The 56,653-nt window shown below is 44.2% G+C and carries 64 protein-coding genes and 1 riboswitch (2 of these 65 cut by a window edge); of the genes, 40 read left to right on the top strand and 24 right to left on the bottom strand.

Annotated elements, in window-relative coordinates:
* The 3 genes in view from AR335_RS18655 to AR335_RS18645 are tightly spaced (at most 52 nt apart) and all read left to right on the top strand, a layout consistent with a single transcriptional unit that may run on beyond the window.
* A protein-coding gene (locus AR335_RS18655) for a sensor histidine kinase (protein ID WP_062238693.1) crosses the window boundary here: on the top strand, positions 1-354 show its 3' portion. 915 nt of this gene lie to the left of the window's left edge; 354 of the gene's 1,269 nt are visible here — the last part of the coding sequence; its start codon lies off the left edge, out of view; the stop codon is at positions 352-354.
* Positions 355-406: 52 nt separating this feature from the next.
* Positions 407-2,713 (top strand): ATP-dependent DNA helicase, encoded by a 2,307-nt coding sequence (locus AR335_RS18650; RefSeq protein WP_062238691.1) that lies wholly within the window; start codon positions 407-409, stop codon positions 2,711-2,713.
* 2 nt (positions 2,714-2,715) lie between these two features.
* Positions 2,716-3,114: a DUF3052 family protein gene (locus tag AR335_RS18645; protein ID WP_062238689.1), complete on the top strand. Its 399-nt coding sequence runs from the start codon at positions 2,716-2,718 to the stop codon at positions 3,112-3,114.
* Between the two features lie 44 nt (positions 3,115-3,158).
* On the opposite strand, the gene AR335_RS18640 is transcribed toward AR335_RS18645, so the two are convergent.
* Together AR335_RS18640 and AR335_RS18635 are read right to left on the bottom strand one after the other, a co-directional pair.
* The gene (locus tag AR335_RS18640) at positions 3,159-4,838 is read right to left on the bottom strand and encodes a M14 family metallopeptidase (protein ID WP_062238687.1); all 1,680 of its coding nucleotides are present in this window, start codon (positions 4,836-4,838) and stop codon (positions 3,159-3,161) included.
* Positions 4,839-5,066: 228 nt separating this feature from the next.
* Positions 5,067-6,494 carry a 4-hydroxyphenylacetate 3-hydroxylase family protein gene (locus tag AR335_RS18635; RefSeq protein ID WP_062238684.1) on the bottom strand — a complete coding sequence of 476 codons (1,428 nt, stop codon included), beginning with the start codon at positions 6,492-6,494 and terminating at the stop codon, positions 5,067-5,069.
* 376 nt (positions 6,495-6,870) lie between these two features.
* On the opposite strand from AR335_RS18635, the gene pheA reads away from it, so the two are divergent.
* From pheA to AR335_RS24415, 4 genes are all read left to right on the top strand, one after another.
* Entirely contained in the window at positions 6,871-7,695 is an 825-nt protein-coding gene (gene pheA / locus AR335_RS18630; protein ID WP_062238682.1) for a prephenate dehydratase, read from the top strand.
* Positions 7,696-7,728: 33 nt separating this feature from the next.
* Positions 7,729-8,703, top strand: coding sequence for a DUF1835 domain-containing protein (locus AR335_RS18625; protein ID WP_062238680.1), 975 nt, complete (start codon positions 7,729-7,731; stop codon positions 8,701-8,703).
* 196 nt (positions 8,704-8,899) lie between these two features.
* Positions 8,900-10,072 carry an endonuclease gene (locus tag AR335_RS18620; protein WP_062238678.1) on the top strand — a complete coding sequence of 391 codons (1,173 nt, stop codon included), beginning with the start codon at positions 8,900-8,902 and terminating at the stop codon, positions 10,070-10,072.
* 61 nt (positions 10,073-10,133) lie between these two features.
* Positions 10,134-10,286, top strand: coding sequence for a hypothetical protein (locus AR335_RS24415; protein WP_156419089.1), 153 nt, complete (start codon positions 10,134-10,136; stop codon positions 10,284-10,286).
* 125 nt (positions 10,287-10,411) lie between these two features.
* On the opposite strand, the gene AR335_RS18615 is transcribed toward AR335_RS24415, so the two are convergent.
* Complete coding sequence (locus tag AR335_RS18615; RefSeq protein WP_062238677.1) at positions 10,412-11,968, bottom strand: ABC-F family ATP-binding cassette domain-containing protein; 1,557 nt, start codon at positions 11,966-11,968, stop codon at positions 10,412-10,414.
* Between the two features lie 158 nt (positions 11,969-12,126).
* On the opposite strand from AR335_RS18615, the gene AR335_RS18610 reads away from it, so the two are divergent.
* Positions 12,127-12,324 carry a DUF2188 domain-containing protein gene (locus AR335_RS18610; protein WP_062238674.1) on the top strand — a complete coding sequence of 66 codons (198 nt, stop codon included), beginning with the start codon at positions 12,127-12,129 and terminating at the stop codon, positions 12,322-12,324.
* A 754-nt stretch (positions 12,325-13,078) separates the two neighbouring features.
* Here the strand turns inward: AR335_RS18610 and AR335_RS18605 are convergent.
* The 4 genes from AR335_RS18605 to AR335_RS18590 form a co-directional block, all read right to left on the bottom strand.
* Positions 13,079-13,690, bottom strand: a complete 612-nt coding sequence (locus AR335_RS18605; protein ID WP_062238672.1) for a class I SAM-dependent methyltransferase — start codon at positions 13,688-13,690, stop codon at positions 13,079-13,081.
* A gap of 129 nt (positions 13,691-13,819) precedes the next feature.
* Entirely contained in the window at positions 13,820-14,470 is a 651-nt protein-coding gene (locus tag AR335_RS18600) for an SdpI family protein (RefSeq protein WP_053355741.1), read from the bottom strand.
* Positions 14,467-14,754, bottom strand: coding sequence for an autorepressor SdpR family transcription factor (locus AR335_RS18595; RefSeq protein WP_053355740.1), 288 nt, complete (start codon positions 14,752-14,754; stop codon positions 14,467-14,469). Before AR335_RS18595 ends, AR335_RS18600 begins: the two co-directional genes overlap by 4 nt.
* Before the next feature lie 141 nt (positions 14,755-14,895).
* A complete protein-coding gene (locus AR335_RS18590) occupies positions 14,896-16,497 on the bottom strand; it encodes an FMN-binding glutamate synthase family protein (RefSeq protein WP_062238671.1) in 1,602 nt (533 codons plus the stop codon).
* Between the two features lie 298 nt (positions 16,498-16,795).
* Here AR335_RS18590 and AR335_RS18585 point away from each other — a divergent pair, with 298 nt between their 5' ends.
* Positions 16,796-17,020 (top strand): hypothetical protein, encoded by a 225-nt coding sequence (locus AR335_RS18585; protein WP_156419088.1) that lies wholly within the window; start codon positions 16,796-16,798, stop codon positions 17,018-17,020.
* 517 nt (positions 17,021-17,537) lie between these two features.
* On the opposite strand, the gene AR335_RS24735 is transcribed toward AR335_RS18585, so the two are convergent.
* Both AR335_RS24735 and AR335_RS18580 read right to left on the bottom strand, forming a co-directional pair.
* Positions 17,538-17,693 (bottom strand): hypothetical protein, encoded by a 156-nt coding sequence (locus AR335_RS24735; RefSeq protein WP_175501932.1) that lies wholly within the window; start codon positions 17,691-17,693, stop codon positions 17,538-17,540.
* Positions 17,694-17,760: 67 nt separating this feature from the next.
* Positions 17,761-18,045, bottom strand: a complete 285-nt coding sequence (locus tag AR335_RS18580) for a hypothetical protein (RefSeq protein ID WP_053355737.1) — start codon at positions 18,043-18,045, stop codon at positions 17,761-17,763.
* A 151-nt stretch (positions 18,046-18,196) separates the two neighbouring features.
* Between AR335_RS18580 and AR335_RS18575 the strand changes: the two genes are divergently transcribed.
* Positions 18,197-18,553 (top strand): hypothetical protein, encoded by a 357-nt coding sequence (locus AR335_RS18575; RefSeq protein ID WP_062238667.1) that lies wholly within the window; start codon positions 18,197-18,199, stop codon positions 18,551-18,553.
* Positions 18,554-18,574: 21 nt separating this feature from the next.
* Here the strand turns inward: AR335_RS18575 and AR335_RS18570 are convergent, their stop codons facing one another.
* Entirely contained in the window at positions 18,575-18,979 is a 405-nt protein-coding gene (locus AR335_RS18570) for a hypothetical protein (RefSeq protein ID WP_234293351.1), read from the bottom strand.
* A 114-nt stretch (positions 18,980-19,093) separates the two neighbouring features.
* Here AR335_RS18570 and AR335_RS25260 point away from each other — a divergent pair, with 114 nt between their 5' ends.
* Positions 19,094-19,216, top strand: coding sequence for a hypothetical protein (locus tag AR335_RS25260; protein WP_255357603.1), 123 nt, complete (start codon positions 19,094-19,096; stop codon positions 19,214-19,216).
* 94 nt (positions 19,217-19,310) lie between these two features.
* Here AR335_RS25260 and AR335_RS18560 read toward each other — a convergent pair whose 3' ends face one another.
* The 5 genes from AR335_RS18560 to pdxK all read right to left on the bottom strand — a co-directional run bounded on the left by AR335_RS18560 (position 19,311) and on the right by pdxK (position 22,432).
* Positions 19,311-19,682 carry an iron chaperone gene (locus tag AR335_RS18560; protein WP_062238662.1) on the bottom strand — a complete coding sequence of 124 codons (372 nt, stop codon included), beginning with the start codon at positions 19,680-19,682 and terminating at the stop codon, positions 19,311-19,313.
* 450 nt (positions 19,683-20,132) lie between these two features.
* Positions 20,133-20,795 carry a bacillithiol biosynthesis deacetylase BshB2 gene (gene bshB2, locus AR335_RS18555; protein ID WP_062238660.1) on the bottom strand — a complete coding sequence of 221 codons (663 nt, stop codon included), beginning with the start codon at positions 20,793-20,795 and terminating at the stop codon, positions 20,133-20,135.
* 11 nt (positions 20,796-20,806) lie between these two features.
* Complete coding sequence (locus AR335_RS18550; protein WP_062238658.1) at positions 20,807-21,157, bottom strand: YojF family protein; 351 nt, start codon at positions 21,155-21,157, stop codon at positions 20,807-20,809.
* Between the two features lie 140 nt (positions 21,158-21,297).
* Positions 21,298-21,495 carry a YfhD family protein gene (locus tag AR335_RS18545; protein ID WP_053355731.1) on the bottom strand — a complete coding sequence of 66 codons (198 nt, stop codon included), beginning with the start codon at positions 21,493-21,495 and terminating at the stop codon, positions 21,298-21,300.
* Positions 21,496-21,619: 124 nt separating this feature from the next.
* Positions 21,620-22,432 (bottom strand): pyridoxine/pyridoxal/pyridoxamine kinase, encoded by an 813-nt coding sequence (pdxK, locus tag AR335_RS18540; RefSeq protein ID WP_062238656.1) that lies wholly within the window; start codon positions 22,430-22,432, stop codon positions 21,620-21,622.
* 214 nt (positions 22,433-22,646) lie between these two features.
* On the opposite strand from pdxK, the gene AR335_RS18535 reads away from it, so the two are divergent.
* Positions 22,647-23,153, top strand: coding sequence for a PTS sugar transporter subunit IIA (locus tag AR335_RS18535; protein WP_062238653.1), 507 nt, complete (start codon positions 22,647-22,649; stop codon positions 23,151-23,153).
* 181 nt (positions 23,154-23,334) lie between these two features.
* Here AR335_RS18535 and metH read toward each other — a convergent pair whose 3' ends face one another.
* Positions 23,335-26,784, bottom strand: coding sequence for a methionine synthase (gene metH, locus AR335_RS18530; RefSeq protein ID WP_062238651.1), 3,450 nt, complete (start codon positions 26,782-26,784; stop codon positions 23,335-23,337).
* Entirely contained in the window at positions 26,777-28,624 is a 1,848-nt protein-coding gene (locus AR335_RS18525; protein ID WP_062238649.1) for a bifunctional homocysteine S-methyltransferase/methylenetetrahydrofolate reductase, read from the bottom strand. The genes metH and AR335_RS18525 overlap by 8 nt, the downstream gene beginning before the upstream one ends.
* Positions 28,625-28,720: 96 nt before the next feature.
* A riboswitch (SAM riboswitch) is annotated at positions 28,721-28,833 on the bottom strand.
* A 113-nt stretch (positions 28,834-28,946) separates the two neighbouring features.
* On the opposite strand from AR335_RS18525, the gene AR335_RS18520 reads away from it, so the two are divergent.
* From AR335_RS18520 to AR335_RS18460, 13 genes are all read left to right on the top strand, one after another.
* On the top strand, positions 28,947-29,888 hold the full coding sequence (locus tag AR335_RS18520; RefSeq protein WP_062238648.1) for an MBL fold metallo-hydrolase: 942 nt from the start codon (positions 28,947-28,949) through the stop codon (positions 29,886-29,888).
* 74 nt (positions 29,889-29,962) lie between these two features.
* Positions 29,963-30,205: a spore germination protein gene (locus tag AR335_RS18515; RefSeq protein WP_053355725.1), complete on the top strand. Its 243-nt coding sequence runs from the start codon at positions 29,963-29,965 to the stop codon at positions 30,203-30,205.
* Positions 30,206-30,242: 37 nt separating this feature from the next.
* Positions 30,243-30,485, top strand: coding sequence for a spore germination protein (locus AR335_RS18510; protein ID WP_062238646.1), 243 nt, complete (start codon positions 30,243-30,245; stop codon positions 30,483-30,485).
* 99 nt (positions 30,486-30,584) lie between these two features.
* Positions 30,585-30,818 (top strand): spore germination protein, encoded by a 234-nt coding sequence (locus tag AR335_RS18505; protein WP_053355723.1) that lies wholly within the window; start codon positions 30,585-30,587, stop codon positions 30,816-30,818.
* A gap of 229 nt (positions 30,819-31,047) precedes the next feature.
* Positions 31,048-31,842, top strand: a complete 795-nt coding sequence (locus AR335_RS18500; RefSeq protein ID WP_062238644.1) for a serine hydrolase — start codon at positions 31,048-31,050, stop codon at positions 31,840-31,842.
* Between the two features lie 90 nt (positions 31,843-31,932).
* On the top strand, positions 31,933-33,339 hold the full coding sequence (locus AR335_RS18495; protein ID WP_062238642.1) for an amino acid permease: 1,407 nt from the start codon (positions 31,933-31,935) through the stop codon (positions 33,337-33,339).
* 337 nt (positions 33,340-33,676) lie between these two features.
* A complete protein-coding gene (nhaC, locus tag AR335_RS18490; RefSeq protein ID WP_062238639.1) occupies positions 33,677-35,074 on the top strand; it encodes a Na+/H+ antiporter NhaC in 1,398 nt (465 codons plus the stop codon).
* A gap of 127 nt (positions 35,075-35,201) precedes the next feature.
* Positions 35,202-36,254, top strand: a complete 1,053-nt coding sequence (locus AR335_RS18485) for a phosphotransferase (protein WP_062238637.1) — start codon at positions 35,202-35,204, stop codon at positions 36,252-36,254.
* Positions 36,251-36,901, top strand: coding sequence for a phosphatase PAP2 family protein (locus AR335_RS18480; protein WP_062238635.1), 651 nt, complete (start codon positions 36,251-36,253; stop codon positions 36,899-36,901). Before AR335_RS18485 ends, AR335_RS18480 begins: the two co-directional genes overlap by 4 nt.
* Before the next feature lie 120 nt (positions 36,902-37,021).
* Positions 37,022-37,255 (top strand): hypothetical protein, encoded by a 234-nt coding sequence (locus tag AR335_RS18475; protein ID WP_053355717.1) that lies wholly within the window; start codon positions 37,022-37,024, stop codon positions 37,253-37,255.
* Complete coding sequence (locus tag AR335_RS18470) at positions 37,255-37,512, top strand: hypothetical protein (protein WP_062238632.1); 258 nt, start codon at positions 37,255-37,257, stop codon at positions 37,510-37,512. The genes AR335_RS18475 and AR335_RS18470 overlap by 1 nt, the downstream gene beginning before the upstream one ends.
* 140 nt (positions 37,513-37,652) lie before the next feature.
* Positions 37,653-38,669, top strand: a complete 1,017-nt coding sequence (locus tag AR335_RS18465) for a LacI family DNA-binding transcriptional regulator (RefSeq protein ID WP_255357612.1) — start codon at positions 37,653-37,655, stop codon at positions 38,667-38,669.
* Positions 38,670-38,807: 138 nt separating this feature from the next.
* Complete coding sequence (locus tag AR335_RS18460) at positions 38,808-39,059, top strand: alpha-glucosidase C-terminal domain-containing protein (RefSeq protein WP_062238628.1); 252 nt, start codon at positions 38,808-38,810, stop codon at positions 39,057-39,059.
* A gap of 386 nt (positions 39,060-39,445) precedes the next feature.
* On the opposite strand, the gene AR335_RS25030 is transcribed toward AR335_RS18460, so the two are convergent.
* Entirely contained in the window at positions 39,446-40,087 is a 642-nt protein-coding gene (locus AR335_RS25030; protein WP_255357602.1) for a peroxiredoxin, read from the bottom strand.
* Positions 40,088-40,242: 155 nt separating this feature from the next.
* Between AR335_RS25030 and AR335_RS18440 the strand changes: the two genes are divergently transcribed.
* The gene (locus AR335_RS18440; protein WP_062238624.1) at positions 40,243-41,040 is read left to right on the top strand and encodes an aminoglycoside N(3)-acetyltransferase; all 798 of its coding nucleotides are present in this window, start codon (positions 40,243-40,245) and stop codon (positions 41,038-41,040) included.
* A 46-nt stretch (positions 41,041-41,086) separates the two neighbouring features.
* Here the strand turns inward: AR335_RS18440 and AR335_RS18435 are convergent, their stop codons facing one another.
* From AR335_RS18435 to AR335_RS18425, 3 genes are all read right to left on the bottom strand, one after another.
* A complete protein-coding gene (locus AR335_RS18435) occupies positions 41,087-41,350 on the bottom strand; it encodes a hypothetical protein (protein WP_082683607.1) in 264 nt (87 codons plus the stop codon).
* Between the two features lie 387 nt (positions 41,351-41,737).
* Entirely contained in the window at positions 41,738-42,199 is a 462-nt protein-coding gene (locus AR335_RS18430; protein WP_062238621.1) for an Hsp20/alpha crystallin family protein, read from the bottom strand.
* 25 nt (positions 42,200-42,224) lie between these two features.
* Positions 42,225-42,449: a spore germination protein gene (locus tag AR335_RS18425; RefSeq protein WP_053355710.1), complete on the bottom strand. Its 225-nt coding sequence runs from the start codon at positions 42,447-42,449 to the stop codon at positions 42,225-42,227.
* A 156-nt stretch (positions 42,450-42,605) separates the two neighbouring features.
* On the opposite strand from AR335_RS18425, the gene AR335_RS18420 reads away from it, so the two are divergent.
* The 7 genes from AR335_RS18420 to abc-f all read left to right on the top strand — a co-directional run bounded on the left by AR335_RS18420 (position 42,606) and on the right by abc-f (position 46,751).
* Positions 42,606-42,827, top strand: coding sequence for a spore germination protein (locus AR335_RS18420; RefSeq protein WP_053355709.1), 222 nt, complete (start codon positions 42,606-42,608; stop codon positions 42,825-42,827).
* A gap of 65 nt (positions 42,828-42,892) precedes the next feature.
* Entirely contained in the window at positions 42,893-43,531 is a 639-nt protein-coding gene (gerPC, locus tag AR335_RS18415; protein WP_062238619.1) for a spore germination protein GerPC, read from the top strand.
* Positions 43,506-43,682: a hypothetical protein gene (locus tag AR335_RS18410; protein WP_053355707.1), complete on the top strand. Its 177-nt coding sequence runs from the start codon at positions 43,506-43,508 to the stop codon at positions 43,680-43,682. The genes gerPC and AR335_RS18410 overlap by 26 nt, the downstream gene beginning before the upstream one ends.
* Before the next feature lies 1 nt (position 43,683).
* Entirely contained in the window at positions 43,684-44,142 is a 459-nt protein-coding gene (locus AR335_RS18405; RefSeq protein ID WP_091007890.1) for a spore germination protein GerPE, read from the top strand.
* 2 nt (positions 44,143-44,144) lie between these two features.
* Positions 44,145-44,339 (top strand): spore germination protein GerPB, encoded by a 195-nt coding sequence (locus AR335_RS18400; protein WP_062238614.1) that lies wholly within the window; start codon positions 44,145-44,147, stop codon positions 44,337-44,339.
* Positions 44,340-44,377: 38 nt separating this feature from the next.
* Positions 44,378-44,848 (top strand): Hsp20/alpha crystallin family protein, encoded by a 471-nt coding sequence (locus tag AR335_RS18395; protein WP_053355704.1) that lies wholly within the window; start codon positions 44,378-44,380, stop codon positions 44,846-44,848.
* Between the two features lie 253 nt (positions 44,849-45,101).
* Positions 45,102-46,751 carry a ribosomal protection-like ABC-F family protein gene (gene abc-f, locus AR335_RS18390; protein WP_062238612.1) on the top strand — a complete coding sequence of 550 codons (1,650 nt, stop codon included), beginning with the start codon at positions 45,102-45,104 and terminating at the stop codon, positions 46,749-46,751.
* 353 nt (positions 46,752-47,104) lie between these two features.
* On the opposite strand, the gene AR335_RS18385 is transcribed toward abc-f, so the two are convergent.
* Positions 47,105-47,290 (bottom strand): hypothetical protein, encoded by a 186-nt coding sequence (locus tag AR335_RS18385; protein WP_053355702.1) that lies wholly within the window; start codon positions 47,288-47,290, stop codon positions 47,105-47,107.
* Positions 47,291-47,406: 116 nt separating this feature from the next.
* Here AR335_RS18385 and AR335_RS24410 point away from each other — a divergent pair, with 116 nt between their 5' ends.
* Together AR335_RS24410 and AR335_RS18380 are read left to right on the top strand one after the other, a co-directional pair.
* Positions 47,407-47,571, top strand: a complete 165-nt coding sequence (locus AR335_RS24410) for a hypothetical protein (protein WP_156316262.1) — start codon at positions 47,407-47,409, stop codon at positions 47,569-47,571.
* 169 nt (positions 47,572-47,740) lie between these two features.
* Positions 47,741-48,520, top strand: coding sequence for a TIGR00266 family protein (locus AR335_RS18380; protein WP_053355701.1), 780 nt, complete (start codon positions 47,741-47,743; stop codon positions 48,518-48,520).
* Between the two features lie 66 nt (positions 48,521-48,586).
* Here the strand turns inward: AR335_RS18380 and AR335_RS18375 are convergent, their stop codons facing one another.
* Positions 48,587-48,814: a hypothetical protein gene (locus tag AR335_RS18375; protein WP_156419087.1), complete on the bottom strand. Its 228-nt coding sequence runs from the start codon at positions 48,812-48,814 to the stop codon at positions 48,587-48,589.
* 181 nt (positions 48,815-48,995) lie between these two features.
* On the opposite strand from AR335_RS18375, the gene AR335_RS18370 reads away from it, so the two are divergent.
* Positions 48,996-50,894, top strand: coding sequence for an ABC-F family ATP-binding cassette domain-containing protein (locus AR335_RS18370; RefSeq protein WP_062238608.1), 1,899 nt, complete (start codon positions 48,996-48,998; stop codon positions 50,892-50,894).
* A 22-nt stretch (positions 50,895-50,916) separates the two neighbouring features.
* Here AR335_RS18370 and AR335_RS18365 read toward each other — a convergent pair whose 3' ends face one another.
* Positions 50,917-51,225 (bottom strand): Mpo1-like protein, encoded by a 309-nt coding sequence (locus AR335_RS18365; protein WP_062238605.1) that lies wholly within the window; start codon positions 51,223-51,225, stop codon positions 50,917-50,919.
* A 160-nt stretch (positions 51,226-51,385) separates the two neighbouring features.
* Between AR335_RS18365 and AR335_RS18360 the strand changes: the two genes are divergently transcribed.
* The 4 genes from AR335_RS18360 to AR335_RS18345 form a co-directional block, all read left to right on the top strand.
* A complete protein-coding gene (locus AR335_RS18360; RefSeq protein WP_062238602.1) occupies positions 51,386-52,252 on the top strand; it encodes a hypothetical protein in 867 nt (288 codons plus the stop codon).
* A gap of 42 nt (positions 52,253-52,294) precedes the next feature.
* Complete coding sequence (locus AR335_RS18355) at positions 52,295-53,191, top strand: hypothetical protein (protein ID WP_062238600.1); 897 nt, start codon at positions 52,295-52,297, stop codon at positions 53,189-53,191.
* 235 nt (positions 53,192-53,426) lie between these two features.
* Positions 53,427-55,826, top strand: coding sequence for an immune inhibitor A domain-containing protein (locus tag AR335_RS18350; protein ID WP_234293350.1), 2,400 nt, complete (start codon positions 53,427-53,429; stop codon positions 55,824-55,826).
* Between the two features lie 251 nt (positions 55,827-56,077).
* Positions 56,078-56,653: the 5' portion of an immune inhibitor A domain-containing protein gene (locus tag AR335_RS18345; RefSeq protein WP_156419109.1), read on the top strand. 1,782 nt of this gene lie beyond the right edge of the window; only the first 576 of its 2,358 coding nucleotides appear in the window; the start codon lies at positions 56,078-56,080; its stop codon lies off the right edge, out of view.

Raw genomic sequence — 56,653 nt, 5'->3', positions numbered from 1 at the left:
CTTTTTTTGTTCACAGACCGAAATCAGCTGAAGCAGGCGTTCGTTAACATTATTAAAAATGCGATTGAAGCGACACCTTCCGGGGGGACAGTCACTGTCAGTCTTGCACTATCGGGAAATCAGGCATTAATTACCGTAGCGGATACAGGCAAAGGGATGACGGAAGAACAGCTTTCGAGAATCGGTACGCTGTTCTATACGACAAAAGATAAGGGAACAGGGCTGGGAACGACGGTGTCTGTTAGAATCATAGAATCTATGCAAGGCAAAGTTTCTTTCAAAAGCGAAGTCGGAAAGGGCACGGAAGTTACATTGCGGCTGCCGGCTGTGCAAAACGTTCAAATCAGCCTATAGCTCCCTATTTCTGTTACACTTCTCTTAAGAGAACTTATGGAATGGTGATAACATGTTGGACATTGTAAAAGTTTCGGTTCGAGGCCTTGTCGAATACGTATACAGAAGCGGAAGCATCGATTCGCGTTTCCGTACCGCCAGCACACTGGCGGAAGGTACGAGAGCTCATCAAAAAATACAGCAGACATACGCAGAATCTGATCAGAAAGAAGTGTTTGTTCAGATCGAAATGGTCCAGGACAATCTTTCTTTTCTTATTGAAGGAAGATGCGACGGTCTGCTTTTTTCTGATGATGAGGTAACGATTGATGAAATAAAATCAACGTCTCGTGACTTGAATACCATTGAAGAGGATACCTATCCTGTCCATTGGGCACAGGCGAAGGTTTATGCCTGTATATATGCCTCGGACCACGGACTCAATGCCATACATGTCCAGCTGACATACGTGCAGGTGGAAACCCAGGAAAAGAAGCGGTTTAAAAAAGTATTTTTCCTTGATGAGCTCAAACTTTTTCTTGAGGAAACAGTAAAAGTATACGCACCTTATGCCCAGCTGCTGGTAAGCCACCGGAAAGAACGGGATTACAGTATCAAAGAGCTGCCGTTTCCATTTGACCGGTACCGTGAAGGGCAGAGGAAACTGGCAGGGGCGGTCTACACGACAATCGCCGAAGGTAAAAATCTGTTCGCCCAGGCACCGACAGGAATCGGTAAAACGATGTCGACCACATTTCCTGCAGTTAAAGCCATCGGTGAAGGCCTGATGCAGCGCTTCTTTTATTTGACGGCAAAGACGATCACAAGAGAGGCGGCTGAGGAAGCTTTTTTGCTCATGCAGGAAAAAGGCCTTCGCCTGCACACGGTCACCCTGACTGCCAAGGACAAAATGTGCCTGAAGGATAAGGCAGTCTGCCAAAAAGAGTACTGCGAGTTTGCTGATGGATATTATGATCGTGTAAACGGCGCCGTGCTGGACATTTTGGCAAACGAAACGGTCATTCACCGCAGAACGATCCAGGAGTATGCGATCAAACACCGGCTTTGCCCGTTCGAGTTTTCCATTGACTTGGCGTATGGTGCCGATGCGGTCATTTGTGATTACAATTATGTATTTGATCCAAGGGTATCTTTAAAGCGTTTCTTTGAAGAGCAGAAAAAGCAAACCGCCTTACTCGTGGATGAAGCCCACAATCTTGTCGACCGGGGCCGGGAAATGTATTCTGCTGAAATTTACAAGTCGGCTTTTCTGAACGTTTCGCGTGAATATAAAGGCAGCAATGCAGAGCTCCAAAGGGCGGCCAAAACCGTCAATGACTTCGGTCTTTCTATGAAAAAAAGATGCGGTGATGCGAGAAGCCTTGTGATGAACGACAAGCCGGAAGAACTGATAGAGCTTTTGGAAACCTTTATTGTTTCTGCAGAAAAAGAACTGCTGACCCAAAAAGAGGGAGAGGGTCAGCAGCTATTGCTCGATACGTACTTTGCCGCACAAAGCTTTATCCGTATCTCAAAGCTCTATGACCAGCGGTATGTCACATATGCGGAATATGAAAGAAGTGAAGTGAAGATTAAAATGTTTTGCCTCGATCCTTCTGTTCTGCTTCAACAAATGGGCAAAGGTTATCGTTCGAGTATCTTTTTTTCGGCCACCTTTACACCGATCGATTACTACAAGGATATGATCGGATTTCGTGATGAAGATTATGCACTGGCCATTCCATCGCCATTTGAACGGGAACAGCTTCAAATCTATATCCAGCCGTTATCCACAAGATACCGTGACAGAGAAAAAACAAGAGAGCCGATCGCAGACATGATTTATCAGGTTGTGAGAGAAAATAAAGGAAACTTTCTTGTGTTTTTCCCTTCCTATCAATACATGAACGATGTGTACGAGCAGTTTTTGAATGAGGATTTCCCTCTAAAATCAATGGTTCAGTCGACTGGAATGTCAGAAGAGGAGCGGGAACAGTTTTTAAACTCGTTTCAGGCAGATACGCAGGAAACACTGATCGGTTTTGCGGTGATGGGCGGCATTTTTTCAGAAGGTGTGGACCTTGTCGGTGACAGGCTTAACGGTGTGATTGTAGTTGGGGTCGGGCTTCCTCAGCTCGGGCTGGAACGAAATATCATTAAGGATTATTTTTCATCCCGAGGGAAAAATGGCTATAATTACTCGTATGTATATCCTGGCATTAATAAGGTGCTGCAGGCTGGGGGCAGACTGATCCGCTCAGAAACCGACCGTGGGACGATCGTTCTTGTTGATGACCGGTTTTTAACCCAGCAGTATCAGGCGCTTCTTCCGTATGAATGGCAGGACTTTACGATTCTAAAACCAGAGAGGACGAACTGACGATGGGTCTTTTGAAAAAATTACAGATTAAAAAAGGCTATTCGGTGGCTGTACTGAACGCGCCAGAAGGTTTTAGCCTCCCGAAAGAAGAGTTTCCTGAAGGGGCAAGGCTTATTGATCGGCCTGAAGGAGAGCTGGATACGATTTTGCTTTTTGCAAAGGATTCAGGAGACCTTAAGCAATTTGCTGCTGATGTGACAAATTATTTGAAGGATGACGGCTTACTCTGGGTGGCTTACCCGAAGAAAAGTTCCAAAATTAAAAGCGATATCAGCCGTGATCAAGGCTGGGATGTGCTACAGGAAAAAGGTTATGAAGGTGTATCACTTGTCTCTGTTGATGAGAAGTGGTCCGCATTCAGGTTCAGGGAACGAAAATACATTAAGAGCTTAAATAAATAAAAGCTTCAGCATACCGGATATTCCGCCGTGCTGAAGCTTTTTTGTTATTTCGCATTCAGTTTCCTTTCGCTCAGGTAGCGGTAAATCGGCAGCTCGTCGCCAACATCTGTCGGGATGAAGTTAAAGGTGACATAGCTGTCGACGGATTCAGGTTCCAGTGCAAGCGCAATAAAGTTTGCGTTTGGCTGTCCCATGCTGAAGACATAGCTTCCGGCAGGGAAGGAGCGGACGGTTTCCTTCACATCTGTCGTTACTTCATTCGTATAATGCCCGTTTTCTAAAGTGGTGGAGACTTTTTTACCGGTTACTTTGTATCGTTCCACAGATTTGGAGACAGGTCCTTGCAGCTTCTGAACGTTAACTCCGAGTGTTTCCAGCTTGCGTGCAATGCTGTGGTAAGCCGGAGGCATGATGTAGGCCGTCGGCCTTTCTCTTTCAAGTGTAGGATAGGCATCCGTAGAATCTTCCCATACGATCGGAATGTTTGCTTTTTTTGCTTGAGCAAGATCTACCACTTCAAGCTGCTGATCAGGAACCCTTTTGTTCTCACTTTTTATTACGATCGTATCTTTATCATTGGCTTCCTTGCCCTTGTTGATCACATCCTGGCGTGCGTTCTTGACCGCGGTTTTTATTTTATTGGCATCGGCAGCGGTGGTTTTTATAAAGTTCTCCTGTGCGGTTGCCTGTGCATAGACCCGACGGTTAAAATCAGCACGGCCAATATTGATGCCACGGGTCTCAATCAGATAGGTGAGCGTGTTCTTTAAACCAAGAGCGTTTCTGCCGATGCGGGTTTCTGTGCTTCCTTCGGTTGCTACAAGCTGGCCGTCATCATCCGTATCAAGGGTGTAATAGTCATGATGAGACAATTTCCTTTGATCGAGCACCTGTTTGACCTTGTTAAGAACTAAGTTGTCGGATGTTTTTCTCAGCTGCTTCGGTATATTCAAGTTTTTTGCTGAGGAGATCAGCAGGTCATAAGACGAAACAGAGCCCTGCTCTCCAAATTTTTTGAACAGAGGTGAGTTTACTGTATACTCATGGGCATCCAGGACAACATCAGGCTTATATTCGTTGACCGCTTTATGTACCGCTTGTACTTCTGGATATTCTACTTTCATATAATCACGGTTTGCGTCAAGATTAGTGGCAATCTGCCGTTTGAAATAGTAGGAGCCATCCGGGTTAACACGAGGTACGATTGCTACATTTACTTTGTCCAGAACATTCCCCATCTTGCCTTGGGCAAGCTTCTGAGCGGTGACGAGAACTGATTCACCGGCTGCGGGTTCGTTTCCGTGAATTTGTCCTTGAATCCAGATTAGCGGTTTCTTTTTGTTGTTTCTTATTTTGTCAGGATTTTCTTTGCTGAAGAGCAGGATAGGCAGATCACGCCCCTCCAGGGATTTGCCGATGCTTTTTAACGTCACAAGCTTATTTTTGTGGTCGAGCTTCTTAATAAAGGCGAGCATTTCTTCCTGGGAAGTAAAGGGGAGTCGTCCCTTTTCAAAGGCAGGAGTTGAGAAGTGTTCAGCTGGCTTTGGAAAGAGATACGAGATGCTGCTGGGCTGAACATAGCTTGGGCCGTATCCGTAATAAGGCGTGAATTTCTCTGTTTCATCAGCAGCTGCCGCTTTTGGCAGGGCGTCTGAAGAAGAATAGAGCCCAGCTGCAAGTGTCATAGCCAGGAAAAAAGAGGTGGAACGAAGAACATTTTTCATAATAACCTCCTGTAATTAATTATTTGATTATTCAATAAATAACATACATAAAAGCGTGAATGATAATGATTCGTGCTTCTGAAATGGAAAACAGGAGATATCTACCAATTCCGCAGGTGGAAATTAAGGATAGCTGAGTGGTTGGACCTATGACTTGTCACATGCAACGGTGCCAGGCACCGCAATTACACAAGTATGTAACGGCGGTGCCTGGCACCAACAAAAAAACTATTGTAAATATTTTTGAATTCTTTCTTGGAGGCGCTGTTTGTCATATGTGCTGTATTGGACAGCGATGTTGCGGATCGGGTCACCTGCGTAGAAGCGTTCATACAGCTCATGTCTTGAACCGAGCGGGCTTCCAACGAGATCCCATGCCAGCTTGAAGAGTTTCGTTTTCTTCTCAGCATCCACATTGGCTCCGACTAAATATTTTTGCAGCAGGGAAGAGAGGGGTCCCTGAAAATCCTGAACGCTCGAAGGCAACTGGATGAATCCTCCGGCTCCGATGAGCTGCAGAATCTCAAGGGCACGGGGATAGTATTTGGGCCCGAGGTTTCTGGCGGTTTGGATATAGGTGAAGTTAGGGACGAACGTATTGTATGGATTTAAGCTTCCTTCTCTTTCTGAAGCGATAACTAATGCCCGAATGGTTTCTACCTGCATGATGAGCTCTCCGAGTTTCTCTTGGACATGCAGATAGCCGTCCGCTCCGATTGCCTCCGCGATTTCAAAACCTATAGCAGTAACAAACTCCAGCTTGTTTAATAGACGGACGATCGCCTGATGATAGGCCAGGCTGTTTGAAACGGGATCTGTATTAATCTTTGCGATGGCTTCAGGATTATCATAGAGCAGCACGCGCTCCCACGGTACAAACACGTTGTCAAAAAGCAGCAGGGCATCCATTTCGTCGTAACTTGCACTTAGCGGCGCATCTGCCTTGTTGAGCGGAGTAGCCGCATAGGATTCACGGCAGACCAGGTGCAGACCTGGGGAATGGGCGGCTACGATCAGCATATGGGCCAAAGGCTTATGCTCTTCTTTTAGATGTCCGACCGGATAAACAATGATGTCATTGGAATAAGGGGAGGCTGTACCAATCATTTTGGCACCGCTTAAAAAAACACCGTCGCTTGTCTTTTTAGTGATCCGAAGCAAGCCAAGATCTTCTATATTTTTGAGCTGTGAATCCGACCGGTTTATCTGCGGATCCCTCTGTACCAAACTTAAGAAAAGATGGCGGTCTCTTGCTTCTTCATAATAAGAACGGATCTTATCAGGGAAGGCTTTATCAAACGCTCTGTAATCTTCCCTGGAAGCATACCAGCCTGTTAATCTCGATCGTGCATAATCGGACAGCCGGCTCATTACACCATCTGTAGATTGGCTCCATATTTCAAATGCGGTTCTCCGCTTTAGCAGGTCCTCATAGGATTCAGGGACAAAGAAGGCCGAATGAACGTATTCCATTGTTTTAGGGCTTAGATAGCCTACCTTGTCCCTGAGCTTGGGATCATCGAACATGGCAAACAGTTCAGAAATGGCAGCCAGCGTCCCCGTGAAATTTTTGTCCTTTGTGATATCGATCTTTTTGCCGTCCAGCCATACGTTCCGGCCATCCTGCAAACTTTTAATGAACGGGTCTTTTTGCAAAACATGATACTCTCCTTTGTGTTTAATAGGTTCAGATTTTTATAAAGGGGAAACAATTCCTCCTCCTAGAGGCGGGGTATAGACATGGAATGTAATAACGGGAGAAGCGGTAGGGTTGTACATCATATGGAAGGCGTATCCTTCAATGGTATAAAAATCCTCTTTTGTATACGGCTTTATCATTCCTATTAACCTTATGAATATCGTTAACTTTATAAAATATAGTATTAATAAAAGATAGAGATGTTCCGGCTGGAGAGCAAAATGGACAACATTCCTATTCTTTATGCAGCTTCTATGGTTATTCCTTTTATGGCATGGTATAATCCTCAGAAAAGTTTCAATAAGAGAAACGGCAAAAGAGGAGTTTTTTAACATGAAAGTGGCATATTTAGGACCTCATGGCACATTTTCAGAGGAAGCGGCTCACCGGTATTTTAGTGGACAAGAAATCGAATGGCATATGTGCGATTCAGTTCCTGAAGTGCTCGAAGCGGTGGGTGAGGGAATGGCTGATAAGGGGATTGCACCAATTGAAAATGCAATTGAAGGAACCATTACGATGACTGTCGACAGCCTTCTTGTGCATGACCTTTATATCGATGGAGAAGCCATACTGCCAGTATCGCTTCATCTTCTCGCTGCTTCCGAGACACGCCTGGAAGACATTAAAGAGGTATGGTCGATTCCTCCGGCTCTCGCTCAGTGCAGGCAGTATCTCAGGAGCTTAAAAGTAAAGAGCCGCCATTTTGACAGTACGGCTTCTGCTGCCGAGGCTATCAGGAATACGGATCGCCGCGATGTTGCTGCTGTAGCGTCCGAGTATGCGGGTAATCTGTTTGGCTTACAGCCGGTTAAGCGTAATATTGAGGAAAGCTTTGAGAACCAGACCAGGTTCGTTATCGTTTCAAAGGATAAAACACCCTCAGAAAATGCTCAAAAAACGATGCTGCAAGTCATACCGAGCGATGAATATACAGGGGTGCTTTCTGCGATCCTCAATGTTTTTTCGGCTTTGAATATTAACTTGACCTGGATCGAATCACGCCCAACAAAAAAGAAGCTGGGAACCTATCAATTTTTCCTTGAAGCGGGACTGGGTGCTGTCCACCCGTCCATCGAAAAAGCGATTGCCGTCCTGCAGACCTATGGCCACGAAGTGAACGTATTAGGGAGTTTTACCGCAACAAAACTGGACTAAAAACGGAAACCACTTTGAGACAAGGGGGATTTCATGAAGGTTCATATTGTGAATGGAGATATAACTGGAAACAAGCTTCAAGATCTCGATGGAGAAGTGATTGTCTGGCGGGAAATGTATGATTTGGGTCCGGCAGCAGCAGATATGGATAGAAAAAGGATCAAGTCCAGAGCTGAATTCTTTGAGAAAAAGATGGGGATCCCGTCTGAAATCTTTCTTAAGAACTGCACGCTGCAGGAAAACCGGCTCCGTGCTCTGCCTAAGGACGCTGAGATTACACTTTGGTTTGAACATGACCGATACGACCAAACCATGCTTCTGTACTTGCTGAAATCTTTAGGGTCACATGAATTTAACAACCTGAATATGGTGACAGCCGATTCCTATCCGGGAATTGAGCCGTTCTTTGGGCTTGGCCAGCTTTCCGAATTACAGCTTATCGGCCTTTTAGAGCATCGGATTTCTATTAGGCGGGAGCAGGTTATGGAAGGAGCTGCAGGATGGAACGCCTATGCATCACCAAATCCCCGTGATCTTGAAGAGTGGCTCAAATGTGCTGAGTGCAGTCTGCCTTTTGCCAAAAGAGCCTTGTGGCATCATCTTGAATATTATCCTTCCGAAAAAAATGGTTTGAATCAGGTGGAAGAGCTGGCTTTCCATTACCTGTATGACGGCATCACTTCGTTTCATGAACTGTTTCAAAAGGTCAGTGCCAAGCGTACGGATGACGGACTGAGTGACTTTCATTTTTCGGCCTTGCTGGATCAGCTGCAAAAAGGTCCGGTACCGCTTCTTAAAATGACAGAAGGATCATTACCGCACTATAATACCGAACCAGAGGATGCTGCTATCGAGCTAACGTATGAAGGAATTGAGGTCCTCATGGAAAGAGAAGACCGTTTTGATTACACTTCGGCTGATTGGTGGCTTGGCGGTGTTTACAACCATCGAGGAAAATGGCGCTGGAACGGAGAAAAATTAATAAATACGGAAGAGAGGCAGGGGTAATCCTGTCTTTTTTGCGGACATTGGAACAGCTGTACACCCTCTTTTTTTACTACAAAATACTAAAAGATAAACCCTTCTTTGGTAACTGTGTGAATGTTTTACATTTCTGTAAGATGGAATTAACACATGCCTTTTAAGATCAAACTATATTCATCGTGCATCAGGGATGAAAAGTATGGATGCGGGAGGGTTTATTATGAGAGGAAATCCGGTAAAAAGCTTCAAGCTGGTCTTTCTGTTTTCACTTGTTTTAACAATGGTGATTGGCAGTTTCGCATTTCTTCCATCTCTCAAGGCATCAGGAGACGGTTCGGCTTCATCACCGTACACTGTTTCACAGGCCATCTCCAATCAAAACAGCAGTTTAAAAACGATTCAGGGTTACATAACAGGCCAGCCGACAGCCGCAGAAACCGTAGTTACCAGCCATTATCCCAACGATTATGCGGTTGCACTGGCTGATACAGCAGGGGAAACTGACACTTCCAAAATGGTTTATGTGCAGATTCCAACTGACTACCGTCCGCAATATGGGCTGAAGTCCCATCCAGCCCTAAAAGGAACACTGGTTAAAGTAACAGGCAATTTAACGTCTTATTTCTCGCACGCGGGCATCAAAAATGTAACCAACATGACAAATGGAAGCGGAGGTGGTACTCCATCGGATCCGCCGGCTACCGATACAGGCTCTTATTATGATAATGCCCAGGGAAAAACAGGAGCAGCGCTAAAAAGTGCGCTTCATAACATTATTGATGATCATACTGAGCTCTCCTATGATGCTGTTTGGGATGCTCTCCGCCATACGGATGAAGATCCGAACAACAAGAATGATGTTATCTTGTTGTACACCGGCCGTTCACAGAGCAAGACTGCGAACGGATCAGGCGTTAACGACTGGAACAGGGAGCATGTTTGGGCAAAATCCCACGGTGATTTTGGAACAGCGATGGGTCCAGGAACAGATTTACATCATTTGCGCCCGGCTGATGTTTCAGTGAACAGTGCTCGAGGGAACCTTGATTTTGATAACGGCGGCACTGAGAATTCTGAAGCAAAAGGCAATTACTCGGACAGTGATTCATGGGAACCGCGTGATGCGGTTAAAGGCGATGTTGCCCGTATGATCTTCTATATGGCGGTCCGTTACGAAGGAGACAGCGGCGAACCTGATCTCGAGATGAACAACAGCGTCAGCAATGGTTCAGCGCCTTATATCGGAAAAATGCCGGTACTCCTGCAGTGGAGCCAGCAGGACCCGGTCGACAGCTTCGAGCGCCACCGTAACGATGTGATCTACAATGACTATCAGCACAATCGGAATCCATTTATAGATCACCCGGAATACGCGGCAGCCATCTGGCGATAAATCATTGGGAATAGCAAGTGTGATATAAAAAAGAGGGGCTGTCCAAGAAGTCTGTAAGCTGTTGATTTCCGTTCCAGGCTGCTCGCTTTCCGCGGGGCGTGCGGTGAGCCTTACCGGCGTGAACGCCTACTTTTTGGTGCAAGCACCGGCGGGAGTCTCACCTGTCACGCTAAGGAAGGCTCCGGCAGCTTTTTATCGCACGAAGAAAATGTGAAGTTCATTTTCGAGGAGTCTCGCATCTTCCACTTCAATCAACTTTTCATTGAAGATTTTTCAAGCCAAAAAGGGGCTGCCTGAAGGTCAATTTTCGACTTTCTGGACAGCCCCTCTTTGGCATCATTAAAATACTTTTGTGGTCCAGTCTTCACAGTTCCAGACTTCGGTAACAACATCACGATAAAATTCAGGTTCATGTGAGATCAGCAGAATGCTTCCTTTATAGGCTTTTAATGCCCGTTTAAGTTCATCCTTAGCATCTACATCCAAGTGGTTTGTCGGCTCATCCAGAACAAGAAGGTTCGTCTCGTTGTTGATCAATTTGCAGAGACGGACTTTTGCTTTTTCTCCTCCGCTGAGTACCTGCACCTTGCTTTCAATGTGCTTCGTTGTCAGGCCGCATTTCGCAAGTGCGGAACGGACTTCATGCATGTTGAAAGAAGGGAACTCGTTCCAAACTTCATCAATACACGTATTGTTATTATTGCTTTTAATCTCCTGCTCAAAGTATCCGATATGCAAAAATTCGCCTTGTTCCACAGAACCGGAGATCGGTTTGATTTCGCCAAGAATGCTGCGCAGCAATGTTGTTTTTCCGATTCCGTTCGCTCCGACAAGAGCGATCTTTTGTCCGCGTTCCATTCTGAGATCGAGTGGGCGGGAGAGTGGCTCGTCATATCCGATGACCAGGTTTTTCGTTTCAAAAATCATCTTTCCGGATGTGCGGGCTTCTTTAAAGTTGAATTCCGGCTTTGGTTTTTCTTTCGCCAGTTCAATAACATCCATTTTATCCAGCTTTTTTTGGCGGGACATGGCCATGTTTCGAGTGGAAACACGCGCTTTATTTCTGGCAACAAAATCCTTCAGCTCAGAAATTTCCTGCTGCTGGCGCTTAAAGGCAGCTTCAAGCTGCTGTTTTTTCGCTTCGTGAATATGCTGGAAGTAGTTATAGTCTCCTACATAGCGGTTAAGCTCTTGATTTTCCATGTGGTAGATCAAGTTGATGACACTGTTTAAGAATGGAATATCATGCGAGATCAAAATGAACGCATTCTCATATTCCTGCAGGTAGCGTCTCAGCCACTCAATATGCTGTTCATCCAAATAGTTGGTCGGCTCATCCAGCAAAAGGATTTCGGGCTTTTCAAGCAAAAGCTTCGCAAGGAGGACCTTCGTACGCTGACCGCCTGACAGCTCATGAACATCGCGGTCGAGGCCGATATCTTCCAGACCAAGTCCGCGGGCAATCTCTTCTACTTTTGCGTCTATAACATAAAAGTCGTTGTTCGTTAATGTATCTTGAAGAACCCCAACATCCTCTAAAAGTTTTTCAAGTTCTTCCGGAGTAGCTTCCCCCATTTTTTCGTACATGCTGTTCATTTCGTTTTCAATATCAAAGAGGTATTGAAACGCACTCTTCAGCACATCGCGAATGGTCATTCCTTGGTGAAGGACTGTATGCTGATCGAGATACCCGACCCGCACTTTCTTTGCCCATTCTACTTTTCCTTCATCTGGCTGCAGTTTGCCGGTGATGATGTTCATAAAAGTGGATTTACCTTCACCATTTGCTCCGATTAAGCCAATGTGTTCTCCTTTAAGGAGACGGAAGGAGACATCATTAAAAATCGCACGGTCACCAAAACCGTGGCTTAAGTTCTTTACTGTTAAAACACTCATCTATATGCACCTTTTCTTGTTTGTTAAGATTACCATTTGATTATAGTATTAATTGCAGGGAGAACTCAATCTTTCTGGTGGATTTTTCAAAGAATGTTTCGTATAGAGGCATGTTGGGAAACTTTTCATGTAGAAGGGCTAAAAAGGAGGGTTGCAGAATGAATGATTACAGTGTAGTTCCTTATCAAGGTGAAAATGGCTGGATCGTTAAAATTCAAGATGTAGCACCGACCGATACTTTTCCCAGCCGTGCTGAAGCGATTGCAAAGGCTGAAAAGCTGGCAATGGAAGACAAACCAAGCCGGGTGCTTGTGTATGATGCCCAGCTGAGCGTGGAAGAAGAAAAGATGTTTTAACAAAATGATAAAATCCCTTCATCGGAAGGGATTTTTTGTGCAAAAAAAGGAGCCTTGGGTCCAAGACTCCTTCAATGCTTTTCGTTGTTCAACTTACGTGGTTTTTCTTGCTTGTTCACGTGCATTTGATTCACGTACATTTGATTCACGTACATTCTTTCGTACTACAAACTGCTATATTCTAATTCGCTTTCTCACTATTAGGGCCATCTCTCGGTTCTTCGCAAGTTTCGGAACAAAGGTCGTTCCGATTCATGACAAATCCCTCCATTTGGGTCTGAATAGTGTTTTCACTCATTTGTTAACAAACTAATTTCTAACTATCCTTTAAATCGCTCTTACACACGTGCATTCACTACTTGGTCCATCTCTCGGATCATTGCAGGTTTCGGAACTGTAAACGTCCTTACCCATTGCAAACCCTCCAGTATATGACTTATAGTGTTGCATCTTCATAAATCATAGAGCTGATCTTTACTGCTTTAAAACTTTGAAGCTCAACTTACGGTTCTAACACATCTTGCTTTGTTACTTCAAAACTGTCTTGCTTTACAAACATATGAACCTTGCTACACTTTAATGCCTATTTCTGTGTTGCATTCACTATTCGGTCCATCTCTTGGCTCATTGGATGTTTCGGAACGATTGTTCTTTCTCATCACAATTCCCTCCATATGGTTGACATAGTGTTGCATGGTTTGTTTTCCCGGTATGAAAAATTCAAAACATCTTTTACAATAAAAATTTTTATTTTTTACGCTTCCTTGATGGCAGTTACGGTCACTGCATCTACAGGCTTCTTGTTCTTAATGCTATCGGAAATCTGAGAGAAGCCAGCTTCTTTTAAATAAAGCGAGATAATGGATCCAATTTCTTTTGTGGTATCATCATCTGCTCCCTTTTCGTGGGGCTGCAGGGTAACCGCAATACGAGCCTTTACTTTCATCAGACGTTTAATCTTTTTAAGATCCCCAATCGGATCTTTCCAGATCAAGATGGAATTGACGGTATACACGCCATCAAATTTCGGGGCGTCTTCATCGGCAGAAGTGATCGGACCCTCAAAAAGCTCCACACGCCCTTCTTTTATAAACGCTTCGTTTCTTGATTCCGCCTGTTCCTTCATCACTTCTGAAACATCATAGCCTACAATGTGGCAGGAGGGATAGTTGCTGCAGACATATTCAATGCCTATACCTGGACCATAACCCACTTCAAGGAGCCGATCATTCGCTCCGGGCTGTAGTGCGGAAATTGTCCATTCATTTAGTTCCTTGTTTTCGTTGGACATGATTTTTCCCGCCAGTTTACCGAGCAGACCCTCGGGTTTTTCAAACTGTTTGGAGATGTTTTTCCTAATGCTCATGCGGCACACTCCCATTTTTTATTATATATTTCAATGTACCCAAAAGGGAGGTGCTCAAAGCAAAAGGACAGCCAGGCGCTTGAAATAAAAAACGGCCGAATAATTTTTTCAGCCGTTCTTTGAACAAAATTACATTTTATTCGTAAACCCTGTATTCTTCCTGAAAAAATAGTAGGATGACCCAACGGATAGTATGGCTGCACCAAGGAGGGAAGGAAGAATAATATAATCTCTCCAGTCGGACGGTGCAAATAAAGAAAGCAGAACAATTATACCTGCTGCGACAAACACTTTGGAGCTGAAACGGTGGGTTTGCCGCCAAACGTTCTCATCAGCCAGCGTCCATGGAGTCTTGATTCCAACAAAATAGTTCGGTTTTACCTGCTGCATATAGTTTCCTAGAACGATAAACAGTCCTCCGAGAATGAGGGGCATGAACGAGTTCATCGGAAGTTCGTAGCCAAGTCCGATCAGAATAACCATAAGATTGATCAGGAAAAAAAAGATGAACAGGGAAGAGTTAATCATGGAATAGCTGCGCGAGAAACTTTTATAATTTTCTTTTTTGGGATCGATTTTCGGCAAGAATTGAAGCAGGAGATACATAAGAATCATAATACCAAGATTCGTGAGCATGGCCCCCAGTTTGGAAGAATACCCGTTGATTTCGCCTTTCGCATTCCAGTGGATAGGCAGTTCAGCCGGCAGCTTGGAGTAAAACACGAGCCAAAGAGCCGCTGTCGCAAGAATGAGCAACACAGGAAATACATGTTTTTTCATTTTTCGTTCTCTCCTTTGTCCTTATAATCGGCTTGCATGACACCCATGAACCAGTTCATGACATCGTGAAAAACGGTTGTATTGAGAGAGTAGATGACGAACTGGCCTTGCTTCACATCTTGTATGAGTCCGGTTTTCTTTAAGGTGTTTAAGTGATGAGAGATGGTAGGTTTGGTCATTTGAAAATGATCCGCAATTTCGCCTGCGCTTAAGTCCTGATTCTTTAGCAAATCAAGAATTTTACGGCGGGTGGGGTCGGCTAATGCCTTAAATACTTCATTCAATAAAATCCACTCCAATTGGAAGAAAAAGTATTTAGATATTTATCTAAATACTACACAGAAAAGAAGGTGTTGTAAATAGGCAGCTTATTCAATTCCAAAAAAAAATCGACAGCTATTGAGCTGTCAAAGTAATAAGGATATTCATGTTTGCTGCTGTGTTTTCTTGGCAGAATGAAGAATTTCCTCAAGAGGGAAAATCCTGCCGAGTTCATCTTTATGAACAACATGTTTCCGTTCAAATTTGGTCGGGGAATCAATGCCTGCAGCAGCAGCCAGATTGTAAAGGCCTTCCCGAAGTGAAACTAAATAGTTGCAGACTCTATAGTGTTTTTCCTCGACACTTAAGCCGTCCTGCAGTTTCTTATTCGTAGTCGCTACCCCCACAGGACAGTTGTTCGTGTGGCAGACCTGTGCCATGATGCATCCTACACTGATCATAAACCCGCGTGCAATGTTGACGAGGTCAGCTCCCATTGCAAGAGCAATGGCAATTTTGTCAGGAGTGATCAGTTTTCCTGAAGCAATGAGCTTCACCCTGTCCCGGATGCCATATTCTTTCAGCATTTCATCAACAACCGGAAGTGCAGATTGTATGGGCAGCCCGACAGTATCGGCTAACTCCTGGAACGTTGCACCTGTTCCGCCTTCTCCGCCGTCAATGGTAATAAAATCAGGGCCTTTTCCGCTTTCTTTCATGCAGGATACCAAATTCTCCAGCGCATCCAAATCCCCGACAACAATTTTGATGCCGATGGGTTTTCCGGACACGTTTCTCATCTCTTCCACAAAGTGAAATAGAGAAGAGACATTATCAAATTCTTTAAACCGATTAGGGCTGTTGATCGTTTTGCCAGGTTCCACGAGCCGGATTTTAGCAATCTCTTCTGTTACTTTTTCACCTTCAACGTGGCCTCCGCGTGTTTTTGCGCCTTGTGCGAGCTTCAGTTCAAATGCCTTAATTTCTTCCATTTCACTTTTTTTCTTAAACTCTTCCCATGAAAACTCTCCGTTCTTTTTTCTTACACCAAACAAGTCAGGACCGATCTGCAGGATGATATCCGGCTTGCCGGCCAGATGATACTGAGAGAGTCCGCCTTCTCCTGTATTCATCCAGGTCCCTCCGGCAAGGCTTAGCCCTTTGGATAATGCGGTTATCGCATTTTCTCCCAATGCGCCAAAACTCATGCCGGATTGTCCGATGAGGCCTTTGAGTTTGAAAGGCTGGCGGCAAGTATGCTCACCGAGGATGACGGCGTCTTCGTCTTGCAGGTATACGGGATTAATCAGCCGATCCTCGCTATGTTCCTTGCGGGCAAAGAGATTATCTCCGTCCAATTTATACACCTTGGTTTTTATCTTGCTGGCATTGTCCACTTTCATTTCTTCACGCAATTTGGGGAATAAGGTGTTGCGGATATAAAACCCTTCAGCAGTAAAATCCCTGAGTGAACCGAATCCTATTAATCTTTCTTTATATTTTCCTGCCTTTACAACATCCTCGAATTCTTTTCGGGAGAAGGGCTTGCCTTCATTATCGTTAAGAAACAAATACTGACGGAGCTCGGGACCGATTTTCTCGGTAAAATATCTCACCTTTCCGAGTACAGGGAAGTTTCTTAGGATCGAGTGCTGTTTTTGGCGGTCGTCTTTTAAGTATAAAAAGATGAAAAAGACGATGGGAATTACGAGAATGAAACCGATGAGTACGATTAATCCAATAACTAGATCAAAAATGGTTGTCATCACAATCCTCCTTAATGAATGGGGCTGGTGTACACTGAGGTTCTCACCTATTTCTTTTCCACCAACAAGTGAGATAGAAACCAGCAGGGTATAAAGTCCCGTTGGCCGAAAAAAAAACGCTTGTTTACAAGACTATATTAATGAAAATCAAAAGGTATGAAAGAACTGTTTTTCCAAAAGTATTCATAATTTACAAATAATTAAATTTCAGTATGGATTTACTTATTCTTTTGATCATCAGGCAGTTTTACCGACAAGCTGTATTTTCCAAATAAGGATAACGGATCAGGCACACAGATTGCCAAGGTCCAAAATGCGGATGGAAGCTGGCATTTCTGCCTATGGATACAGCAGCAACTTTTCCATTACCACGGATGCATCCGGCAACGGACAGAAGGGAATGAATGTTCAATTAAACTCAAGTTCAACAGGAAATGCAAATTTGCGTTTGCGCCAAAGCAGTACCAATGTCTATACTGAGGCTGTAACGGTAGGAAATGTAGCCGTTGAGCCGCTTCCTTAAGTTGATTGCATATGAGAAGTAAGCACCTTTTGAAGGTGTTTGCTTCTTTTTTAATGAAAATCACACAATCAACCAGCCATAGAGGCACTTTTTAAGAGGAAAATGAATGATTTTGAGTAAATTTTCAAGTTGTGCTCCTTAGGCAGCTTGTTAAAAGGGAATTTTAGCTTTTTCAATTACTTTTGTAAGTGAAATTTGGTGCGGAAACTAGCTCTTTTACCCGCAAAATCGCTCTTTCAGATTTTTATTATCGAAAACTTAGAATTTATTATCGGAAAGCAGATTTTATTATCGAAACAGCCGATTTATTATTGAAAAGCCTTCTTTTATTATCGAACGGTTTATGTTCGACCTCATACGACAAATTCAGACTCATTTATTTCAAACGGCCGATCGAGCCGGGTCCCATAGAGAAAGCCGCCGGTATCTGTACCAGCGGCTTTCTCAAGTTGAGCATTGTAGTGGTGTCTAGTTCCAGCGCCTGTCGGACCTTAGCAGGCCGTTTTCGCTTTTTTAATTACTCTTCTTCTTTTCGGTTCTTAAACGCCTCGTTCGTTACGATATATGGATCGACTTCTGCTTTTTCTTTTCCTTGCTTAGCGGTCATGCTGCCTTCGGGAAAATTCCCGGGATGTCCTTTTTTCTTCTGTTCAAACTCTTTACCTCGAGACATAGTTGTTCTTCCTTTCTTTTGGCTGAAAATGGTGTTACCTAAAAATTATGTTCTGTTTGGTGAGGTTTTAAACCATACCGACAAGTTCAACAGTGACATCATTAAATAATCCGTTGCCGATGTAATTCCCATCCAGGTCGAATTGCCAGTCATGAGGTCCGGCTTCAATGTGTATAATGCCTGGCATGATATCCATCTTAATGGAAGTAATCAAAGAGACATCAATCTGGTCTTTCGTAAAATCATCCGCTACTTTATAGGCAATCTTCATTAAATGCTCATCTATAATATTTAAATCCTTCTCTTCAAAGGCCATCACAACATTCATCACCGTATATTCATAAATGTTCATCCGCTCATCCCCTTAAGCTTATTTAAAACTATCATTTCCAAAAAACTATGAAACTATTCATTTATACTAAAATTCATCTTTGAACGGTGCCTGGCACCGCTTTTTACATTCAGGTGCCTGGCACTAAATAAAAGGAGCGAGGAGAGAATGAATGATCAAAAACCATTTTTCGGCAGGAAAGAAATTGGGAAGCAATACATACGGAGAAAAGGCGTCTATGCCATTATCTTTGATGAACAGAGGGCAGCGTGAAGCTCTTGAAGAGTTGGGGCATGATATTCTCATCAAGAAGTACATAGGAAATGCAGAAAAATATTACATCACTCAGCAGGATCAGACCCCAATGATAGCTGACAGTTATTTTTATCTCGCGGAGCTGGCGGAATGGAAGCTAGATCCGATTGAAGAGGATCACGAACTGGAGTGGATTCCTATTTCAGAAGCCCAGGAGCTTTTGCATCATGAGCATCAGGCATGGGCGGTCGATCAGGCTTTTGAGCCAAAATAAAAAGAGCCCAGCCGGCTCTTTTCATTTTACGCTTGGCATTTCTTTTACAACAATGACCGGTGTTATTTTCCGCAGTAAGCAATCATCCAGTTCACTTTGAGGAATAAGGCCGAGTGTCATGGCCGCTTCAATCTTTTGTTTGTCAGGCTGCTTCGTTATAATGATACAGTCCTGAAGGTTGAGTTCTTCGAGTTTTTGAACCGTTTTTTCCGTATGAAAACTTTCTGATTTACGGATCTGCCGCTGAAGTTTATAACTGCCATACAAAACTTCGCCTTTTTCACTTTCGCCGCACATATAATCAAAATGACTGTTAAATTTCTTCTTTAGTTCTGAAAGCTCGGCATCGATCGCTTTTGCCTGCTGGTTCAGCTCGTGAAAGCGGGAAACCATCTCTTCGGTAACTTGTCCACTTTTTGTTTTCACAGTTCTAAGCCCCCTCTTATTTCCTTACTTCATCCTATGGCGGGAGGGGAGGAGATAGTACTGTGTAGTATAATGAAAATAGGTTAAACACTCGCAGGAAAGGAGCCTTTACCTATGGATTTTGCATTTTTGATGGCGGAACAGCGCATCAAAGAGGCGATTGATAGGGAAGCCGCTGGAGTTAGAAGACCTGTCCTCTGTTCCTCCAGAATTTTATTATCAAGACCTAAATTATAAAAATCCTCAAAAATAAAGGAGAACACATATTAGTCATGTATAATATGTGCTCTCCTTTTTTTATGTCATGCGTTTTTTGATAAGGCGTGATGTATTATTTCCGCCAAAAATTCGTATATTCTGCTTTATCCTGAATATTAAATTCAATCATTTTCTCAAGCAATTCGTAATTTACCGGCTCATTCCACGGAATTCGAAACAAGCCTTTGGTAGCGCTGTAGCCAGCTTGTGCAATGTCATCGGCAAATTGCGCAATGCCTACTTCTTCGGGTGAAACGCTCAAATGATGCTTCGCTGTGGAAAAGCCGATGATAAATGTGCCGTGATCGGAAAACATTGGCGTATTCCACTTGATTTGCGGTTCCAAATTTGGGAATTTATTAGCAACCCACGCCAAAATTTCCTCTGTTCGGTCGCGGTGGTCGGGGTTGTCGATACCTGCTAAATATTTTGCGAAAAATCCCATGACTTCCTCCTTCTATATTATGCTATTGCCGCCAAAAATTCGAATTCTCAGCCTTATCCTTGATATTAAATTCAATTATCTTCTCTAGCAATTCGTAATTAACTGGTTCAGTCCATTGAATTGGGGACAAGAGTGAAGAAGCGCTGTAGCCAGCTTGGGTGATTTACAGAAGCTGCACCTGTTATTATTTTTCTCCGTTTCAATTCTATATAACACCAAATCCTACTATGAAACCAATTGTAACATGATCCTAATCCTTTACCTTTTTAAAGTAACGCTCCCTAAACATAAAGAAAGATCACAATGCTTATTGAAGATTTGCGCCCGGCAAATAATACGGCGGCATCGTCTTCGTACGTTCATTCACTACGCTTACTTATATACTCAATACAAAAAAAGCTGACCCGGAAGTACACGTAAAAGTGTCTTTCTGGCGTCAGCCTTTTTCTTTTAGAATTTATAGGTCCAAAACTGTTCTCTGTTGATGCGTTTTAACACTTCTGGAACTTTGTCTTTGTTTTCTTCCGCCATGGCGGCAATGATCCATTCGGTTTGGGAACGGTGGGCTTTAATCGCTTCAAGCTTTTGATCGGAAACGGAACTCACGTCACTGATCACATCGGGCTCACCGAGCATTTCATAGCAATCATTCGAGAATGCGACACAATGGACGTCCGGCCGCTGATCTTCAGGAAGCTGTTCAACCGCTCGGATGACAGCGGCCCCGGTAGCTTCATGGTCAGGATGGACGCTATAGCCGGGATAAAACGTAATGATGAGTGAAGGCTTCAGTTCATCGATCACGTTTCCGATTCGTGCGGCCAACGTTTTTGGATCTTCAAACTCAACCGTTTTATCCCGCAGCCCCCACATTCTTAAATCGTCGATGTTCAAGACATGAGCGGCTTGTTCCAGCTCTTTTTTTCTGATCTTTGGCAAGGATTCTCTGGTGGCAAACGGTGGATTCCCCATATTGCGCCCCATCTCGCCAAGAGTCAGGCAGACATAGGTGACTGGGACTCCCTTTTTTGTATTCATTGCAATGGTGCCAGAGACGCCGAAAGCTTCATCATCAGGATGTGGAAAAACGACTAAAACATGTTCGTGTGACATACGTTTACCTCCTATTCAAACGGATGAGGGCTGAGCTGAAGAGCGACGGCTAATTTACCTTCTGCATCGTGCCCTGCAAGCAGGAGCTGTCCGTCTTCGTTGACTTCCCAATGCGTCAAACCTTCAGCGTAAACCCACCCAATGTTAATTTTTAATCCTGCACGATAAGGAGATTTTTCTCCCGTAATCACTCCGCGCTCAAAATTTATTTTCGCGTTGCGTATATAAGCGCCCACTGAAAAAAAAGACTGATTAAAATGAGAGGCGTATGCTCCATTTGTTGTTTCCAAATGCAAATAAACGTCCCGGTTCAAGAATTGATCAATCTCATTTTGAACCGTTTCTGGTGTGATCGGCTGCAAGGTTTTCCCTCCTCAAAAAGCTTCATTTCAATCATTATACTTTAAGGATGGCAAAGCGTTAAATAAACTGCTTAGCAAAGAGATCGAAATACTAAGCATAAAAAAGAGGCATTAAATAGTTTAATCCCTCTTTCAGCTTTCTATTTCTTTTTTTCATCCTTACGCACCACTTCTGTTGGATCAAAGCCTGGAGGTGATTTCAATTCATAGTGTGAAGTCAGTTCTTTTGCCAGTTCCACTTCCTGATTGTCGTGCACGATTTCATTTTTCGGAACTTGAGGAAGTTTGGCTTTGTTTTTATCACGTGCCGGCTGTTTATGGCTGTTGCCTCTGCCCATGGTTAACCCACCTTTTTCTTAAAATGGTATGTGAGTAGAATCCCAAGTTCAGGATGTTTTTATTCAGGATAAATCTCATGAATAAAAAAAGAGCAAAACAAATGATGTCTGCTCTCTGTATGGTTTATTTAATTTTGGAGTTGCGGTATGCACTGTGGTCGGTGGGCCCGACATATTGATTCAACGGGAACGAGTTGCGGATTGCTTCTGTAATAAAGTCTTTTGCAACGGCGATCGCTGCTTTTACTGATTTCCCCTTGGCTAATTCTGCAGCGACTGCAGAAGAATACGTACAGCCTGCTCCATGAGTATAGGTCGTATCGATTCGTTCAGATTCAAGAATATCGAAATTATCGCCATCAAACAAAACGTCGACTGCTTTTTCGTGAGCAAGCTTGCCGCCGCCTTTAACAATGACATATTTAGCGCCGGCAGACTGGATCTTTTGAGCGGCTTCCTTCATTTGATCAACAGTTGTAATCGGAGCCATTCCACTAAGCTGGGCAGCTTCAAAAAGGTTCGGCGTGACGACGGTGGCCTTCGGTACAAGAACATTCTGAAGCGTGTCTGCGAGTTCCGGCTGAAGCGGTTCTGCACCTTTACATACCATTACTGGGTCAACCACCACATTTTTTATATCATATTTATCAATAGCTTCTGCAGTGGCCTTAATAACATCAACAGAAGCAAGCATACCGGTTTTTACAGCATCCACTCCGATTCCTGCCAGAATGGTTTCAAGCTGTGCTTTGAACAAATCAAGAGGAAGTAAAAATACTTCATGGTACCAGTCTCTGTGAGGATCCTGGGCCACAACGACATTGATGGCTGTCATGCCGTAAACTCCGAGCTCCTGGAATGTCTTTAAATCCGCCTGAATACCAGCTCCGCCGCTTGTGTCAGAACCGGCAATGGTTAATGCTTTAAACTTACTCATTGTCCAATCTCCTTTTATGCCTGTCTTTTAAATTTCAACTATGTATTCTATTATAACAATGATTGCCAGCGAGACAAAATTCATGATTTCCTATAATATTCGTTTAACCTGACCTGAAAAAGTGAAAAGTAACAGCAGACAGATTTTCTTTGCTTCGTACGGTCAACCTATGTTTTACTATGTAACAAACAAATTAAATAAAGAAGGTGATCTCATGCTGAAAAAATTATTTGGTAAAAAAGAAAATGAAGCGCCTACAGAAGAAGTCATTGTTTCACCATTAAACGGGGAGATCATTGGCCTGGAAGATGTGCCGGATCCTGTTTTCTCTGAAAAAATGATGGGTGACGGCATCGCGATTTTGCCGGAAGACGGTGAGCTGTTGTCTCCCGTTGATGGTGAAATCCTTCAGGTCTTCCCGACCAAGCATGCTGTCGGCATTAAAACAAAATCAGGAATGGAGATTCTTATTCATATCGGTCTTGAAACGGTCATGATGAAAGGGGAAGGCTTCACGTCTCTTGTTAAAGAAGGAGACCGTGTACGAACGGGACAGCCGCTGATCTCGTTTAATGTTGATCTCGTCAAGGAAAAAGCGAAAAGCACCGTTACTCCAGTTATCATTACGAATGGTGATAAGGCAGGGGCGATTGAGAAGTTCCAAAGCGAACATGCCCAAGCCGGCACCACTAAGATTATGCAAATCAGTGACATTAAATAATAAAAGAGACAGATCAGCTGCTGGTCTGTCTCTTTTATTTTGGAATGAGTAGAAGTGGCCGGCGCCCGTAAAATGACGATATACGCCAGTAAATTTCGCGGACGCGCCAGTAAAATCCTGAAACGCGCCCGTATTTTCCCCGAATCCGCCCGTAATTCTTCCGAACGCGCCCGTAAGCTATTTAAACCAGCACATTGAAGTAGCGGGCTTCAGGGTGGGAGAAAACCAGAGCTGTGACGGAGGCTTCGGGCTCCATCATGAATCCTTCTGTCAGCTGAATGCCGATTTCTTCAGGCTGAAGAAGTTTGAACAGTTTTGCTTGATCTTCAAGATCCGGGCATGCTGGATAACCGAACGAGAAGCGCTGGCCTTGGTATCGCGCGGAAAAACGATCCTGCATCGAAAGGGTAACAGGGTCAGGGAACCCCCATTTATCCCTCATCTGGCGGTGAATGAGTTCAGCCAATCCTTCCGCAGTTTCAAGAGCAAGCGATTGAAGCGCAAAGCTTTCCAGGAAACGGCCTTCGGCTTTAAGCTGCTGTGCCCGTTCGCGGATGCCGCTTCCAGCAGTTACCGCAAAGAACCCGACATAATCCATTTCGCCGCTGCCGACGGGCTTGGCGTAGTCTGCCAAGCAGAGGTTCGGTTCTCTTGTCTGGCGTGGAAACTCAAACGTCTCAATGATATGGGATGTATCGTTTGGATCATAAATATAAAGTTTCTGGCCATCCGACTGTGAAGGGAAAAACTGATACAGTGCTGCTGGATCGATTAGTTTTTTCTCCTGGCTCTCCCGAAGCAGCTCATCGACGATTCCTTTTATTTCCAGTGCCCGTTCGTCTTTCTCGGCGAGCAGCCGTGAAACCTTTCCTTTCACTCCTAAATGGTGTCCGAGCAGCATCTGCAGATTAATGTACGGAACTACAGAAGAGAGCGGGAAAGACTTAAACACATGGCGTTCCGTATCTTTTGGAACAAATACTTTTAAACTCTGATTAACGGAAGGTCGGACTCTGACGGCCTCAGCAACAGCGGTGCCGGTACCTCCTCCGGACGGTGTGGCTTCTGTAACAGGTGCGGCAGGTGTTTTCGCCACAGGCTTTTCAAAAACTTCTCCTTTTTGAAGCTTGTTTGCAAGGCTCAATCCGTCCATCGCATCCTTGGCGTAAAGCACAGTCCCCTGATATTCCTGAGCAATCCGGTTTTCTGTAAACTTGCGGGTCAAGGCGGCGCCTCCTACAAGAATTGGGACGGAAATACCCGACTCTCTCAGGTCGGAAGCGGTAAGCACCATTTGCTGAGCAGATTTTACAAGCAATCCTGAAAGGCCGACCACATCGGGCTTCTCCCTCTGAATGGCCTGAATCAGTTCTTGCGGCGTAACTTTAATTCCGAGATCCACCACTTCAAATCCATTATTGCCAAGGATAATATCTACAAGGTTTTTGCCGATATCATGGACGTCCCCTTTAACCGTGGCCAAAACGACCTTACCTTTCGTGCTGACCGCACCGCTGCTCTCCATATGGGGCTCGAGGTGGGCGACGGCAGCCTTCATCACCTCAGCGCTCTGGAGGACTTCAGCTACGATGAGCTGGTTATCGTTAAAGAGCCGGCCGACTTCCTCCATCCCGGCCATAAGAGGTCCATTTATAATTTCCAAAGGCGCATCATACTGTGCCAGAGCAAGGTCAAGATCCGGAATGAGTCCTTCTTTCGTTCCTTCGACCACGTAAAAGGCGAGGCGCTCAGCAAGAGGCAGTTCCAAGACCGGAGTTTTTGCCTCCTTTTTCTTGCCTCGGTAGAACTCCGTAAAGGCTGCCAGATTCTCATCGTTCGTCTCAAACAGCAAGGCTTTTGCCATCTCTACTTCCTTTTCTGGGATAGAAGCATAGCGTTCCAGCTTTTCAGTGTTGACGATCGCGTAGTCGAGCCCAGCCTGTGTACAGGCATATAGATATACCGCGTTTAAGATTTCCCGGCCGACCGGCGGGAGACCGAACGATACGTTGCTGATGCCAAGGATCGTCTGGCATTCAGGAAGTGTTTCTTTCAGCTTTCTCAAACTTTCCACTGTCGCATTGGCAGAACCGATGTATTGTTCATCTCCTGTTCCGACAGGGAAGACAAGAGGATCAAAAATAATATCGCTCGGAGAGATTCCGTATTTGTTCACAAGCAGATCGTAGGATCGTTTGGCGATCTCGAGCTTTCGGTCTGTTGTGACCCCCATGCCTTTTTCATCGATCGTACCGACAACAACGGCTGCTCCGTAACGGGAGATGATAGGGGCAACTTTCTCAAACCGCTCCTCGCCGTCCTCTAGGTTAATAGAGTTGATAATGGCTTTTCCCTGCGAGTATTTCAGGGCTATCTCCAGCACCACGTCGTCCGTTGAATCAATAACAAGAGGCACTTTCACTTTTTTTACAGCTTCCTTAATAAAATTCTCCATATCCTGAAGCTCTTCACGGTCAGGATCCGCAAGGCAGATATCTATGACATGCGCGCCTTTCTTAACTTGCGCGCGGGCGATCTCTGCCGCTTCTTCAAACTTGCCTTCGGCGATCAGCCGCTTAAATTTTCGTGAACCGATAACATTGGTCCGTTCGCCGACCATCAATGGGCGCATGGATGGATCATCATAGATCAGCGGCTCAATCCCCGACACGGCATGGGAATGGCTTTCTGGGACAGTACGCGGCTTCAGCGGTTTTAACGCTTCTGCGAGGGCCCTTATATGGTCTGGTGTCGTGCCGCAGCAGCCGCCGGCGATGTTGAGCCAGCCTTCTGCGGCAAAGGCGCTGATTTTCTTTGCGAGAGTTTCTGGTGTTTCATGATAGTTCCCGTCTTCATCCGGGAGGCCGGCATTCGGATAACAGCTTACCGCTGAAAGAGACAGTGCGGATAAGGAGCGGATGTGGTCGGTCATAAATTCCGGCCCTGTTGCACAGTTGAGCCCTACAGCCAAAGGTTTCATGTGCTCAAGCGAGATGTAAAAGGCTTCAATCGATTGGCCGGCCAGTGTCGTACCCATCGGCTCAATCGTGCCTGACACCATGAGCGGGACTTCCTTTCCGGCTGATTTAAACGCCCGTTTAATGCCGATAAAACCTGCTTTAACATTGAGCATATCCTGGCTGGTCTCGAGGAGAAGCAAATCAACCCCGCCGTCCAGAAGGCCTTTTGCCTGTTCTTCATAGGAAAAGGTCAGCCCTTCAAATGTTGCGCCTCCTGTAACGCTCAACGTTTTTGTTGTTGGTCCCATTGATCCGGCAACGAAGCGGGGCCAATCAGGAGTGGAGACCTTATCGGCAGCTTCCCGCGCGATCTCTGCTGCTATTTTGTTCGTTTCATATGCTTTATAGCCGAGGCCGTATTCGTCGAGCACGATATCAGTGGCCCCGAACGTATTGGTTTCAACGATATCAGCACCTGCTTCTAAATATTGCAAATGGACATCCAGAATTACATCAGGACGGGTAAAGTTCAGGTTTTCATTGCAGCCGTCCAGGTCTTCGCCGCCAAAGTCTTCGGCAGTCAGATTGGCTTGCTGGAGGATGGTGCCCATTGCCCCGTCCATGATCAGTATTTTATTCTTAAGCTGCTGTTGAAGGGTTTGATTAGACATTCTGAATCCTCCTTGTTTTTTTGCGGTCAATTTCGTAGGCATACTCCGTCAGTTCAGCCGTCAATTCATATCGCATGAATGGAGTGATCAGATAGAGGCCATTAAACAGTTCAGAAGCGGCATCTATCAGAGATTTTGAGATGGCAAGGCCTTCCCTTGCTGCGGAAACTGGGTCGTCTTTAAACTTCGCCATACGGTCACGCACCTCGTCTGTCAGTTTGATGCCCGGCACCTCATAATGAAGAAAGTCAGCATTGCGGCTTGAGGTGAGCGGCATAATCCCAACGTAGAAAGGAACGGGCAGATCTTTTACAGCTTCGTGGAACTCCAGCAGTTTCTCTTCAGAGTACACCGGCTGGCTGATAAAGTAGTCCGCGCCGCTTTCTATTTTTTTCTCTGCCCTCTGAACCGCTCTTTCCAGTGACTTCACATTTGGATTAAAGGCGGCACCGACGGTAAATTGCGTTTTTTGTCCCAAGTCTTTTCCGGAAAGTGAAACCCCTTCGTTAAACTGTTTGATCATTTTGATCAGTTCTATGGAGGTAACATCATAGACGCTTGAAGCTCCCGGAAAATCACCTACCTTTGCCGGATCCCCGGTAATTGCCAAAATATCGTGAAGTCCGAGTGTATGCAGCCCCATGAGATGAGACTGCAGACCGATAATATTCCGGTCTCGGCAAGCGAGATGAACGATCGGCTGGACTCCAGTCCGTGCCTTAGCCAAAGAAGATAGGGAGGTATTGCAGATTCTTGGTGATGCCAACGAGTTGTCTGCAAGCGTAATGGCATCTGCCCCGGCTTCTTTCAATGCCTTTGCTCCTTTAAAAAAACGGGAGGTATCAAGCTTGCGGGGAGGATCAAGCTCAACAATGACCGATCGCCTTTCTTTTAGAATATCAGGCAGGGAAATCCCAGGTTTCTGCCTCGTTTCAACAACGGCAATAGGCTCTGGGCGCTGTCTGACTTCCTTTTCGGTAACAGGCTTCAGTCCATGAAGCTCTTCAGCGAAAGCCTCAATATGAGCAGGAGTTGTTCCGCAGCAGCCTCCGAGCAGGCGGATGCCTTGGTTTCTGAAAAGTGAAGCACTGTTCTTGAAATACTCCGCATCCCCTTCATACTGAAATTTTCCGTCCAAATAGGAAGGAAGACTTGCATTCGGATAAGAGGAAAGATAGGCATGCTTGGGAATTTCCACTTCCTCAAGTGTCTTGATCATATGAAAGGGCCCAAGACGGCAATTCAGCCCTACGACATCCGCTCCTAAATCTTCAAGGCGTCTAATCGCTGTATTGATGGGTGTTCTGTCGTTTAGAATACCGACTTCCTGCAAAGAAATCTGCGAGATGATCGGAATGCTGGTCTGGCTGCGTGCAATTTCAAGAACGGTTTCCAATTCTTCCAAATCGTAAAAGGTCTCAAGAAGAAGGCCATCCACTCCTTCCAACAGAAGACAGTAGAGCTGTTCCCTAAAGCTTCTCTTTATTTCTTCAATCGTAAGTGAGCTTGGGCCCGTTCCACGGATTCCTCCGATGGTTCCCAGTACATACGCTTCATTGGCAGCTGCTTTTTTTGCAAGTCTTACAGCCGCACTATTCAGCTCTTTGACTTGCTCCTCCAATCCATATCTTTGCAGTTTAATATAGTTGGCGCTGTACGTATTGGTCTGAATGACATCTGCACCGGCCTGTATGTAAGCCTGGTGGATGGACTGAATCTGATCAGGGTGCGTCAGATTCAGCTGCTCAAAACAGCAATCCGTTCCATACGAGTAGAGAAGTGTTCCCATTGCCCCATCGGCAATCAAGATTTTGTCTTCAAGATCTTTCAATAATCCCATTATGCGGTCCTCCTGTTAGTTCGGTATCTTCCAGCGGCCCAATAAAATAAAAAAAGCCTTCTTAAAGAAGAAGACTTTGAAAGTTCGAGGTCATTCTTCTTATCTTCCAAGTTCGATTCGAACTTGTTGGACTTAGCACCTTTTCAGCTGCAGAGCTGAAGGTTGCTGAGGTGTCAACGGGCCATTCCCTTAACCTCTCTGGATAAGAAACCAAATCGCTATAAAATTAATTCTCTATACCTTACAATAATTGTTGGAAGATTTCAATAGCTTTTTCAAATGAAAAAAATGGTTGAGTTTTTATCACAGGGGGACTCCTATAATGAAGAATAAGTATACCAACCTTGACGGGATACAAAACACACATACATTTAAAGATTTGCTGCGGTGGAGAAGAGAAAGGCGCGGCAACAAAAAAGATTTAGCTCAGCAGATTCCGCAAAGCCCGAAAAAGGAGATCAGCAGATTAAAAGAAAACCGGCAGCATCATTCCATCACATGGATCGGCCATTCTACTTTTCTCATTCAGATGGGCGGATGCAATATTATGACCGATCCTGTCTGGGCAAAAAAGATGGGGCTGCAAAAGCGGCTGACTGATCCCGGAATTCCCATCAGCCACCTGCCAGAGATCGATCTCGTCCTCATCTCCCATGGCCACTACGACCACCTTGACTTTCCAAGTATTAAAAATCTGACAGGAGATATTTCCTTTTACATGCCAGCAGGTTTGAAATCAATGTTTCAGAAAAAAGGATATGAGAAGGTATTCGAAGCTAATTGGTGGGATAACTTTTCTGAAAAGGGGCTGTCGCTCACGTTCGTCCCTGCTCAGCATTGGACCAGGAGGACGGCATTTGATATGAATACTTCTCACTGGGGAGGATGGGTCATTCAAGACATGAAGACAGGTGAAACACTTTATTTTGCAGGAGATACCGGGTATTTCAGAGGCTTTAAGGAGATTGGAGATCAATTTGAACTCGATACAGTTCTTATGCCGATAGGGGCTTATGAACCGGAGTGGTTTATGAAAATATCGCATATTAATCCTGAAGATGCTGTGAAAGCTTTTCAGGAAACAAAGGGAGCCTACTGTATTCCAATGCATTACGGAGCTTACAGGCTGGCGGATGATACAGGGCCTGAAGCCTTGGAGCGTTTGCATAAAGAATGGGGAAGAAAAGAACTGAAAGATCACAGGCTTAAGGTACTGTTGCTCGGGGAGACATGGTGGAAAAGTGGAAAGGAGCAGCCGCAATAGCCTGATTCCCGTTTTTCACCTTTAAGGGACATTTATCATACACTACACTAACACTTTTAAAGGTGGAGATAGCAATGGGGTGCATGGTTAATATTTACTATCTGAAGATAAATAGTCTGGCGAGCAACAGTTCATTGAATCTGGGATCAACCTTTCATAATAGCCATACAGCAAATACAAAATCTACAGGCGACAATAGTTCTGTAGGAGATCATTCACCAGCAGAAGCCATGATGAAAAACATGGTCTTTGATCCGGATGTTAATGATCAAAATGAATACGGAAATGCAGATACTTCGGTTGCAAACCAGCCTTAATGAAATGGAGCAATAAAAGAAGAAGGGGGGTCACCTCATGCCATATTTGTTTAATATTTTTAATATCAAAACGAATGGTGTGACCATGAACGGTAACATAGATATCGGCCCGACCGTCCATAACAGCCATACAGCCAATACAAAGTCAGTTGGTTCTACGATCTCTCTTGGAGACTTTTCTCCGTCAACTGGATTTATGGTGAACAGCAACATCGATCCGGATATCAGCGACCAAGGCCAGGTAGCGAACCCGTCCGCTCCAGTCACTAACCAGCCTTAACGTTCACCCGCCTGTTTTTACCGAAAGAGGGAGTCTGTCCAATCAGCTTTTTGTTCAAGCCATACACTGTAGGTAAAGAGCGAAAAGGATGGAACAGATTTGCGTTTTTCTTTCAGAATAGGAAAAATCATCACAAATGGTGTGACTCAAAATGGAAACATCGATATTGGAAGTACCGTCCAGAACAGCCATACAGCCAATACCAAATCGGTAGGGGCGGTTGTGGCGTTCGGTGACTGCTCAGATGCCTGCGCGTATATGATCAACTTCAACGAAGACAACGACGAAAATGATATGGGTCAAAGCGAAGGACAGGACGATCAGCAGAAATAATGAAGGAGCGCTTAATGGGAGCGCTCTTTTTCTTTGTCCGAGAAGAATTTCTTTTCTCTAAAAAAGAAGTCTGGTGGTAGTGGTGGAGAATAATCTTAAAGGAGTTGCCATCGGATCTGAAAGAATACGCGCCGATTTCGTGAAAATACGATCCAATCTCAAAGAAATACGATCCGATCACTGCAAAATACAGATAAAATGCAATGCACTTACTAGAAAGGAGCACGGGATGAAGTTAAATGAACTGAATAACAGGGTAAATGACATTATTAGCGGCCAAAATGGAGATTATGCTTACTGGATTGAAACGGAGGATGGCCACATTGAGTATCAGGCAGATGAGGTATTCCCAGCCGCAAGCCTTATCAAGATACCCATTTTAATTGAAGCCTTTCGGCAGACAGAAGCAGGTCAAATCGATCTCGCTTCCCGTATTTCATTAAAACAGGAGGTAAGGGTTGGCGGTGCCGGGGTTCTCCAGCTTTTTTCTGATGAATCAGCTGTTACTGTAGCAGATATACTCACGTTGATGATCACTGTTTCTGATAACATGGCAGCCAACATTATGATTGAAAAAACAGGCATGGAGAGAATTAATGATCTCCTGGCTGAATTGGGCTGCAGCCAGACAGTGCTCCAACGCAAGCTGATGGATTTCGAAGCTGTTAAGCAAGGAAAGAACAACTATACTTCCGCAAGAGATGTTATTCTTCAGCTGAAGGAGATTGACAGGGGAGGCAGGTTAAAGGACAAGAGCAGCCAAACCATACTTCATATTCTTCAAAATCAGCAGTTTCGCTATAAGCTTCCCGCCTATATGGATGAAGAAAAGATAACCATCGCGAATAAAACCGGAGAATTGGACGGAGTAGAGCACGACGCAGGCATTTTCACGTTTAAGAGAGAAAAGCTGTTTGCAGCGGTTCTAACGAAAAATTTACCGAGTGAAGCAGAAGGAAGACAAGCCCTGGCGCTTATTGGGAAAGCGTTGAATGACTATCTCTTGAGTTATCAAAAAAATTAGAAAAAATTGTTTTTGGCTTCTTCGACAAAAAATGATAAAATTATGAATACTTAATGAAAACGCATACATAACAACAACAGAGGTGAACAGATGATTACGAATCAAAATGATCAAGGGCTCAAGCGAGGCATGAAAGCACGGCATTTATTTATGATCTCCCTGGGTGGTGTAATCGGAACCGGATTCTTTCTCGGTTCGGGAATGACCATTCATGATGCAGGTCCGGCAGGCGCGGTGATTTCTTATCTCGTTGGCGGATTTATCATGTACTTGACGATGCTCTGTCTTGGTGAGCTTTCAGTTGCTATGCCTGTATCCGGTTCTTTCCAAACATATACGACTAAATTTATCGGGCCTGGAACAGGTTTTGCCGTCGGATGGCTCTACTGGCTAGGATGGGCGGTTACCGTAGCCCTGGAATTTTTCTCAGCTTCAGCTTTAATGCAGAGATGGTTCCCTCATTCCGAACTTTGGATGTGGAGCTTAATTTTTGCAGGTATATTATTTTCTTTGAACGCACTCTCTGCGAAAGCTTTCGGAGAATCAGAATTTTGGTTTGCGAGCATAAAGGTTCTTGCCATTATTTTATTTATTATACTTGGCGGAGCGGTGATTTTTGGTCTGGTTGATATGAAAGGCGCCAGCTCAGCTCCAGGCTTCACAAATTTTGTTTCAGCGGGATGGTTTCCGAATGGATTCAGTGCTCTGTTTGTCACCATGATTGCTGTTAACTTCTCTTTCCAGGGAACCGAGCTGATTGGAATAGCTTCTGGAGAAAGTGAAAATCCTGAAAAAACCATTCCACGTTCCATTCGTCAAACGGTTTGGAGAACACTTTTCTTTTTTGTTCTTGCGATTGGTGTGCTTGCCGCATTAATGCCAATGTCTAAAGCAGGAAAAGTGGAAAGCCCGTTTGTCGTGGTCTTTGACAGCATCGGCATCCCGTATGCTGCGGATATTATGAACTTCGTTATCTTAACCGCGCTGCTATCTGTTGCCAACTCAGGTTTGTATGCGGCAACTCGTATGCTCTACTCGCTTTCAAAAGAAGGAATGGCCAGTCCGGCTCTGGGAAGAGTTAACAAACGCGGTATTCCGATGAACGCGCTGTATATCACAATTGGCGTTGCCTTGCTTTCATTATTGTCTGCATTTAAAGCGGAAAAAACAGTGTTTGAATGGCTTCTGTCATTGGCAGGTTTGGGTGCGCAAGTGGGCTGGATTGCCATTACCGCTTCACAGTTCGCCTTTAGAAGAAAGTTCATCTGTGATGGAGGAAAGGTTGAGGATTTGAAGTTTAAGGTACCGTTGTTTCCGATCCTTCCGCTTTTCGCCACTACGCTGAACCTTGGTGTTTTGATCAGTATGGCCTTTGATCCTGCACAGCGTCTCGCTCTTTATTTAGGTGTTCCTTTCTTTATTGGCTGTTACCTGTATTATTATTTGGTCATTAAGAAAAGAGAAAAAACAGCAGCACTGCAGCGTAAAGCTATATAATGAAAAACAGCATCTCCACAGGGATGCTGTTTTTTTTGTTTGGCTCTTTTCTAAAAGATTGTTGCTTTGGGGACATTTATGTATATTGTATAGAAACTTCATTGATCAATTGATTGGAGTGCAAGGTGCGAGACCCCTCGAAAATGAATTCCACATTTTCTTCGTGCTATATAACGCTGCTGCAGCCTTTTGTTTTCATTTTCCAATTATTGTTTTTCGGTTGACAGAATAAAGAAAGTCCATTACTATTGGTTATTGTACAACAATGCTTCAACGCATAAAAGCGTTTAAGTATTTAAGTAAAACAAAAGAGTGTTGCATCAGGGAGAGGTCAAGCATGAACAGTAAAATCAAACCTTCAGGAGTCATCCTGTTATTTTTATTAATTGTAGCAACAATGTTTACAAGCCTTGTCGTTCTTAAGGTAGAACCCCATATTCCGTTGTTTTTCTGTGTTATACTTACCGGTATTTTTGCCGTGTTCTGGGGAGCAGGTTGGAAAACGATTGAGAAGGGGCTCATCTCAGGAGTAGTAAGCGGCATACAGCCGCTGCTGCTTCTGATCATGATCAGTTTTGTTATCGCAAGCTGGATGATGAGCGGAGCCGTTCCAACGCTTTTATTTTACGGCATGAATATCATTCAGCCCGAATGGTTCGCGCTGAGTGCTTTGTTTATTACCATATTGGTATCAACATTTACGGGCAGCAGTTTTACGACCGCTAGTACGGTAGGAGTAGCTCTCATGGGAATTGCTCATGTGCTGAACGTGAATCCTGGCTTAGCTGCCGGAGCAATCGTGTGTGGTGCGTGTTTTGGAGATAAGATGTCACCGCTGTCTGATTCCACTAATCTGGCTTCGGGTACGGTAGGTGTCAATTTATTTGAGCACATTCGCCATATGATGTGGACCACTGTACCTGCACTAATCATTACAGCAGTCATCTTTTTCTTTGCCGGCCATCAGCCGTCAGGAACGTCGATTGCACAGTTGGCTGAAATGAAAAAGACGTTGGGTGAACACTTTACCATTACACCGTTCACGCTTATTTCACCGTTAATCGTAATGGTGATGGCGTTCCGAAAGATGCCGATCATTCCAACGCTGCTTACAGGAGTGGTGACGGCTGTCCTCACGACCCTCTTCCTCAATCCGGCCTTTACGATCGCTCATATGATCAATGCGCTGGAAAATGGATTGAATATGAAGACAGGAAGCGATGCGGTTGATGCGATTGTAAACAAGGGCGGTCTTATCCCGATGATGTGGTCGGTTTCACTGATCATCATCGCCCTGTCACTAGGCGGACTTCTTCAGGAACTAGGAATTATCGATATCATGATTCGTTCATTTGAAAACTCTCTTAAGAAAACAGGCCATCTGATTGCAGCAACGGCTGCGTCAGGGCTGGGAGTGAACCTTTTGACAGGGGAAATGTATCTTTCTATCATTCTGCCGGGGCAGGCCTTTAAAAAGCATTATGAAAAAAACGGAGTCCCGTTAATAAATCTTACAAGAACAATGGAGGATGCGGGTACACTGATTAATCCTCTCATTCCGTGGAGTGTGAGCGGTGCCTTTTTCGCAGCTACCCTCGGAGTATCTGCTCTTGATTACATCCCGTTCGCCTTTTTACTGTACTTGTCACCGCTGTTTACCCTGTTTTACGGGTACACAGGAATTGGATTAGCCAAGAAAAAAGGGCATGCAGAAACACTATCTAAAGCTTCATAAAAAAGTTGCATCAGGATATCCTCCTGATGCTTTTTTTATTTGGGTGAATGCAGGCTTCCTTTTGTTCATATGATGAAACGATAGATGTAAAATAAGCAGATCTTTAGGAAGAAGGGAGGCGGGAGTGATGAAACAGGTTCGGGGTCAGAAAGTCTTTTTATCTGATGCTGTGCTGTCATCCCTGATCTACACTCACTATGGATTGACGGTTCAGTCCATTGAGCGCGTACTCGCCATTCCAAAGGTGCATACAGATCAAGGGATCTTTGGTTTTAAGAATGCCAATGAACTCAATGATCTGCCGTTTGTCGCCCATTGTATAGAGTGGATGAAACAAAACCATTTTTCTTTTATTCCGAGCGTCCTGCCTTGTCATAATGGACAGGTATATTTTGAACATGAGAATGAACTGTACTATATGGAAGAGTGGGCGAAGGGAAGGGATATCCTGTTTGCTGACCTTTCATTGTGTGAGAGGATAGGGGCAGCACTCGCTCATTTTCACCATGCAGCTGATGGGGCTGTACCCCCGCCGGACAGCTCCCGGATGGAGTACGGCAGCCGGATCCATAAACTGAATGATGTTTACCAGGATCTTCAAAAATGGAAGACAGAATATAAGCCTGTCCCGGAATGGACCTTCGAGCCGTGGATGCTGGATGTGCTTGAAACCAGATGCAGGCTGGCCTATTCTTATATCCACCGCCTTGAAGAAGAGCATGGAGAAGTGAAAGGAGCGCTATGCCACGGCAGTCTTCATCAAAGGAACATCCTGCTGGATGGGGATCAAAAGATTTATTTCATTGATGTGGAATCTTTGGTTTTTGCTGAACGGCCTTATGATCTGGCATCGTTCATCCATTATTATGCACCGTCCTACAATTGGAATCCTGCAGTGATCCACCGGTTTATTAAAGGATATCAGGAACATTCCGTCCAGTCTCTCTCGTTTAATGAATGGAAGTTTTTATTCTCCTTTCTTGCTTTTCCGAGGAGAGTTGAAAGCTGGTGCTATCGCCATTTCGGGAGCCAAACACCTTCAGAATCAACTTATTTTAAACTTCTGGGTATCCTTGTTCACGATCAGCCAAAGGAAAGCCTGTTTACACAGTTTCATCCAGAAACTCTTGAGTCATCATTTCATTTGTTTCATGAAATGGTAAAGGGGAGGATGGGGTGAGAAGGCAAGCTATTGCAAGAGGCTGCTCGAAGCCTTTTTATTTTCTTCTTTTCGCGCTGGTTTTTTGCGGGGCCTTTCTTGTTTTTTCCGTCTTTATTCATACACATCTGCTAAAAGAGTTCGACCGGTGGACGATGGCTGCAGTCTTATCGTTACGCACACCCAAATGGACGTCATTCTTTTTATTTATTCAGCAGCTGGGGTATAGGAAGGTCATCTTCCCGATGATTACTGTCATGGGGTTGTATCTTACCTTGTTTAAAAAGTTCAATGAATGCTTGTTTCTCTTTTCTACAGCGGCAGGGGCTTTTATTTTGAACGGATGGCTAAAGGCATGTTTTCACCGGCCCCGGCCTTCTGTTCAACTTTTAATTACAGAAAATGGATTCGGCTATCCGAGCAGACACACCATGCTGGCCCTTGCCCTTTACGGAAGCATCAGCTTTCTATTGTGGAGAAAATTACAGGGGGAAGGCACTCATTTGGCAAAAAAGCTGCTTGCTTTAACAATTGGAGTGGTGGTGCTGGTTGGACTCAGTATGATTTATCTTGGAGTCCACTATCCGACAGATATTTTCGGGGGTCTGCTAGCCGGAGCGGCCTGGCTCTGTTTATGCTGTGCATGGTATCTGCACATAAAAGAATAATGGCTTAGTAGGCATTGGCATAAGCAAACAGCGCCTGTTTGGACATACAATACAAAGGAAAACTGCAAGGAAACCAGAAATTAAACGGTTAAATCTCATGAAAGGAGCCATCAGCAGAGAATGAGCCATGGTCATAACCCTCAGAATAAAATGGATTACTACTACCAGCACTATCAATACCATGCAGAGATGTGTAAATATTATTATCAGCTCATGTTTGGCGAACAGAAAGAAACAGCAGAATATATGCTGCCTCCCAATATAGAGGTTAAAGAAAAATGGAAGACCAAAACATCCTATGAGAAGACCTATGCTCCCATTCAGCATCAGCCTGATCCGGAACAGCAGAACTAATGATTACGTACGACGATTATATCTATGCGCTCCTGATCTGGAGCTCTCAGCTAAAAAAGGAAGTAGAGACAGCTGCAGAGGGGTGCCGGGAATATCAGATCAGAGAATTAGTAAAAGTCTACGAAAATCGAATCGGTGCGTTTATCAAGGGGCTCCATGATCTTCAGGAGTTAAAAACATCCGGCAAAATAAAAGAAATAGAGTCTGATGCCCGCTGCTTGTATAGGGAGTGGTGCAGGGTACAATTGGTACTCTAATCAAACGGCCTTTTCTAAAGGTTGTTTTTTTATACTTTCAGGACTTCACATCTCCTTTCCATTTTCAGTATTGAAAGTGCTTTCATGCAGTGGTATAGTAAACGTAATGACTTTACGAAAACGTTTACGTAGAAAGAAGGCTGGAAATGTCTTATACGATTAAAGATGTGGCAAAAAAGGCGAACGTCTCGGTTGCCACTGTTTCCAGGATCCTGAACAACCTTCCGGGCTATTCAGAAAAAACAAAGGAGAAGGTGCTTCAGGTTATTACGGAAATGGGGTACCAGCCGAATGCCATTGCACGGGGGTTAATCAATAAAAAGACGAAGACGCTCGGCGTGCTTTTGCCTGCGGTCTCAGACACCTTCGCTTCTGTCGTGCTGAGCGGCATTGAAGACATGGCTCATGACCTCGATTACAGCGTGATGGTCTGCAATACCGATAAAGACGGTATCCGGACAATGAAATATTTGCAGGCGCTCCGTGAAAAACAAGTAGATGGAATCATCTTTATCAGTGAATTCTTTAAAGAAGAGTACTATAACGCCATTACAGCTATGAAACTCCCGATTGTGCTCGTATCAACCAAGTCTCCATATGACATTCCATTTATCAAAGTGGATGATGAGAAGGCAGTATTTGATGGGGTGACCTATCTCCTCGACAGGGGCCACCGCTCCATCGGGATGATCGCGGGAACAAAAGGCGATACGATCGCTACCATACCGAGGATCGAAGGCTACAAAAAGGCACTAAAAGAACAGAACATTGCATTTGAAACAAAGAAGGTCGTCTATGGTGACTTTGGTTTTGACAGCGGCATTGCAGCTGCTGAAGAACTTCTGGAACAGAACAAGGATCTCACCGCTATTTTTTGTTCAAGTGATGAGATGGCTGCAGGTGCTTTATCTTATTTATACCGCATGTCCATCCGTGTCCCAGATGAGATCTCACTGATCGGCTATGATAATACGAAAGTGGCAGAAATGGCCATCCCGCCTTTGACTACAGTAGGACAGCCGCTCTATGAAATGGGGAAAAACTCTGTACGCATGCTTCTGGAATTGGAAGAGGGAAAAACGGAAAGCGTGATCATGCCCCATAAAATAGCAGAAAGAGAAAGTGTTAAATCGATCGATAAATCAACAAGAGAGTAAACGAGGGTTTACTCTTTCTTTTAACCGTTTTACGTAATCCAAGGAGCTTTAATGATTCGAACGGCGATGGAATCGGGGACATCAAGGAATCATTGAAAAACTGGACTATTTCAGCTTCGCAAAGAAAATGAGATTATCGTGTATGGGAGCTTTGACATTATCTTGGAAGAACATCCTCAAATCTATTCGTATACGAGGACTCTTGGTGAGGAGAAGCTGGTTGTGATTCTTAACTTCTCTGGAGAGCAACCGAATTTTGAAATGCCGGAGCATGTGGAGTTTGCAGCACATGAATTGGTGATCAGCAACTATGAGGTGAATGCTGAGGAGAAGATTCAAGCCATTGAGCTAAAACCATATGAAGCACGCGTTTACCGTTTATTGAAATAATGTTAGGAAGCTGACTCTTGCACGCCGTTCATTCGGTTATGCAGGTCAGCTTTTTTTTTGCTGGAGGCGGATCGGGTGATACAGTTTAGTTTACATAATGGCCGTTTGGCGGGTAAAGTTGTAATTTTGGCTGGTATTTTATGATTTTGGACAGTATTTTCTTCATTTCGGCTGGTAAATTGTTCATTTTCCGATTGTAAATGAAAAACCAGCGGCTGTTCCTTACCTTTGGACAGGCTATTTAGCAAAAAAAAGCTCCGAATTCCCAAATAACAGCGTTTTCACAAGAAAAACAGAGGGAAATCAGAGCGAAAAAGACTAATTACTTCCTTTATTTTACGTAATCAGACGCTTGTCGGGTCATAACGGTCCCTTCAGTATTTCTTTTAAAACCTTCCAATGTCCTCTGTGTTCATGTTGAGGCCGGGCATGCCGGGAACCCAGTTTGCCGGAATACTGGTTTGAGAGTGTTCACCATATTGGAGGGCTTGAATAAGCCGCAGAATTTCGTAGGCGTTCCGTCCGACCTCGGAAGGATAGATGAGTTTGCTGGCAATATAACCATCGGGGCCGACGATGATTGTAGCCCTTACTGCGGCACCGCTGTGGGCGTCCAATACTCTATAGGCGCGGCTGATGAGGTGGTTTCGGTCGCTGATCAGCGGATATTGGACCTTACCAGCAAGAGGTGAGACTTCTTTAAATACTTTATGAGAAAACACGCTGTCCGTACTGATGCCGAGCACTTCAGTGTTCAGTTTCTTGAGCTCGCCGTATAAAGCGGCGACCGCCGCTAGTTCTGTCGGTCAGACAAAGGTGAAATCACTGCCGTAAAAAAACAAAATCACCCATTTGCCGTGAAAATCTTCCAGGCGAACATCCTTGATCTCTCCGTCTTGAATCGATGGTGCGGTAAATACGGGAGCGATATCGCCAAGCCCTGCACAATAAGGCTGAGGACCGCAGGTGTTGAACTGTTCTACGGATGGTTTTGGGTAATGCTGATCCCCATCATTGGGCATGCTCATTCCAATCCCTCCTTTCCGTATAGGTGTATGCTGTGTCTATCTATCGTATGTAGAGAAGGAAGAGAAGTGTTTTTTATCGATTGTCTTTCAAATAGAAAGGAAACTGGTAAAATTAAGGGTATGAGCAAAATGGGAAGATAAAGGCGGAGAAGTAAATGATAAATGAATCGTATCCGAGAACTCGGACTTCTTTAAGGGAAGATTTTAAGCAATTGGGACTGAAAAAAGGAATGACCGTGATCGTTCATTCTTCTTTACGCAAGATCGGATGGGTTTGCGGTGGGCCTGTAACAGTCGTTCAGGCATTAATGGATGTCATAACAGAGGAAGGTAATCTGGTGATGCCCACCCAGTCCGTGGATTATTCTGATCCTTCCGAATGGGAAAACCCGCCGGTACCTCAGGATTGGTGGCAAACGATCCGTGACGAAATGCCAGCCTATGAACCTTCCATTACTCCAACGTTTTCGATGGGGGCCATTGTGGATGCCTTCCGGTCGTTTCCCGGTGTCATAAGAAGCGGACATCCGACCGTTTCCTTTGCGGCTTGGGGGAAAGACAAAGAAATACTTATGGAAAATCACGCATTAGATGAAGGGTTTGGTGAATGTTCCCCCCTGGCGGGAATCTATAACCGTGATGGTTATGTTCTGCTGATTGGTGTCGGCTATGGCAGCAATACATCGATGCATCTGGCCGAATACCGCATTCCCGGACAAAAGGGATTGGAAACGGGGAGCCCTGTTATGGAATCAGGACAAAGAGTTTGGAAGACTTATAAAAAAATAGAAACCAGGGAAGAACTGTTTGACCAGATCGGCCATGAATTTGAGAGTCATCACGGCTCTGAGGTTAATAAAGGACTTGCAGGTTCTGCTGAAACCCGTCTGATTCGGCAAAAGCCACTCGTGGACTTTACGGAAAAATGGTTTTTAGAGAGCCTTAAATCATAAATAACCATGTAAAAAAACAACCGGAGGTGTCTCCGGTTGTTTTTTTTTATCTGCCGCCGCAGCCGCATCCTCCGCCGCCTTGAGGCGGTTTTGTATACTGCTGAGGGTATGCAGGATTCTGTATAGGATAGCCTCCGTAAACACCTTGGCCATAACCCGGGACCATCCCATGGTAACCTGCTCCCATATATCCGCCCTGGCCGTAAGCTTGGCCAGGGTAACCAGGATAGCCTGGCTGTCCATAGCCCATTCCAGGCTGCATGCCGTACTGCGGATACTGTCCGTACCCGTAAGGATTCATCTGGCGCATGAAATCGTTCCAATCTATTTAAATTTTATTTCTGTAGTTACAGCATATGTAGGTCTGGCAAGAGTGTACAAGATATTCAACCTAGTAAAATGTAATTTATTTTATGTAAGGATGAGTAAGCTGGGGATAATAAAAGCCGGTTGATTTTGCAGGTGTGAAGAGCTTGAATTTTAGTTAGGCTCATTTATTTCGGGTTAGGCTCAATTCCTGATCAGTTTGGCTCAATTATCTCTGTCTTTCGCTCAATTATGTCTTCCTGCCGCTCTTTTATGAAAAAAGAACCCTCCCGGATCTCCTTCCACTGTAAAAAAACCTAAAAAGCAGAGGGGCACAAGCGCAATCTCGCGGATTCTCTCTGCTTTTCAGATGGCGGTTCAATCACAAGTGTTATCCTTCAATTTCAGGCTGAATATCAATATAGTGTGCAGAAGGCTTTCTTTTCTTAACACGGATTTTTAAGACACCGTTCCCGTACGTGGCTCGCACGTCTTCCTGTTTTACAGCAAAAGGCAGCGGGACAAGTCGCTCGACTCGTTTATTCGCCTGTTTGAATTGAGTGATATTGTTTTTATCATCGGCGAAGCGATTGGATTCAGAAGCAAATGCAATAATTTTAAGTGCGCGTTCCAGCACCTCGATTTGAATTTGGCCTTGATCATAGTTTTCGAGGTTGGCGTAGGCGATAAACTCATTTTTGGTCTCCTGAATCTCTAATGGGAACGATAGATGGTCAACCATTGTCTGGTAATGCTCAAAGCTTTTATCAATGAATTGTTCTAAAGATTTTACCCACGTTCCCAATGACTTTTCATTAAAGAATGGCATGATGGGTCCGCCATTTTCAGGCATGATTTACCCCTCCTTATTCAGTAAATTAGGCGTTGCCGGCAACGTTCGAATCAACAGCATCTGTATCTAATGTGTTGGTTGAACTGATAAATGTAACGGTTTGCAGGAAATTGCCTGTATTTCCGCCTCCAGAGCCGCTATACCCTTTGCTTGTGCTTTTAGGGTTAATGACAAGGGTGTCACCAAAGTTAACTACTCCATCGGCTTGCACAGAGGAAATGGTTACAGGCCCCACGATCAGTGATGGCAAGAGAACGAACCTCCCTTTTAGAAGTACCGTATAGATTGCATGCTGCTCTTATTAATGTATGTGCAAATTCTTCAAAGGGTGAACAGATAAGAGGGTGAACACCTAGGAAATCGTGACATATGATATGAGGAGACTGTTGGCAGGGGGTGGTTTGAAGTGCCTGGAATCGTAGGGAGTATAAATATTGCCTCTGTATCGAGCAGCTCCATTGTCCATATCGGGGATGTTCAGGCCATCAATCCTATCAGCAATGCGAAGACCTTTGCAGGCGCTGGGTCGTTTAACACGGGTGATAACATAAGGACGAACACGGGCTACAACCTTACAAATACGTACGATATGGATCAGTTCGATAATACGAATATTGCAAATAACTAGAAGTGTTGATTTTAAAAGCAAATTTACAGCAGATCCGGCATAAAACTAAGTAAGGAGATGATGTTATGTCGGATAGCTATAATCAATACTATTATATCCAGCAGATGCAGGGGCAGCTTCAATGCCTGCAAGATAAAGTATGTGAACTGGAAAAGCAGATTGAAGAATTGACCAAGGATATGAAGAAAGTAAAAGACCAGCCGACCACACAAATCCAATATTCTTTTGATCAGCTGAAAATTGAGAGGCTTGACGGAACGCTGAACATTGGGCTGAGCTCTGAAAGTGACGGCAAAAACATGGTGGATGATTTTACAGTGGGCGGTGAATCCATCGCAGTTGGCGGCAGTAAACCACCCCCGGGCGCCATGAGTTCAAGCCGGGAATATACAGCAATCATGGCAAACCTTGAAGAATATATGAACATTGAGGCACCGGAAGACATAACCAAAATAGAAGAGGAACAAGAACATAAACTGGATGAATCTTATCGTGAACTGATTTTGAATGATATCCGGACACAGCTTCCGGGCAGGCTGGAGCATTACCTTCAAAAATATCCTCCCCATAACCAAGAGGGCATATTGCTCGTTGAGAATAAAGTGAAAGGTGATGTGTACAAGGGAATTGAGCATTTCATCTTAAGCTTAAAGAACAATAACATCGGGGGTGAGAACCATGAGATTCCAGGTGATCAATCATGAACTGTCTGTGGGCTCTCTTAAAATTGTAGGGGTGAGTATCTCTTCGCTCGTTTTGGTTGGCGATGCCGGGCATATTTGTCTGGCTTCCATATTTGATACACCACCGGAAGCCCTGGTGGTCGGAACCTCACTCGTTCCTCTGGCACTATAATATGATACCGAGAACATCGGAGGTCAATCATATTCACATCCGTTCAATGTTATTTTCATCCATCGTAAATATCGGGGATACAGACCAGTTTGCTGCCTTTTCACAGGCACTGGCCATCCAGAAGTATGAGCCGACTTTTGATTTGGCGTTAAGCGGACTCATTAATTTTCCGAACTACCAGGCGTTTACTATACCGCGCCCAAGGCCTACGCCGCCGAAAGAAGTCACTATGGAATCATATAATGATCCTGCCTATATCAGAGTAGGGGTTATTGATATTTTGGGTATATCAACAGCTGCCATGCTTCATATTGGCGGTATTCAAAACATCGACCTCGAATCGAGGGTTAAGCATATAAGGGATTATCGAACCAATCCCGATCCGAAAAACCTGGCGATCGTTCCAGTATCACCGGTATCAAGGCACAAGCAAGACCATGGACAAATGAGGGAGGAATAGCCTTGAATCTGTTTGTTAACCAGACCATTACCATCTATCAATTAAAGGTACAGGGGATTCAGAATTCATCCGTCATGCAAATCGGCAGTGCGGGCATGATCCGGCCCGTTTCTAACTTGTACAATACAGGAGGCTTCACCGGGGAAGCTCCTCCGCTTGCCGCGGTCCCAGCTGTCGAACTCCCTGCACCTTCATAAATGTTTACAGCTAATAAACAAAGAAAGGAGGGATACCATTGGATTCATGGAAACAGATGATGGAGTGGAAGAAGTTTGCTGATCAGTACCTTGGCCAAAATTTCTTTTCTCCTTACCAGCAGCAGGAAGACACACAGAGGGAGCAACAGCAGTCCCAGCCGCAAGAAGAGCGGGGATTTCCGGCTGTTAATATTTATGAATCTGAGAATGAGCTCTTATGCATTGCTGCCATTCCAGGCCTTGAGAAAGCGGAAGATGTGGATGTGTATGTGGATGACAGGAGCGTTCATATCAAAGGGAAAACCAACTTGATCGGAGGAAAATATAGAATAGCCAAGGAAGAGTTCGGTTCAGGAGCCTTTAGCAGAGAAGTGGAACTGCCGTATCGGGTCCGCAGTGACGCCATTCATGCGACGTATAAGAAAGGATTCTTGTACATTAAGCTTTATCGGCTGCCCGCTGATCGTCAAAAACCAAAAAAAGTAGACATCCGAAGATTTGATGATTGACCGATTGACATTTTTGGGAAATTCGACTAAACTGATGGTGATAAAACTAGAAGGGAACAGGTGTATCGTCCAATGCGTAACTAACTCCTATTTTAATTGAACTTTATATTCATTTTTGAATCTAAACTTCGGATAGGATTAGTTTGCCCATTTTTCATACCTGTTTTTTTTACGTGATACCCGGTTTTACGGGACAGGTATCGTTATTTTTGTGCGAATTTTTCCTCTCTGATCAAAACAGGGAGGTCTTTTTATGCTTTTATTAGAAGCCGCAAATATTGAAAAGTCATACAGTGACCGGTTGATTATAAAACTCACAGAACCGCTGAAAATCAACAGAGGGGACAGGATTGGCATCGTAGGATTGAACGGAGCCGGAAAATCAACGCTGATGAACATTTTAGCAAAGGAAGAAGCTGCAGATACAGGCAGTGTTCATGTCTTTGGAAGAATTTCGTCAGTTTTGCAATTTGGAGATGAGCTGGAAGAGAACCCTTCGGACGCTTTGCAAAGAATCTGGGGAATTCAGGACAAGGAATGGCTGACCATGAGTGGAGGCGAGAAAACACGGTTGAAAATTGCCTCCGCCCTGCAGCAGAACCCTGACCTTTTATTTCTGGATGAACCGACAAGCCATCTGGATCTGCAGGGAATTCAGCAGCTGGAGAATGAATTGAAGAGCTTTCCTGGGGGCGTTGTGCTAATTTCGCATGACCGGGCGTTTCTTGATGAAATCTGCACGAAGATCCTGGAGATCGAAAATACAGTTCCAACCTTCTATTCAGGAAACTACTCAGCATACCGTAAACAAAAAGAACATGAGCGAACCCGTCAATTTTTTGAGTATGGGGAGTATACGAAAGAAAAGCAAAGACTGCTTGAAGCTGCACGGGAAAAGACACAAAAAGTAAAGAGCATGAAGAAAAAGCCGAGCCGGATGAGCTATAAAGAAGCCAATCTCGGCAGGGGAAGGGTTAAAAGCAAGCAAGCGGCGATGATGAAGAACGTCAAAGCGATGGAAAAACGGGTAGAACAGCTGGAGAAAAAGGAAAAGCCGAGAGAAACGGAAGCCGTTCAGTTTGATATCCAGCAATTTACGCCAGTGCATGCTAAACAGGCGATCCAGGTAAAAGACGCTTCAAGGTCTTTTGGAGACCATTTATTGTTTGCTGGCATTTCATTTATTGTAAAGACCGGGAGCAGAACAGCCCTTATTGGTCCGAACGGCTGCGGAAAGTCCACCCTGATCAGCATGATCCAATCTGCACACCCGGCAGTATCTTTGTCAAAGGCCTTGAAGATTGGATATTTTAATCAGCAGCTCAACATCCTGAATGAAGATCTTTCTATTCTGGAGAACGTTTCTAAAAATAGCCCGTATTCCGAGGAATTCATTCGGACTGTACTCGCACGGCTGTTATTTAAAAGAGAAGATGTTCACAAAAAGGTAAGTGTGCTGAGCGGGGGGGAACGGGTAAAAACAGCATTGACGAAGGTTTTTCTTGGAGATTATAATCTTCTGCTGCTCGATGAGCCGACGAATTATCTGGACGTTTTTACCAGAGAGGCGCTGGAAACGGTTTTAAAAGCTTATCCGGGCACCATCTTGTTCTCGACACATGACCGCCACCTTATGAATGCATTGGCAGATCATGTCCTTGTCTTTCAGGATCATCAGAGTGCGTTATTTTCGGAAGGGAATTATGATGCTTTTCAGCAGCAGGCTCTAAAGCTGGATAAAACTCCATCGATCAACCAAGGTGAACTATTGGCTCTAGAACTGGAGCTTGCTGATATTGTGGGGCGCTTGTCCATACCGCGGAAAGGCGACCAAAAAGAGGTGCTTGAAGAACGGTATAACGAGCTCATCAAAACAGTGAATGAATTGAGAAAGATAACTTAATACGGAAAAAAGGGGCTGTCCTGAAAGTCGAAAATTGACCTTCAGGCAGCTCCTTTGACGTGAAAAATCTTCAATGAAAAGTTGATTGGAGTGCAAGGTGCGAGACTCCTCGAAAATGAACTTCACATTTTCTTCGTGCGATAAAAAGCTGCCGGAGCCTTCCTTGTCCTGCGGGACTAGCGTGACAGGTGAGACTCCCGCAGGCGCTTGCGCCAAAAAGTAGGCGTTCACGCCGGTAAGGCTCACCGCACGCCCTGCGAAAGTAGGCGTTTACGCCGGTAAAAGCGAGCAGCCTGGAGCGGAGATCAACAGCTACCAGACTTCTTGGACAGCCCCTTTTTCAGATTGTTTTTTTACTTGTTTTCTTCATCCTGTCTTATTGGGGGTTCTTCTGCATCACCGATTTCAGTTGAATAACTTATCTGTTTTAAGTCGTATTCATGAGCGACAGAACCGCCAGCCATGCCTTCGTTAATCATCCGGTCGATATCAAGGTAGAGTTCTTTTCGGCCTTCATAATCTGTTTCTTTTTCTGACATAACGACATGATCCCTCCTTTTTCAATAGTCTGCCCCAATTTGCGGAAAACGAGCTTAGAAAAAAACGATAAAGGGTATAGAAGACTATTAATTGTAACTTTGAGGAGGAGCATCACATGGATTACAGCCAGGTTGTCGAGAGGTACTTTTTTCTGATTCGAAAAAGACACCTGAAAGGCGCTTTGAACATGAAAGAGTACAATAAGAAAGTGGAACTGATTAATTTATGGTTTATTCGTCATACCTTGCGTTCCGGTCTCGCAAAAAAGGGAGCGCAGTAAGACTCATTCATATAGGGATACATATGGAAGCTTCCGATTATTAATTTCGGAAGTTTTTTTATAAACAGGAAAACAGGAGGAGAATGAAGTATTCTTAAAGTGAAACTTAATAAGTCATCAGCCGTATAAGAGGCATTAACTTTTTTACATACTTTAGGAGGAAGACAAAATGAACAATCATGAGATCGATTATAAGATTCATGGAGATGACATGCAGTTTGTTGAGGTGGAACTTGATCCGAGTGAAACCGTGGTCGCTGAGGCAGGCGCCTTGATGATGATGGAAGACGGCATCAGCATGGAAACCATTTTTGGCGATGGATCAAGCCAAGGGTCTGGGTTAATGGGCAAGCTGTTTAATGCCGGTAAACGGATGCTGACAGGTGAAAGTCTGTTTATGACCACCTTTACGAATGAAGGTTCAGGCAAAAAGCATGTTTCCTTCGCTTCACCTTACCCGGGGAAAATTATTTCGATGGATTTGAGCGAACATGGCGGTAAGATCATTTGCCAGAAGGATGCTTTTTTGGCTGCCGCTAAAGGTGTCTCAGTAGGAATTGAACTTCAGCGCAAGCTTGGTACAGGTTTTTTCGGCGGTGAAGGATTTATCATGCAGAAGCTGGAAGGCGATGGAATGGCTTTCGTTCATGCCGGCGGAACCATTCATGAAAAAACACTGGAGCCTGGAGAAGTGCTGCGTGTGGATACAGGCTGTCTTGTTGCGATGACGAAGGACGTAGACTATAGCATTGAGATGGTAAAGGGAGTAAAAACCGCATTATTCGGCGGTGAAGGGTTATTCTTTGCTACCTTAAGAGGTCCCGGGAAAGTGTGGATTCAGTCCTTGCCGTTCAGCAGACTCGCGAGCAGGGTATTCGCGGCGATTCCTCAGTCCAAAGATGAAGGAAGCCTCGCCAAAGGTCTCTTTAATATTTTTGATGGTGATTGATTTACTGGAAATGAAGAAGGGATTGTGCAAAACGCGCAATCCCTTCTTTATGCTGTACCCTATGTATTAGTCCTGAACATTATAAGGATCAATTTCCCTTTTTGATTGAAGCTGAATCAAACGTTCAAGCCTTTCATTGGTAAGGCGGTCCGCTTCGTTTTTTCGTTTCATAAAGCCCATGGCTTTAAAGATAAAAACGATCGTTAATACAACCATAAATAAAGCCACTAACACATAAAGAACACCAAACAAGCCGAAAAACATACCGACCGCATCAAATGAATCATTCCTCATCACATTTCTCCCCCCCTTTCGCTATAATCGGACAATAGATTAATTGCCGTGATCTCTTTACATTAAACCATATTTTTGAAATTGTTTCCTTTCACCCGATAAAATTCCTTTAGTTGGAGCCATCTTGTTAATCTTTGATACAATAGAGGCAGATAACTAATGATATGAGGTATGAGTGAAAATGAGTATACTATCGGTTGAAAATATATCAAAAAGCTATGGGGACAAAACCCTTTTTAATGAGATATCCTTTACGGTCAGCGAAAAACAAAGAATCGGTATCATTGGAGTCAACGGAACCGGGAAATCAACTCTTCTTAAAATAATTGCGGGAATGGAAACAGGAGATACGGGGGAAATTGTTCACGCCAATGAATTTCATATCGAATACCTGCCGCAGTCTCCGGTCTTTGAAGAGGGAGTGACGGTACTTGAAGCTGTTTTTTATGGAAGTTCTCCGTTAATGCAGCTTCTCAGGGAATATGAAACGGCGATTAAAAAGCTGGAAAGCGACCCGCAAAACGAAAAATTCCAAAAGCAGCTGTTTTCTCTTCAGCAGAAGATGGACGCCATGGATGCATGGGACACGAATACAACAGCAAAAACGGTTCTCAACAGGCTTGGAATTGCCTCTTTGGAGCAACAGGTGAGCACCCTTTCAGGCGGCCAGCAAAAACGGGTAGCCATTGCACGGGCGCTCATTCAGCCTGCCGATCTGCTGATTTTGGATGAGCCGACCAACCATATTGATAATGAAACGGTAGAGTGGCTGGAGGATTTCCTCGCCAAATACCGTGGCGCTCTGCTGATGGTGACACATGACCGCTACTTTTTGAACCGGGTAACGAACCGCATGATCGAGCTCGATGAAGGAAACCTTTACAGCTATGAAGGAAACTATGAAATGTTTCTGGAGAAAAAAGCAGAGCGAGAGGAGCGGGAAGCTTCCTCGGAACAGAAAAGGCAGAACCTGCTTCGCCGTGAGCTGGCTTGGCTGAGAAGAGGAGCGAAAGCAAGGACGACGAAACAAAAAGCAAGAATTCAACGTGCGGAAACTCTTCAGGAGCAATCAGGGCCAGCACAAAAAGGCCAGATGGAGATGGCGATCGGTTCTGCAAGACTAGGTAAAAAAGTCATGGAAATCGAGGGCATCTCAAAATCTTTTGGAGAGAAAACACTATTTACCGATTTCAGCTATCTGGTCATGCCTGACGACAGGCTTGGTATTATAGGTAAGAACGGAAGCGGGAAAACGACATTGCTGAACATCCTGGCCGGCAAGATTCTTCCGGATTCGGGCCAAGTTGAAACCGGCCCCACGGTTAAACTGGGATTCTATACGCAAAACCATGAAGAAATGGATGAGAACTTAAGAGTGATTGAGTATATTCGTGAAGCAGCGGATGTCATTTATACGAAGGACGGGCAGTCCATTACCGCCTCGCAAATGCTCGAACGGTTTTTATTTTCGCCTAGCGCCCAGTGGACCTACATCTCCCGATTATCTGGAGGGGAAAGACGGCGACTCTATTTGCTGCGTGTTCTAATGGGTGAACCGAATGTGCTGTTTCTGGATGAGCCGACGAATGACCTGGATATTGAAACATTATCCGTATTAGAGGATTATCTGGAGCACTTCCCTGGAGCTGTTATTACTGTATCACATGACCGTTATTTCCTTGACCGTACGATGGAACATCTTTTTGCGCTTGAGGGCAACGGGGAAGTCAGACGATTTGATGGAGATTATTCAGCTTATCTCGAACAGAAGAGACAAGAGGACGAAATGGCCTCCACTGTAAAAACAGAGACTCCAGCAGAAGTTAAACCGAAAAAAGAAAAAGCACGCCGGCTCTCCTATAAAGAACAAAAAGAATGGGAGACCATCGAGAACGTCATTGCTGAATTAGAAGAGAAACACGAAGAAATCGAATCTCAGATTGCTTCAGCAGGAAGCGATTTCGGCAAGATTGATGGTTTGTTCCGTGAGCAGCAGGAAGTTGCGGATAAGCTGGAACAAGCGATGAACCGCTGGGAAGAGCTTTCAGAGATTGTAGAAGAAATCGAACGAAATAAATAAGTATGAGAAAAACCGCTCCTTTTTACAGGTGCGGTTTTTCTGTTTGATCTTTTTTAAAGGCTTTTCCTGTAAGAATATTTTTAACGTACCAGACCGGCCCGACAAGAAGATAGACAGGGTTGCTGAGAAAAGAGGGTTTTTTGCCCTCAAAGAGGTGTCCGATAAATTGAAGCACCCAGCCGAGGATAAATAAAGCGAGCGCTGTTTTCCACATCCAGAAAAAGAGCGGAAGCGAAACAACGATCATTGGTATACCGATGGTGTGTGTAAGTTTATTCATGGGATGCTGATGATCTTCTTTATACTTTTCAACGAAAGATTTTGCAGCCATCTTTCATCCCTCCTTTTCTAAGTTCTATTCTTGTTACTGGCTTCCCATTCCTTCTAATGAAGTCATTTATAGGAATATTCGACTATTTTTTCAAGTTACCGACATAAAACGCACATATCGACAGTATCTTTTATATAGACAAAGGAAGGGGGGTGAAACGATGAAAAGAATAAGCTATTTTATCGCAGGAGCAGCTGCCGCGGCTCTTCTCTTCCTTCCGCAGCAAGTATCAGCGGCGAAAGAAAATCAACATTCCTTACAGCAGCCTCAGCAAAAGCTGGAAAAGGTGCAAAAGGTAAATCGAGTGGCAGAGGAAAAAGATCAACAAACGAAGAACAGCAGAAAAACGGTTAAAAACATTCCTCATCAGAAAGAAAATACGACTCCTGCAAAACCAATACGGAACCATAAGGAAAAGGTTAATAAGAGGGCCGTGCCTTCTCACCGTCCTGTAAAGGCGGAAAAAGCTCCTCAGAAAACCAAAACACTTCCTCCAACTCCTGCAGCCAGCCGTCAGCCGGAACGAAATAAAGGGGATTTCAAGAAGGCTGTTCAACCGGTCAAACCCATACAGCAAAAAAAGAAAGACATGAAACCTGCTGTTACGAGACCGTCTGGCAAAGAAAAGATTGAAGTACAAAAGGAAGTCAGTCCTGTTTCTTCTATAAAAAAGGAAAGCCGTCAAGCAAAAAAGGCTGCCGAACATAAAGAACCCAGGAATCATCTGGAGAAAGTGCCGAGCAGCCCTTTGAAACCGTTATCAAAGAAGATTCCTGTAAACCCATCTTCTAAGTTGATTTTACCGGGTGCTTCGCCTTCTTCCGGCCACTCTGGCAGCAACGGGGACAGCGGAGGACAATCATCCACTCTTTTTACTTTTAAAGCATACATAATGGACAGTGATCGAATAACTGGCTCTTCAGCAAAGCTGCTGGGTGCGTCAAATAGGGATTTTCTTAAAAGCCAATGGGTGAATGCTCCTCCATCTCAGCCGCCCGAAATGCTCTTTCAAATCTTTTATAAATAAATCAATCAAAAAATAAAAAAAGAATTGAAGGAGTAAACAATCATGAAAAAAATGAATGGTATGTTAATTAAATCTTTCGTATTTGCAGGAACACTTTCTATTGCAGCATTAGCTGGAGGAGAAGCAACTTCGGCAGCACCAGGCCATCACAGTGAAAAAGCAGTAAAAACACATGTGACAACTCACGTTAAAACTCATGCAGCAACACCTCAATCACCGCAAAAAGCAAGTGAGAAAGCAAAAGAAAAAGCAAACAAACACTCCGCAGTCCATGGTGTTAAACATGAAGGAAAAGTGAAAAAACCAAACGTGCACAAGTCCGAAAAAAAAGAAGTAAAAGCAGAAAAAGTAAAAGTAAAAAAAGTGAAGCCTGTAAAAGAAGTAAAGGTAAAGAAGGAAAAGAAAGAAAATCATTCACAAGCTGCTCTTCATGCAAGTGAGAATGCAAAAAAACATGCAGCCCCTAACTCAGCAGTCCATGCTGCTGTGCCTGCAGTGAAACCGTCTGAACCAGTGGAACGAGAAGATCAAATCAAAGATCAAGAAGAAGCGGATACAGAGATTGTTGTAACCGTTCCGAAAGATCTTGAAGACGAAAAAGAAGGCAAAGATGAAGATCAAAAGGTTACAGAGCCAGTAAAAGATGAAGACGAGGATGCAGTGAAAGAGGAAGAAACAGAGAAGGAAGACGCTGTGAAAGTTGAAGACGAAGAAAAACAGTGTACATCTGAAAAGGAAAGCGAAAAAGCCGAAAAATCTGATGATACTGTAGTGCCTGCAACTAATCAGCAAGAAGACGAAGACCAAGACTATGATCAAGATTATGATCATGATCAAAACAATGAAGATGAAGATCATGATTCAGAAGATGTGAACAAGAATGTGATTCTATCCACTGTTCGCATTTCTTCTGAAGATCAAGATTCTTCAAACGAGTAATTAGCTGCCAGGGGATAATCCCCTGGTTTTTCCTTTTCAATAATACGTCAAAAGAAGCTTGTGGACTTTTGCCTATGAGGCAGGAGTCCTTTCTATATGTACAAGTGTATTTTCAAACTAGTAAAAATATTCTAATAATAGTAAATTAGTAGCATTTCAAAATACTGGGGATATGATACTTTTATATAGCAAGAAATTACAAAATATTCATAATCTACTATCTGGAGGGGTACAATTGGGAAAGTGGAGTAAGAGATTGGGAGCATCATTGGCAATTACCGGGCTGTCTTTAGGTTTAGTTTCCACATCCGTGTTTACAGGGTCTTTAGACGCAAAAGCAAAAACAGCGATGAAGGAAACGGTTGCAAATCATTACGGCAATAGTCATTCCGCACTAGACCTGGCTATTGTAAACGATGATAAATTAATAGATTTGCTCATTAGAGAAGGAGTCATCTCCAAGGATGCTTCTGAAAAAGAAAAGCAAAAAGCATTGCATGATTATCTGGAGTTAAAAGGAAAACCGGATTCTGTCAAAGAAAAGGATCCGCTTGCTCCAAAAGCAAAAGCAGCCGCTGCTGAAAAACAGCGTGAGTTCAAAGGTTTCACGAACGGCCTTCTTCACGGAAACGGCAAAAAGAAAGGGCAATATAAGAAACAGCCAGATCCCGTGGATGACCAAGGACCAGGTGAGGTTATTAAAAAAGGAAAACTATTAACACTGACCGTTGAATACGCAGATACGCCTCATAACAACATTAAACCGAACGAGACGGATAACTACTACAAAGATTATAACCTTCAGCATTACGAGGATATGATCTTCGGTGAAGACGGAGTTAAAGGGCCTAACGGTGAAAAATTCAATTCACAAAAACAATACTATGAACAGCAATCTGGCGGTTCTTATACTGTTGAAGGAAAAGCATACGGATGGCTGAAGGTTCCAGGAACCGCGGCTTTCTATGGCGCTGATAGAGCATCCGGCGGCCATGACAACGTCACACCTGGCGGCTCCAAGCAGCTTGTAGTAGATGTGTATAAGGCAGCTCTAGATGCTGGAATACCTCTTGGTGACTACGATCTTGAGGATCCGCATGATTTAGATGGAGACGGTAAGTATTGGGAGCCGGATGGCCTCGTTGACCACCTGCAAATCATCCATGCCGGAATGGGACAGGAAGCTGGTGGCGGTTCACTAGGTAACAATGCAATTTGGTCACACCGTTCTGCTAAATTTTTTGATCCGGATGGACTTGGCAATGGTCTTCCTGGATTCTACGATTACACAATGATGCCTGAAGATGGGGCCACTGGTGTTTTCGCACATGAATACGGCCATGACCTTGGTCTTCCGGATGAATATGACACGATTTACTCCGGAACAGGCGAAGCAATTGGGTACTGGTCCATCATGTCAGGCGGATCTTGGGCAGGTAAAGTACCAGGGGCAGAACCAACTGGATTCTCTCCTTGGGCGAAATCTTATTTCAAATCCACGCTCGGCGGAAACTGGACAACTCCTACTATTGTTGACTGGAAAGATGTATCGACTAAAGGAGCACAATTCCTTTTAGACCAGGCCAATACACCGAATGGCCTAAACCATCAAGCCATTCAAGTGAATCTGCCGAAGAAAAAGACCGCAATTAACACCCCTAAAACCGGCACTTACCAGTACTGGGGCGGACAAGCAGATGAAATGGACAACTCTATGGTTACTAACGTAGATCTAACAGGCAAACAGTCTGCTACTCTTACTTTTGATGCATGGTATGACATGGAAGAACAATGGGACTTTGCTTTTGTGCAAGTGTCTACTGACAATGGTGCTACATGGAAGTCTCTAGGAAACAGTCATACTCGTTCTGACGTGGTTCCTGAAGGCTACCCTACCATCCTTAATTCTATGCCTGGATTTACAGGGAACTCAAACGGATGGCAGGCTCAATCGTTTGAGCTGTCTGCTTACAAAGGGCAAAAGATCCAGCTGCGCCTTCGTTCTGCAACAGATTGGGGGACAAGCCAGGCAGGTTTCTTCGCAGATAACATTAAAATCGTGGCAGACGGCACAACTTTAGTAGATGATGGTGCTGAGAAAGATCCTTCTGCATTTACGCTAAAAGGCTTTGAGAAGTCAGATGGAAACAAATACAGCGATCATTACTACTTACTCGAATGGAGAAATCAACAAGGTGTTGATGAAGGGCTTGCCCACATTAAACGCGGAAGTTCTCTAATGAGCTATGATGGCGGTTTAGTCGTATGGTATGTGGATCCGACGTATACTGACAACTGGACAGGCGTTCACCCTGGAGACGGATTCCTAGGGGTAGTAGATTCTCATATCAACGATTTGAAATGGAACACTGGAGTAGAAGCAAGCACTCGCTTCCATATTGCAGATGCAGCCTTTGGATTGGATAAAACATCCGGTCTGAATATTGATTATCCAGGTGTTCAAACTTTGACTGAGTCAAGTCAATCAGCAGTATCACTGTTTGACGACAGCAAATCATTTGCAAATCCATTCATGCCGGACGCAGGCCGCAACACAGGAAACTACGGTCTGAAGGTTCGTGTGAACGGAGAAGCTTCTGATGATTCAGTAGGAGCAATTGTAATCTATAAGTAATTCATAATTAATCTATAAAGCTCTTCTATTTTTAAATAGAAGAGCTTTATAGTTCTTTAGTCCTATTAAACTATGAGAAAAATTTGCCATTTTAGTAATATAGTACATCCTCTTTACCTAAGTAATATGGTAGATTTAGAAAGAAAGAACACAGAAAATTCATGCTGTTCAAAACAGGAGGGGTTACATTGGGAAATTGGTCTAAGAAATTAGGCTCATCGCTCTTGATCACAGGGCTTTCATTGAGTCTAATGTCACCTGCAGCATTTGCTAGCAATGCACAGCCGGAAAAAGGAAAATCGACGCAGTTTGCACCAATCGATATGAACGTGGTGGATCAGGACAGGCTTGCCAAAGCTTTGAAAGACCGAGGGATTATCTCAAAGAATGCTTCAAAAGTTGATACTGCCAAAGCCGTTCAAAAGTACATAGCACGAAAAAATGAAAAAGTGGGCGGAGTTCAAGGAAATGCTTCCTCAGCATCAAGCAAGAAAAATTTTGACCTTAAAGCAAAAGATTTCCTTTATAAACAGAAACAGAAGCTATCAAAAAAATTAAATAAAAGCCAATCCAAAATGCAAAAAGGTCTTCCGAATGGGTTCGTAAAAGTAGACCCTGCAAAAGGAAAAAAATATGATGGCCCTGTCCGCAAAGATAAGGTGCTTGTCCTTTTGGCCGAGTATTCTGATTTTAAACATAATAACATCGACCAGGAACCTGGCTATATGTATTCCAAGGATTTCAACCAGCAGCATTACCAAGATATGCTGTTCGGGGACAAGCCTTTTGAGTTGTTTGATGGCTCAAAGGTAGAAACCTTTAAGCAA

Origin of the sequence: Fictibacillus sp. FJAT-27399 (assembly GCF_001510655.1) — a bacterium.
GTDB classification, from domain to species: domain Bacteria; phylum Bacillota; class Bacilli; order Bacillales; family Fictibacillaceae; genus Fictibacillus_C; species Fictibacillus_C marinisediminis.
Note: the sequence above shows the minus strand (reverse complement) of the source record. Positions and strands in the feature narration are given on the sequence as shown.

What these genes read in the sequence shown, in the direction of transcription:
- AR335_RS18650 (WP_062238691.1), top strand. Translation starts at nt 407, where the DNA reads ATGTTGGACATTGTAAAAGTTTCGGTTCGAGGCCTTGTCGAATACGTA.
- AR335_RS18645 (WP_062238689.1), top strand. Translation starts at nt 2,716, where the DNA reads ATGGGTCTTTTGAAAAAATTACAGATTAAAAAAGGCTATTCGGTGGCT.
- AR335_RS18640 (WP_062238687.1), bottom strand. Translation starts at nt 4,838, where the DNA reads ATGAAAAATGTTCTTCGTTCCACCTCTTTTTTCCTGGCTATGACACTT.
- pheA (WP_062238682.1), top strand. Translation starts at nt 6,871, where the DNA reads ATGAAAGTGGCATATTTAGGACCTCATGGCACATTTTCAGAGGAAGCG.
- AR335_RS18625 (WP_062238680.1), top strand. Translation starts at nt 7,729, where the DNA reads ATGAAGGTTCATATTGTGAATGGAGATATAACTGGAAACAAGCTTCAA.
- AR335_RS18620 (WP_062238678.1), top strand. Translation starts at nt 8,900, where the DNA reads ATGAGAGGAAATCCGGTAAAAAGCTTCAAGCTGGTCTTTCTGTTTTCA.
- AR335_RS18615 (WP_062238677.1), bottom strand. Translation starts at nt 11,968, where the DNA reads ATGAGTGTTTTAACAGTAAAGAACTTAAGCCACGGTTTTGGTGACCGT.
- AR335_RS18610 (WP_062238674.1), top strand. Translation starts at nt 12,127, where the DNA reads ATGAATGATTACAGTGTAGTTCCTTATCAAGGTGAAAATGGCTGGATC.
- AR335_RS18605 (WP_062238672.1), bottom strand. Translation starts at nt 13,690, where the DNA reads ATGAGCATTAGGAAAAACATCTCCAAACAGTTTGAAAAACCCGAGGGT.
- AR335_RS18600 (WP_053355741.1), bottom strand. Translation starts at nt 14,470, where the DNA reads ATGAAAAAACATGTATTTCCTGTGTTGCTCATTCTTGCGACAGCGGCT.
- AR335_RS18590 (WP_062238671.1), bottom strand. Translation starts at nt 16,497, where the DNA reads ATGACAACCATTTTTGATCTAGTTATTGGATTAATCGTACTCATCGGT.
- AR335_RS24735 (WP_175501932.1), bottom strand. Translation starts at nt 17,693, where the DNA reads ATGTCTCGAGGTAAAGAGTTTGAACAGAAGAAAAAAGGACATCCCGGG.
- AR335_RS18580 (WP_053355737.1), bottom strand. Translation starts at nt 18,045, where the DNA reads ATGAACATTTATGAATATACGGTGATGAATGTTGTGATGGCCTTTGAA.
- AR335_RS18575 (WP_062238667.1), top strand. Translation starts at nt 18,197, where the DNA reads ATGATCAAAAACCATTTTTCGGCAGGAAAGAAATTGGGAAGCAATACA.
- AR335_RS25260 (WP_255357603.1), top strand. Translation starts at nt 19,094, where the DNA reads ATGGATTTTGCATTTTTGATGGCGGAACAGCGCATCAAAGAGGCGATT.
- AR335_RS18560 (WP_062238662.1), bottom strand. Translation starts at nt 19,682, where the DNA reads ATGGGATTTTTCGCAAAATATTTAGCAGGTATCGACAACCCCGACCAC.
- bshB2 (WP_062238660.1), bottom strand. Translation starts at nt 20,795, where the DNA reads ATGTCACACGAACATGTTTTAGTCGTTTTTCCACATCCTGATGATGAA.
- AR335_RS18545 (WP_053355731.1), bottom strand. Translation starts at nt 21,495, where the DNA reads ATGGGCAGAGGCAACAGCCATAAACAGCCGGCACGTGATAAAAACAAA.
- pdxK (WP_062238656.1), bottom strand. Translation starts at nt 22,432, where the DNA reads ATGAGTAAGTTTAAAGCATTAACCATTGCCGGTTCTGACACAAGCGGC.
- AR335_RS18535 (WP_062238653.1), top strand. Translation starts at nt 22,647, where the DNA reads ATGCTGAAAAAATTATTTGGTAAAAAAGAAAATGAAGCGCCTACAGAA.
- metH (WP_062238651.1), bottom strand. Translation starts at nt 26,784, where the DNA reads ATGTCTAATCAAACCCTTCAACAGCAGCTTAAGAATAAAATACTGATC.
- AR335_RS18525 (WP_062238649.1), bottom strand. Translation starts at nt 28,624, where the DNA reads ATGGGATTATTGAAAGATCTTGAAGACAAAATCTTGATTGCCGATGGG.
- AR335_RS18520 (WP_062238648.1), top strand. Translation starts at nt 28,947, where the DNA reads ATGAAGAATAAGTATACCAACCTTGACGGGATACAAAACACACATACA.
- AR335_RS18515 (WP_053355725.1), top strand. Translation starts at nt 29,963, where the DNA reads ATGGGGTGCATGGTTAATATTTACTATCTGAAGATAAATAGTCTGGCG.
- AR335_RS18510 (WP_062238646.1), top strand. Translation starts at nt 30,243, where the DNA reads ATGCCATATTTGTTTAATATTTTTAATATCAAAACGAATGGTGTGACC.
- AR335_RS18500 (WP_062238644.1), top strand. Translation starts at nt 31,048, where the DNA reads ATGAAGTTAAATGAACTGAATAACAGGGTAAATGACATTATTAGCGGC.
- AR335_RS18495 (WP_062238642.1), top strand. Translation starts at nt 31,933, where the DNA reads ATGATTACGAATCAAAATGATCAAGGGCTCAAGCGAGGCATGAAAGCA.
- nhaC (WP_062238639.1), top strand. Translation starts at nt 33,677, where the DNA reads ATGAACAGTAAAATCAAACCTTCAGGAGTCATCCTGTTATTTTTATTA.
- AR335_RS18485 (WP_062238637.1), top strand. Translation starts at nt 35,202, where the DNA reads ATGAAACAGGTTCGGGGTCAGAAAGTCTTTTTATCTGATGCTGTGCTG.
- AR335_RS18475 (WP_053355717.1), top strand. Translation starts at nt 37,022, where the DNA reads ATGAGCCATGGTCATAACCCTCAGAATAAAATGGATTACTACTACCAG.
- AR335_RS18470 (WP_062238632.1), top strand. Translation starts at nt 37,255, where the DNA reads ATGATTACGTACGACGATTATATCTATGCGCTCCTGATCTGGAGCTCT.
- AR335_RS18440 (WP_062238624.1), top strand. Translation starts at nt 40,243, where the DNA reads ATGATAAATGAATCGTATCCGAGAACTCGGACTTCTTTAAGGGAAGAT.
- AR335_RS18435 (WP_082683607.1), bottom strand. Translation starts at nt 41,350, where the DNA reads ATGCGCCAGATGAATCCTTACGGGTACGGACAGTATCCGCAGTACGGC.
- AR335_RS18430 (WP_062238621.1), bottom strand. Translation starts at nt 42,199, where the DNA reads ATGCCTGAAAATGGCGGACCCATCATGCCATTCTTTAATGAAAAGTCA.
- gerPC (WP_062238619.1), top strand. Translation starts at nt 42,893, where the DNA reads ATGTCGGATAGCTATAATCAATACTATTATATCCAGCAGATGCAGGGG.
- AR335_RS18410 (WP_053355707.1), top strand. Translation starts at nt 43,506, where the DNA reads ATGAGATTCCAGGTGATCAATCATGAACTGTCTGTGGGCTCTCTTAAA.
- AR335_RS18405 (WP_091007890.1), top strand. Translation starts at nt 43,684, where the DNA reads ATGATACCGAGAACATCGGAGGTCAATCATATTCACATCCGTTCAATG.
- abc-f (WP_062238612.1), top strand. Translation starts at nt 45,102, where the DNA reads ATGCTTTTATTAGAAGCCGCAAATATTGAAAAGTCATACAGTGACCGG.
- AR335_RS18385 (WP_053355702.1), bottom strand. Translation starts at nt 47,290, where the DNA reads ATGTCAGAAAAAGAAACAGATTATGAAGGCCGAAAAGAACTCTACCTT.
- AR335_RS24410 (WP_156316262.1), top strand. Translation starts at nt 47,407, where the DNA reads ATGGATTACAGCCAGGTTGTCGAGAGGTACTTTTTTCTGATTCGAAAA.
- AR335_RS18380 (WP_053355701.1), top strand. Translation starts at nt 47,741, where the DNA reads ATGAACAATCATGAGATCGATTATAAGATTCATGGAGATGACATGCAG.
- AR335_RS18375 (WP_156419087.1), bottom strand. Translation starts at nt 48,814, where the DNA reads ATGAGGAATGATTCATTTGATGCGGTCGGTATGTTTTTCGGCTTGTTT.
- AR335_RS18370 (WP_062238608.1), top strand. Translation starts at nt 48,996, where the DNA reads ATGAGTATACTATCGGTTGAAAATATATCAAAAAGCTATGGGGACAAA.
- AR335_RS18365 (WP_062238605.1), bottom strand. Translation starts at nt 51,225, where the DNA reads ATGGCTGCAAAATCTTTCGTTGAAAAGTATAAAGAAGATCATCAGCAT.
- AR335_RS18360 (WP_062238602.1), top strand. Translation starts at nt 51,386, where the DNA reads ATGAAAAGAATAAGCTATTTTATCGCAGGAGCAGCTGCCGCGGCTCTT.
- AR335_RS18355 (WP_062238600.1), top strand. Translation starts at nt 52,295, where the DNA reads ATGAAAAAAATGAATGGTATGTTAATTAAATCTTTCGTATTTGCAGGA.